Genomic DNA, 55013 nt, shown 5'->3' with positions numbered 1-55013 from the left:
GTCCACTGAAATACTGATAAGGAGGTGCCTAATGAAAGATGATATTACTTTAAATTCATTCCCATCGAATAGAGTTGAAGCACTAACTATGCTTTATTTACAGCAACAAGATTTGAAAGATCTTTCTCCCGAAGAGCTTACAAAAAAATATTTTGAAGTTTACAAAGAAGTGCGACAATCTATTCTAAAAAAAGGTTCTAGAGATGAGGATCGCTATCTACAAATTAATCTTTAAGAATTGAAGCTAATCTCGCTATGGAATTCGAGTATTCTATTAATGCTTCAGGGAATACCTCTACTTTTGACTTGTTGGACAATAAAATAATTTGTTGTTCAACAAGTTCTTTTATTTTTTCTTCTAACATTATTTTCCTCCTTAATTGGTGTGGTTACCGGACTAATTGAATATCAATAAGTCGCTTTAACACTTCCCATTCATTTTTCGTCATTACGATGTCATGCTGAGAATTTTCGGGCTCTCTAACTGTCTGGATGCAAACCTCATCTTTGCCTGCATCAAAGTACAAGACATCTTCTCCGCCGACATGTTTACTGATAAAGCGCATATTGTCGGCAACGAAACCCTCTTTTTTACTCATTCGCCGTCCTCCTTGGTTGGCTTAATGACTTCGATCTCAACGAATTGACCATATCCCCAACCTGATCCACTACCGTACGATCCTTCAACAGTTACGTTCTTATCATTAGCGAAAATACCAAGTTTTACAGAACCACAATCTCCCCATTCTTCCTCATCTTCTTCAAATTCAACCTTAGTTATCAAATTGTCATTGAAGTCGAATCCGTCGGGAATAGTCACTTCGATGTCGTTATATCCGCAACAGTCGACATATTCCGCACATGTGATTTGCAACTTTGATCCATCGTTGATTAATAAATACTGTTCATAATCAGACTTGACTTCCAAACCTGTTACACTTTTTCCGATTAGATAATCAAATGTATTTTCCATTCCTAAAACCTCCTTGATTGCTGTCGTTTATTGACTTAAGTAGTTTCTAAGGCTCTCAAGCCCTTTACCTCTTTTTTTAGTTCTCCGATCGATCCAAGTTCCTGTTGTGCCCCAATAATCAATGATTCCTTTTTTTGTCTCGATAGCGAATTGATGATTATTAGGATAGTGTTTGTAGTCATAACCGAGTTTTTCTATATTTCTACTAGCAGAGTTTCCCATGTGCTGAACATGTTTCTGCCTACGTTCTTTGAGATACGGCTTAACATCTCGCCAATAATCTCCCATATCTCCCAATTAGATTCCTCCTCTGTATCCTCCGATTACAGACGTTCTAATTTAACTGATAGCGTTTTTGCTCGTGGGGAAGTCATGGATTCTAGACGCTTGATATCCGATTCTGCTTGCTTTTCACTCCAAAAATCTAGTGCTTTTTTTGGATAAGCAACTAAAATAGGTTTGTCACCGTCCCATCCCCCGAACAATGTTTTTTTGAAGGTACGATCCTTATTGTCGAAAAAACTAATAACAATTTTCACTAGTGTTTCCTCCGATTACTGATCTTCTACTTTTTTCACATAAGCGTAATCCATTCCTAAATACATGCCTTCTGCGGCTGGTATGCACGATTCGGCTTCTTCTCTATTGCTAAATTCATCTACTTCAAATTCCTCGTCACCATCAACTACTAATAATTGATAATAGATAGCCATTTTCTTCATCCTTTCAAAAGCTATTAAAATCAGCCGATTACGGATTTTTTTACTTTATGATCGTAAATTTAGACAATCGATCTTCTTTTATCGCTTGATCCATTTCCTCTTGGCTCCACGGTCGAATTAAACGAAAATGATACGTTACTACCAAGTCAACAAATTCGTATTCTATCGATTCTATACTTGTAATTTCACCACAGATACCATCATCTACAAATATATCTCCCACTCTATATAAAGGATTTTCTTCATCAAATTCACCTTTTGGATATTTGCTTACAAATTTGCCTGTATTTTTGTACAAATGATAATCTGACTTTCCACCAATTAGTTGTGCTATTCCTTCAACAACCATTCGAGCAGAACTGCCACTAAACTTCTTAATATCAACAATATGAGTTAAAATATATCTCTCATCTTCTTTGTAGTTGATGATCTCGCCAACTTTTATTTTTTCATTAAATCCCCGACGAGTAAGTGTGAAAATCGCTTGCACTGTAGCACCTCTTTTCCTACGTTATAGCTCCAGTTTTATGACGTTTTTTTATACTTATACGATTTGAAACCGGTATATCTTAGAACTGCAGATAGCTTGCTATCAATTCTTTTTTCTTGTTTCCCTAGTTCTTTTGCTATTTCTTTTGAATACAATCTAAGACAAATAATATTAGTTAGAACGCTGATGAAAAACATTGTAAAAACTAGCATCATAATAATTTGTTCTCTCCCTTTTTATGCGATAAATCGCTCATGAACTTGTTTGAAATCCATGCCGCTAACATCAATGTATCCCTGAGTTGTTCCGATATCGCTATGGCCAAGAAATATTCTTACATTGTTGATTTCCATTCCTTGTTTTATCGCAAATGTTGCTGCGGTTCTTCTAAATTTATGTGGATGAGCATGTGCAACTCCTGCACGTTTTGCGATTTCCTTAACCATTTTTTGTATTCCGTTAGAAGTCATGCCTGTTCCTACTCCATGTAACCCACAAATAATTGGACCCACAATATGTGGTTTTGCCTTCAAATAATTATCAATTGCTACTTTAGCTCTAGCGTTCACGAAAACGCGGCGTTCCTTGTTTCCTTTTCCAATAACAGTTATCGACCCTGATTGCTGATCGTAATTTTCCATCGATAACAATGTCAACTCCGTCACTCGGCAGCCTGTCGATAGTAATAATTCGAAAACTGCTTTCTCTTTTGGTTTTATACATGCATTCCGCATCAGCTCGACTTCCACCGGCGTAAATGCCTTTTTCAAGCGTTTTTCAACTTTGATGGCTTCAACACGTCGTGCTGGGTTTTTGGGAATATATTCTTCGTCGAACAACCACTGATAAAATCTGCATATCGCTCCACGTTCCCGATTTAACGTTGCGTTTGATATTCCGCCTTGCATACCTCGGCTAGCAACGTACAGCCGAATATCGTTGGTCGTAACCTCTTTGAACGGCTTACGCATATAACGATTGAAACAGTCCACAGTACGCATAGCCAAATTGATTGTACCTTCAGCAAGCCCCCTCAATTTTAGCGAGACGAAATATTGCTTGTATGCTGCAATGTCGCTCGTTTCGTCATAGATGATTACTTCATTTTTAGCTTCTTCAATCTGAAACTTCGAAACATCCATTGTTAGTACTATTTTCAGTTTTTGAAGTTGCTTGATTGTCAAATCTGATTCCATGTGGCGCACAACATTATTAATAAAATTTTCTACTGGTTCCACGTTTGCTCCTTTGAAGTTCTTTTCGGCCATGCGCTTGGCAAGAAAGTAGATCAAACGCCACTCCTGCTCTGCTAGGTTTGCGTTTGAAGCTTTGATCGGCTGTTTCCCTATGAATGACATGCCGCACACCGGATTGATCTTGCAAAATAATCACATTTGACGGTCGACCATCTAAATAATCGATTTCCTCACCCTCTACAGCTTCGCCGTAGATGTTTACTGTTTTCATTGATTAATAGCTCCTTTTTTAAAATCTGTACCTAAAACTTCTAATGCAAACTCAGCAAATGATTCATCTGCGTATTGTGTGAGTCTTGCAAAAGGAACAACAATGTCGGTATCGCTGATTTCCATGTCCATACCAACTTTGCCTTTATCTGCAAATGAAATTCTGGCTATATTTCCAATAAATTGTTTTTCCATGGTAAATCCTCGGTCAAGTGCTTCTAAATTCAAATAGCTACACTTTTCATCTAAATTCATACGTCACCTAATTTCTTTTCGAATACACTACATAATCGCAAGTGGTAAAAAAACGTTCCAACCATTGATACAATGGTGTTTGTAGTATATTTTCCGTTTTCATCATTTTGACATCCAAGCTTGGTTCGCTTTTGTCTTTTTTTGATTCTTTTGAGGAGTGATCTTTGCCGACTCGCTTATAATTCGGCCGTCCTCAACTTTCACAACAAAGCCTCCTGCAGTAATTGCAGCTAATTCTGCTAGTTCTGGATCGTCATATTTTAGCGCCGTGTCACTCGTAGGTACACCATGACCATTTTTATCTAGGTAACACATTGTTTTCACAACATAGCTCATGTTAGCCTCCTCCGTTTTTAGCTATAAAAGCTTTAAGCTCGATTAATTCATCTTGTTTGAGTTTTTTTCGTTTTCCATACTCTTCTAATGTTAAATTGGGATCAAACTGTTTTTCACGGATATAGACGTTGTACTGCATGGTAACGTAGCTTTCAGACCTTGGTTTGTTTGTTGTGTATGCTTGTTTTCTTGGCGTAACGTTTTGCTGATCCTTGTCGTTTTTTGCCCATTTACGAATAACCACTAAATAGTTCTTATACGTTCTTCCCGACATGGCGCAATACTCAGAAACATTTTCAATACGTTTTTGCCAATCAATTGGAAATTCTTTTTTTAGTTTTCCAAGCTCTTGATCGCTTAACAAAACATTTTTATACTCTCCGTATTTATGACGAACTGGAACCGGCTTAGAAGGAGGTGGAGTTACATCTTTTCTATCCTTACCTAACTCTAACCTGTCCTTACCTAACCTAACCTGTGTCTCCGAACTGTATCCATCTTGTATACATTCTGTTTCCGTTGTGTATGATTTGTTATTTTTATCGCTTAGCATGGCTCTTTCTTCTTGGTATAGAGTGGGTTTATACCGATCCTTTTGAATATAGTTGTGTATTTTCCAGTGTTTTATAACGATAACCCCGCTCTCGAATGCAATAATGAACCGTTTAGCATTCAATAGCTTTAAATCATCTTCACTCGAACCAACCATACGTTGGATTTTTTTTGGATTATTAATAAATCCATCATCATCTGCACGCATTGATAAGTGGAAATAAAGAGCTTGTGTTGATAATGGCATGTCAAGAAATGCGTCACTATCAATAATTGTTTTTGCAAACATTCGTCTTTCTGCCATCGATTTACTCCTAGTTTAAATATTTTTTATTTTGCTGAATTGATAACCTAATTCATTCGTATTCAGTTTTGTATAAATCGTTGTTGTTCCGATATTTTCGTGACCTAATAGCTGTTGCAATACTGTGGAGTCGCCTTCATGTTTCTCTAAAAATGACTTAGCAAAGTAATGGCGAATGGAATGCGGATATACTTTTTCCTTATTGATCTTTGCCCTTCCAGCAATCGCCTTTAGATTCAAACGGTAATTCGTTTGAGTCTTATAAAATATTTCATCTGTGATTCCCTGTTCTTCAACGTATTTTTTTAACTGTTTTTTCAAGAATTGTGGAATTGCTATTGCTCGCTGTTTCCCTTTATTTTCAATAATGATTAACTTGCTGTTAAGATCATCCGCACGTATTGAACAAGCTTCTGTGATACGTACTCCTGTATTTCCGATCAACAGAATGAACAGCCGCATTTCGTCAGATTTCGCATGTTGGATCAGTCTTTTATATTCTGATTCATTGATTGATTCCCTATGTTCCTTCGTTTGAACTTTTACTAATTTCAATGTGAGTCCACTGCTCGCCAAATTTTCGCGCTCTAACCAGTTTAAGAAAATATTGACAGCAACGATCTTTTGGTTGATCGTTTTCAGTTTGTATTTTCTTCCTGGTGCATACTCATCATTTTTCATATGCTCTTTAAAATTGATCAACGATTCTTTATTCAAATCGAAGGAGTGTTGATTCAAAAAGGCATCAAGCTGTTTCAATGTATTTATATAGTTCTTTCTTGTGTTCGGACGTACTTCATTTTCCAACAAGTACAATTCATAATCTTTTAGGGCAAGCATGGATGGTACTCCTTTCGATTACATAATATAATCGCAAATCATTGTCTTAAAATGATCTGCAGATTGTGATATAATGATTTCGAAAAGAATATTTGTTCTAGTTGCTCACTTCTGCTGGCCGGCGAGTGAGCTTTTTTGTACCTTGATCATTTCACGCCAAGTTTTTTGGCACTCTCTTACTTGTTTTGCTTTAATGCTGGACCAATTATCTTGCAGCCATTTGTTTGCTGTTTCAGAATCAAATGATCTCATCTACTTTTCCCTCCTCAACATTCCTTTTTACTTCGTACTCAAATTCCGTCATCAACAATTGATAGCCACCTACGATAGCAATGAGGATGATTTTTATCCATAGCGGTAAAAAACCTGTTGCCAAAGCTCCAGCACCGAACATTACAGTTAAAAGCGCCAGTCGGTGAAGCCAATGAATTTTTTTCATTTCAACTTTCCTTTCTGTCGTATAATCTTTCTATTCAATAATTTATTCGTTGTTGACGAGTCGTCAGTTTATTCAATTTTTCCGCAACAATATTTATTTCTGTTTGCTCCTTGCTACTCGTAATAGCTTGGAGCAATTCTGCTATTTCTTGTGGTGTACCTTCGATAGTGATTTTCATGACTTGTCTCCTTCGGTCGTACTTCTCATCAAGTTATCCAACGCTAGTCCGGTTGCCTTAAAATTGAATGCCTGCTCATCAATTGACAAAACAAACCCACCAGTAAGATCAACAATGATTTTTCGGTTCTTGCCTTCTTTTGCCAGTGACATTGATAATGCATCCACATGTTGTTTCATTTCTTCGTTCACTTTATTTCCTCCCTATGCTGTTTCTAAGTCCAAAGTCATTTGTCTAACTTGCATTTTTGTTGCTGTGGACGGCTCCCAGTCATTGATATATTCCAAAACCGTCTTAAAGTGTTTTTGCCGCAACTGCGTTCGTGTTAAAACACCAGTAACTGCTTTGACGCCCGAATTAATATCTCTATGGAGCTTTCCGCGCTGTTCTTGCGTAATATTTCCAAATCCTCTAGCAACCTCGGCCACACGTTGATTAATGCGACGGCTGATATACCCATAATCACCAGCGCTTAAAACAGTGTTCTCCTCTAAATTGCTCACACGATTTTCTACTTCCTTAACTTTTTTATTCGTATTTTCTTGAGCCTCAAAAGTTAGTTTTAAAATATCCATAGGATCAGAGGGTAGCTGCAATTTATTTTCTTTGATGTAATCTTCCATTTGGTTGAACGCGTCAATGTACTTCAATTTGAACTGAAGTGCTTTCTTTCCTGTGAACCCCATTGCTAATAATGTGAAGCCGTCTCTGTTCATATAGATAACTCGATATTTCTGTTTGTTTTGTGGATGGATATAAGTATCCTCATAGAATAGGTCTGTCCAATTTTGGACACCCTCATGGGTCTGCTCAAAATTGAGCACACCTTTTAAATCATCAATGTCTCGTAAAACATTCCTGTGTTCTTTTTCAAAATTCTCTGCTACATTCAAACTACTTGTGACCGCTTTGCGATCTTTCATAATTACTAAGTCCATCATCATGCTACCTCCCTCGTTTTATGTTTTTCCATCCAACGATCTAAATCCTTAATATCATACTTAGGATTACTGTTTTCGGAAAAAAGAATAATTCTCAATCCATCATCTACCCATTGATTAATGGTTTTCGGTGAAGTCCCTGTATAAATGACCGCCTGTTTTTGATTCAGATATCTTTTAGGAATAAATCCTGATAAAAGAGAAGTGAGTTTCAATTCAAGATAATCATTAATCAGCTTTTTGATATCCGGCCAATTCATTTTTTATCCCTCCTTTACCATCGTTAAGCTAAGATAGTCAGCGATCTTTTTTCTATACTTTTCAGCCTTTGGTCCATTTTGCATGCCTAGGACCACTTGACGAGTATACGTTGGAGATTTCTCAATCACTTTTGCCAAATCTACATATGTTTTGTTTTGACGATCCATTTGGATTAAAACAATTTCCTTGAAATCTGTGATAAGCATTTTAGTCACCCCTTCTATTTAATTAGCTAGTTAATGAGCTTTTTTTTAAGCTATGTATTGACTTTGTCTATATAATTATATAGAATGAGTACATAGCTAAATAAGACTACAAAAGCCTTTAAATTAACATTTCTAAGTTTGGCGACCGCGAAATAGTTTAATTTTTAATGGTTCTGTTTAGTTTTGTTTCAAGCTCAATAACTAGCTTATGAATGAAGTATATTATATAGAAAGATAGATGTCAAATGTTTTTCTATATAATTATGCAACACCCTTGAGCTATTACACGAGGTGATTGATATGACAACGTTTGATCGCGTAAAAGAACTTGCAGACAGACAGAAAATTTCTATTGTAGAACTTGAAGAAAAATTGGATTTCGGAAAAAATTCTTTATATCGCTGGAAAAATAGTTCGCCTGCTTCTGACAAATTACAAAAAGTGGCCGATTATTTTAATGTATCCGTGGATTATCTTCTTGGTAGAACCGATGATCCTGAACCATTTGCTGAACTAGAGAAAGGTTCGGGTTCTGATCTCATTGGCTATTTTAGACTTAACACTGCTGAATTCGATCCTGATGAAACGGAAGAAATAGAAGATTCTTTGAAGGATTACACTGATTTCTTAGTTCAAAAAGCTAGAGAGCGAAAAGCAAGAGAGAATAAGAAGAAAAAATAATTTCCGAGGTTGGTAGCTACAGATGGATTTTTATGATGAAGATGCCTTTAGAGAAGCAACTTTCGTTGCTAACTCAATTGCGCAACAAACAGCTAAATTTTATGATATAGAAGTTAAGGATGTCAAAAACTTTCACATTAAAGAATATGTCGAAGATGACAAGCTTGCCATTTATGCTGAACACTATTTTAAACCACCTTTAGATAAATTAATGTTAGGTTCCACCCAAAAGGTTGAAGGAATAATTGTGTTAGCAGTAAATGCTTTGTCGATGGTTGAACGAAAGTTTTTCTCTGAAATGCACGAAACTATACATGCGTATTGTGATCCTATCAAGGAAAACGATGGAAGAGCCTTTTCTGATCTTCTTTTAGAAGAAGGCTATCTTCCAGAAGACGAATACATTGAAAAAAGGGCAAACTTTGGAGCCGGTATTTTAATGGCCAATGATGAAGCTTTGATTTTCGGAATTAATAAGTTTAGAAACTTCTTGCGTACTGCAAACTTCTTTTTTATGAGTAAAGGAGCATTCAAAAATCGACTTCGTGTATTTTTAGTTTTTGAAAGAGACTGTACCCCACAGTATGCTTTCCAGCTTGTTCATAAATACGAAATGGGCTACGGAGTGGACTTTTATAAAATTATCAATATGAAATAAAAAAGCCCGTGCTGCGAACACGAGCTAATTCCCCCTGTTTAGAGGTTTCAACAAAGTAATTTTAACACAGAAAAGGGGAAAAAGAATGTCTAACTTATTTACACTTATTTTCATTATTAGTTGTGTGGGGATTTGGTACTTTATTAAAAAATCACCTAACAAAAATAATAGAAATATTGCAATTGGGGTTGCTGTAATTTCAATGGTTATAGTTGGTGTAACTAATCCTTCGTCAGAAAACAGCACTAAGAAAGAAGAAGACAAAAAAGAAACTGTTAGTAAAAAGAAGGAAGAAAAATCTAGTAGTAAAGATTCTAAAAAATCAAATCTACAATTATCTCTTGATTCTGCTGAAATTGAAACAGATGATAAAGGTATCGCTACAATTACTGGGAAAACACTACCTAAGGCGAGTGTTTCAGTTGGAATGGGTATTGTAGGAGATTCAAGTGAGGCTGATTCAAATGGGGATTTTTCATTAACTTATGAACTTTCTGGTGATTCTAATAAAGACATTACGATTTACTCAACTTTGGATGGAGACACTAAAAACTCAAAAGTAACCATTAAGCCAAACGCTCAGGTATTAGCTGCCGCCGCACAAAAGAAAGCAGAAGATGAAGCCGCTAAGAAACAAGCAGAAGAGCAAAAAGCACAAGAAGCAAGTATTCCAACAGAATATAAATCTGCTCTCAGAAAGGCAGAATCGTATTCCAACACTATGCATATGTCTAGAGCAGGAATATACGATCAGTTGTCTTCGGATTATGGTGAACAGTTCACTCCCGAGGCAGCTCAATATGCAGTAGATAATCTCAAAGCAGATTATAACGCCAACGCTTTGGAAAAGGCTAAATCATACCAAGACAAGATGGCTATGTCTCCTGAAGCTATACGAGATCAACTTACTTCAGATGCAGGGGAAAAATTCACACCTGAAGAAGCAGACTATGCGATTCAACATTTAAACCAATAATAAAAAACACGATCCACCCCGCAAGAGTATGATCGTGTATCGAAATAGAACCTAATCAATAGGCTATTTATTGTGTCTATTGTATCACAAGAAAGTGAGTTGATTCAATAATGGCAACGTTCGGTCAGTACAAAATGAAGAATGGCGAAAAACGTTGGAAGTTTCAGGCTTACCTAGGGATTAATCCTGCTACTGGTAAACCAGTTAAAACCACTCGCCGAAATTTCAAGACGCAACGTGAAGCTAAACTCGCATTGGCTAGGTTGCAAAGTGATTACGAAAGTGATCTTTTGAAGAAAGACAAACCTAAAACATATCAAGAAGTATATGACTTGTGGATGACTGAATACAAGAAGACCGTTAGAGGATCAACTCTTTTGAAAACAGAGAGGATTTTTAAAAATCATATTTTAGATGAACTCGGTGATATTTACATCTCAGAAATCAATCCTATTAAGATTCAAGAATTGATGGATAAGTGGGCAAATAAATATGACACTGCTTCTAAGATGATGAATTACACTGGCTTGGTATTCAAATATGCAATTCGATTTGGAATGATACCTTCTAATCCAACAGAGTCAATCAGGAAACCCAAAGCTACAAAAAGAAAAACAGTTGAAGACCATTTTTATGATGCTGAATTGTAATATTAATCGCAACAAAGAACCCATCAAAAATTTCTAGTAAAATGAGTTTAGGATAACAAACTACTAGGAGTGATTTTGATGGGTTCACACAAAAAGCTTACACGAGATAATCGAAAATGTATAGAGACGATGATTTATGATGCCAAGAGTATTCAAGAAATAGCGGACAGAATTGGTGTTAGCCGAACAACGATTGATCGTGAGTTGAAACGAGTACCCGAAGATTTGATCTATAATGCCGACAATGCGCAATTAGATGCGGAAATGAAGCGCAGTGCCTGTGGTGCGAAGTCCAAATGGACTTCTGAATTCGCTTATCAGATTGAATGTGATCTTGAAGACAGCTGGTCCCCTGAACAAATTGCGAATGATCGTCAAATAGTTTCATTCAAAACCATTTACAATTGGCTCTATGCCGGTATTCTTAATGTGTCTAAACAGTGTCTGAGACATAAAGGCAGAAGACAAGAAAAACAAGAAGAGGCACGAGGCAAAATGACTGTAGGGCATACCATTGATGAACGCCCAGCTTCTGTGTCAACTCGAGAAGAATTTGGACATTGGGAGTTGGACACAGTTGTTTCTAGCAGAGGGGAAAGCAAAGCCTGCGAAGCAACGTTTATTGAACGGAAAACACGCTTTTATTGGGCGATCTCAATGAGGGATCGTACCGCGAAGTCAATGGCACAAGCGATTAAAGCTTTTGTGCAAGACCTAGGGAGTCACAAGGCATTTTTAAGCTTTACGGTCGACCGTGGGAAAGAGTTTTCTTGCTGGAAAGAAATTGAGAAAGATTTAGACGTACCTATGTATTTTTGTGATCCATACTCCCCATGGCAACGCGGATCTAACGAAAATGGGAATGGTTTATTTAGAGAATTCTTCCCTAAGGGAACTGATTTTTCAAAGGTACCCCCTACGGAGAAACAGGAAGCATTACGCAAGATAAATATGCGTCCTAAAAAAACATTGAACTGGAAAAATTGTTGGGAAGTCTTTCAAGAAGAAATGTTGCAATTAATTTGACAATTCAGCTGATAAAGATCAATTGAAATTGTTTCTTGAAGTTTTGTACACTCACCCTAACAACAAAGTTCAAGCGTTTTTTCGTTTGCTTGCTATGACCGGAATGAGAAAACAAGAGGCTGGCGCGTTGGAATGGAAAGATGTTGATTTCGAGGGAAAAACAGTGAGCATCTATAAAGCAGTAACAAGAACTGCAAAGGGTCTGGAGTTAGACACAACTAAAACTGTTGGGTCTAGTCGTATCATTTCTATAGATCAAGGAACCTTGGATAAACTTTCAGAATGGAAAACTGAAGCAGCTCCTCCATCTGAAGACTGGTTAATATTTGGAAATGCAACTGCAAAAAATCCGCATGACATTATGAGCCTTGATACTTCTCGTAAATGGCTATTGGACATACAGGATAAAATGGACAAGAAAGAAAAAAAGCAGTTTCCTAGAATAACTGTGCATGGTTTTAGACATACACAAGCAAGCCTTTTGGTCGAAATGGGTGCATCCTTAAAAGAAGTACAGTTCAGACTAGGTCATGAAGATATACAAACAACCATGAATACATATGCTCATGTCTCTAAATTAGCAAAAGAACAACTAGCCGATAAGTTCAATAAATTTGTTGATTTTTAAACGAAATAGCATTCAATATGGCATTCATTTTATTTTAAGCGCCTATAAAAAAGGGATTAAGCGACTCCCGCCGTCTCCATTACTAAAATAGGTCAAAAGAAAAGCCAAAGCGCCGATGATTCGGTGCTTTGGCTTTTTAAGTTATGTTTTTTCCTCCACAGCGTTGCTAGGGTTCTGCAGTTCCAAGGCTTCTTGTTCTTGATCTACGAAAACAAATTTCAAACTGTCGGAATATACGTAAACGATCAATCGTTCTTTGCGGACATCGGTTGCGATTGCTGGATAGACTTGTTCTGTGCTGACATTATCGCGAAAAAGTTCTTTTAAGGCTATTTCTAAGCCTGGATTGATAAATGGATTTAGCATTTAACTCGCTCCCTTTCACTAGCCGATCCTCTCTTATCTACATTATACGCGCTATCCTAATAAAACGCTCCTTTTCTCAAAAAAAGTTCTATTTATTAATAAAATGAAAAAGAGAGGGGCAACAGTCATTGACCATTCCAGCCTGTTCCTCAGATAGCCCGGCTTTATGGATTTTAGATTGAATCAATTGATGCAGTTCCGCTTTTGATACTTTCATTTTTTTCACCTTTTCCTTCTTCTTTTTTAGTTTTCAAACAAACTTTCACATCTCTAGAGTAAGTCTTTCTCAAAGGATTCACACTAGTTAAAATGCACAAAAAGTAAAAAGGTTTTGTCAGTTTTAGACGTCACTCAAATCTTTTAAGATTCACCTGCTCTTTTTACTAAACTTATGGAATGGATCGGTGTCAGAGCCTGTTGGATATTAGTTGATGTTGTTAACAATATATCCACTAATGCTATTGACAGTCATCTTAAGAATTACATTTTATTACTAGAGACAAATAAAAACGAAGCGCTCTATTCAAATTAGAGAGCTTCGCTTTTTAGCGAAAAGGATTATAGAAGCGTCCGCCATTGACAAACAACAATAGGATGCCCACCGAACACAGGAGAACTGCTAGCACTAAGGCTAAATAATCATTTCGTTTCAAAGGTTTGGCTAATAACCATGTCCGCCCCTTTTTCTTACCAAAGCGACGCAGTTCCATAGCTGACGAAATCGTTTCGATCCGTTCTAGACTTGAGAAAATCAGTGGAATTGCGATCGTTAAATTTCCGCGCACTCGCTTCATCAACGAAGCCTTCTTGGAAAGTTCGGTTCCCCTGGCCTGCTGTGCTTTAGAAATCGTTCGAAAATCTTCTTGAATATCCGGAATGTAACGAAGCGCTAAGGAAAATGCGTACGCAATCTTATACGATCCACCTACCCGATGAATACTTGAAGCTAGTTCACTGGGATTCGTAGTCAAAATAAAAATCAACCCTGGCGGAATCGTTACGAAATATTTGATCAACAAATTAAACTCATAGAAAAGCTGTTCCTGCGTCAAAGTATAACGGCCAATGCCTTCAAAAATCACATGGCGTGTCCCATAGATCGTCACACCGTATTCTGGAGCAAACAAATAGACTGTCAACAAATTCAAGATTGAAAAGAAAGCGATAAATTTCAAGACAAAAGAAATTTCACGATAACTGATCCGTGCTATTCGAAAAAGTATGACAGAAAACAGTGCTAATGCTAGTAAAAACCGCGTATCATAAGAAATCATTCCCACTACTGAGACCATTAAGAAGCATAGCAATTTAGTAAAGCCGCTAAGTTGATGGATCGGCGTTTTTTTCGGCAGATAGCCGATTAGATTATTCCCCGCCATAAGGTCCCTCCTCATGTTGGATAAATGCCGACACAAAGCCCGTCGCATCCGCTAAATGATTATTTTCCGCCAATCGATAAAGACTGGTTTCCCGCAAACTTGCTGAAGCAACTAGCTCCGCTGATGATAGAACATTAGCCGGTGTCTCATCCGCAATGATTGCTCCTTCTTTTAACACAAGGGTTCGTTGTGTATGCTCCAGCATCAAATGCATATCGTGAGTAATCATCAAAATCGTGATTCCTCGTTGATTCAGTTTCCGCAAAAAAGTCATCATTTCATTATAATGATAATAATCTTGTCCAGCAGTTGGTTCATCGAGAATTAATAATTCTGGTTCCAGAACCAAAATCGCGGCAATCGCCACTCGACGCTTCTGCCCATGACTCAGTGCTGAGATCGGCCAATTTCTAAACTCATAAAGTCCGCAAACTTTTAGTGTTTCAAATACTTTTTCTTGAATTACCTCAGAAGCGACTCCTCGATTTTCCAAGCCTAAAGCGACCTCTTCGAAAATCATATTCTTTGAGAGCATTTGATTGCTGTTTTGCAGCACATAACCAATTTTATCCGCCCGCTCTTTGATACTTTCATTGGCAATCGAACGCCCTTTCCACAAAAGATCCCCTGTTTGTAAAGGATAAAACCCCGTAATCAGATTGGACAATGTAGATTTTCCAGCGCCGTTATGCCCGACTAGACTGACCATCTCTCCATGATAGAGCGTTAGATCAATGTCTTTAATGACCAACTCATCGCCAAACCCAAAAGAGAGACGATCTAAACTTAGCAACGCGTCGTTCTTTTGGATAACGGGTTTAAACTCTCCCTGTGATTGCGCTAGCGCTGTCGCTATTGCAGGTGACACTAGCTGATCGACCTGCGTTAAATCAGGAAGAGCCTCCAATGAAATCCCCGCGCGTTTTAACGCAGAGATATAAAGCGGCTCGCGAATACCATATTCAGCTAACAAATTGCTTTTCAACAACTCTGTAGGCGCCATATCCGCGATGATCGCACCTTCATCCATCAAAATAACGCGATCGATCGGTGCAGCCAATACTTCTTCTAAGCGATGTTCAATAATGATCGTTGTGAATTTCTGCGACTGATACAATTGGTCGATCATTTGGATTGCTTCATAGCCCGTTTGCGGATCAAGATTGGCTAATGGTTCATCGAACAAAAGAATCGGTGTCTCATCAATCAGAACGCCAGCCATCGTTACCCGCTGCTTTTGACCGCCAGAAAGGTCTTGCGGGCGTTTTTCAAGCTGCACCAGCAGGTTGGTCTTTTCCGACCAGTAGTTCACTGCCTTGCGCATCTCCTCCTGCTCCACCATTTCATTCTCTAAAGAAAAAGCAATATCCTCCGCCACAGTCAAGCCGACAAATTGGCTGTCCGTGTCCTGCAATACCGTTCCGACATCTAAAGAAAGATCGTAAATCGATGATTCACTGAACGTTTTGCCGTTGATTGTCAGACTTCCGGTAAAACTGCCTTGTTCATTTTGCGGGATGATGCCATTCAAACATTTTCCCAGCGTTGATTTGCCTGAGCCGCTTGGGCCCATGATCAAAATCTTCTCTCCTTGCTTAATGGTCAAATTGATCCTTTTCAATGTGGGCTCGGCTTGACTATCATATTGAAATGTAAACTCACGAAACTCGATCATTTTATATCCTCACGTTCTAAGCTTCTTTATTCAAACTGCCTTTTTTCGTTTTTGTCTGCGCGTAGGCCTTTAGTAAAATAACTCCGATGATCCCTGTAACGATTGAATTAGTAATCCCAGCAACTACACCCTGAGTGAAGACTTTGCTTGGTGCTTCCGCATAAATCAAAATGTCTCCGATTGGGGCGATGATTATCCAAGTTACTAAGTTGGCGATCGTTTCCCCAACTAAAAAGGTCACGATTTGCTTTTTTCCAAAAATGCCTTGTTCAATCGGGATGCGTTTCGCTAATAATCCAAAGAAAAGCCCTAAAATCCCTGATGCCACGATCCATGACCACCAAGCGCCATATGTCGTTAAATCTCCAAGCGCATGACCAATGAAACCAGCCAGACCAGCTACGATCGGCCCGTAGACCACTCCCAATAGCGCTAAGAAAGGATACGCCGTCGCGATATCTGTATTTGGAATCCCCGTAGGAATCGTTACAAACCGTTTCAAAATAAAGAAGACCGCCGCTCCGATACCAATTGCTACAATGTGTTTTACCGTAAATTTCTTATTCATACTTTTGTACTCCTTTTTCATTTTATAAGTGCTTCTTCCCTTAAACCTTTGTCAGTTCAATCGTCCAATCGTTGCCGGTGCCGATTTTATACACGGCAGAAAATGAATCTAGATTGATCCCTAAACCAACATTTAACAATGAATTGATATATAATACCGCTTCTTTCGGATCCACTTGAGCAAAAGAACGCCCAAAGACAACTTCATCCTGATAACGGACCACACCTTGATAGTATATTTTTACTAGCAAGCTTTGTCCATATTCAATCTGCCATTTTTTGAAAAATCCTACTGGAATGTTCGTCCATATCGAACCAAAACGAATATCTGTGATATCAATCGTACCAGCAATCTTATTCTCCTTTTGTAATGGCGCCACCAATGGAAATGCAACTAATTCGCTCACGGGAATGACCGTACCCAATTCAGCAACGTTTACTTTTCCACTCGCTAACCGAGCACCGTTATAAACATAGACATCGCGTCCGTGGAACGTATGGCTTTCTGATGATCCCGGCAAACGTTGAGACTCTTCGTCAATTTGACGAACCTCTTTAATTCCCACGTATTGAGCCAAATAAGTTAAGGTCCCATTATCCGGCGTAATCACACACTGTCCGCCCGTCAGCTCTGCTACGACGCTGCGTCTCGTAGATCCCACACCAGGATCTACGACCGAAACAAAAACAGTTCCTGCAGGCCAATACGTGACCGCCTGTAATAAGCGATAGCTCGCATCATGAATATTATAAGGTTCGATCTCATGAGTTAAATTATTGATATTCAACGTTGCTTCAACTTGATAAGCCACCCCATACATCGCGTTCACTGCACCGTCTTGCAAACCAAAATCCGTCTGTATTACTAAAAATCCTGCCATAAATCTTCCACCTTCCATTTTTTCAAGCTTGTCCATCGAGTCATTTTTACGTGCTAAGATCGTCACCTCAACTAAAAGCAAACACAAAAAAACGCCCTCAGCAAAAAAATTGCTAAGGGCATTAAACATGCGTTACCACCTTTAAACGTAAAGTCCTCACAGGCTTCACCTCAATCAGTACCCAAATTCTTGGAGACTGTGCCTTGCTAACGGGGGCATCCGTATTTCCTTAAAGATTCGGGAAATCCGCTCAAAAGCCATTTTCAAGTAAAACGATCTGCATTCCCTCTCACCAAACAGGAACTCTCTTTAACAAATATGTTTACTTTACTTTCTTTCTCATCGCGTTTCATCAATTGCTAATAAAATAGCAAAGAAATTTTAACTTGTCAATGGTGAAGACACGCTTGTTCACTTTTGGCCTCTTCGCGTTTTCTATTCTCTGATAAATAATTTTCTAAGAAATAAGAAAATGAAGCTAACTCTAGTGAGACTTGACCAACTCAATAATCCTTTTCGCATCAAAGACAGTCTATTGCTTTAAAAAAATTCGAACGTCATTTCGAAAAAAACTTTACAAAAAGAAAGTCAAAAGATCATCTACTTTCATAATTTAAAGTATCTGTCCCTTTCGGCTTTCTTTTTTTAGGTTACGTTGTATTTGATAGTTTACTTATAAAGAATTGAATTTCTTCATTTGTCATTGACTTATTTCATTATTATCCTTGTCCGTAATAGGCATGCTCCCCGTGTTTACGATAATAATGCTTATCCAGCAAATACTGTGGAATTTCACAAATATTCGGGTTGATTTGTTCATTTTCTTTAGCCATTAAACAAATCTCATCTAAAATCAAACTGTTTTCGACAGCCTCCATCGGCGAATCTCCCCAAGTAAAAGGTCCATGTCCGTAAACCAGCACACCTGGAACTTCATTCGCCTTTAGCGCTCTTTCTTTAAATGTCTCTACGATTACATGACCCGTATTCATTTCATAAGCCTCAGTCACTTCCGTTTCCGTCAATTGACGAGTACAAGGGATTTTCCCATAGAAAGCATCAGCGTGGGTCGTTCCATAGGCTGGCAAATCACGTCCCGCTTGCGCCCACATGACCGAATTTGTCGAATGCGTATGCACAATAGCGTTAACCCGTTCGAAAGCTTGATATAGGACTACATGAGTCGGTAAATCCGAAGAAGGATTCAAACTGCTCTCATCCAGCAATTTTCCTGTTAAATCTGTCACGACCATTTGATCCGCATGCATTTTTTTATAGTTCACACCACTGGGCTTAATGACAATCACACCTAGATCACGATTGATTTCACTGACATTGCCCCATGTTAATTTAACTAAGCCATATTGAGGCAGTTCCAAATTTGCTTCAAAAACTCTCTGTTTCATCGCTGCAATTCTTTCTTCACGCGACATCGTAGCCTGCCTCCTTTAATTTTGAGTATAAATAGTGCTTCGCCTGTTGAATTTCTGTTTGAAAATCTTGACTCTGCTCACTCCACATTTCAATCAAAAAAGTGCCATCATAATCCAAGCGCTTCAGATTTCTCAATAATCCAAGAAAATCAACACAGCCTTTTCCAAAAGGCACATCACGAAATTGTCCATCAGATTCTTTTGTTACTGGGTACGTATCCTTTAAATGGATCGAAGTAATGCAGTCAATTCCTTTTTCCAGCTCTCTGGCCGGATCGTTCTCCGGCCAAGCAGATAAATTCCCTAAATCTGGATAGACTTGCAGGTAAGGTGAATGAATTTGTTCTTTGATTTCTAAAAACTTTGAAATAGAATTCATAAAAGGATCATCCATGATCTCAACAGAAAGAATCACGCCATACTTTGATGCTTCCTTTACACTTTCCTTCATGCCTTCAATAAAGTCTTCTCTTGAAGTCATTGATTTTTCTTCATAATAAACATCATAGCCTGCTACTTGGATCACTTTGATACTTAATTTGTGAGCCAATTGAATCGCCTTTTTCATGATTTCTTTCGCGATAATTTGTTTTTCTGGATCAGCAGAGCCAAAGGGAAAACGACGATGGCCACTTAAACAAATCGAATTGATCCGTATACCTGTTTCAAACATATCATTTCTCAAGGCAGCAATTTTTGCATCAGACCAGTCCAAACGAGTCAATCGTTCATCGGTCTCGTCAATCGACATCTCAATAAAATCAAAACCCAATTTTTTTACTAGAGAAAAACGTTCTTTCCACGAAATATCTTTTGGCAATGCTTTTTCATAAATTCCAATTTGAGCCATCCTATTGCCCCCAAATACGAATAATCTCATTCTTAAAGTTTTGAGCCGCCGCTATTGGATCTGCTGCCGCCGTGATCCCTCGACCTGTAATAAACGTGTAGACGTCAATTCCTTCAAATAATTTCAATGTATCTACATCCAGGCCGCCGGTAACAGAAACGTTGAAGCCCATTTCAATCAATTTTTTGACTTTGGTTAAGTCTTTTTCCCCCCACGTTTCACCAGATAATAATGCGTCGCGGCTTTGGTGATAAATGGCTTGCTTGATCCCAACCTCACGCCAGGCTTCCGCCTGTTCATAGGTCCACTCTCCGTATAGCTCCACTTGTAATTCTTCCACTTCTTTTTTTGCGGCCTCCATTGTTGGAAGCGTTGCGCAGCAAATGACTGTCATGAAATCCGCGCCCGCATCCGCGACATTTTTCGCTACAGTTCCGCCCGCATCCGCGCATTTAGTATCCGCGACTAATTTTTTTCCCGGAAACATTCCGCGGATACAACGAATCGCTTTTTGCCCTTCCTGCAAGCATAAAATTGTACCTACTTCAATAATATCTACGACATCACCTACTTTGAAAACGTCTGCTAACGCGTGCTCTAAATCGTTATGGTCCAATGCAATTTGTAAGTTCGGTCTACTCATCTTGATTTCCTCTTTTACTTAGTTTTTTGATATAGATCTGATTCCGCAAATTTTTCGCCGATTTCTTTCGCAGACATCACATTTTTAATTCCGATCACCGTTACACCTTTTTTCTCTGCCTGTGTGAACATATTCAAAAAGTTAACTGGCGTAAAGACAACATCGTATTGAGTTGCCGAGCTTTTCCCTTCTGAGATTGCACAATGGTGAATTTTTGTGATAGGCACATTCAATTCCTTCATCGCTTTTTCAACACTTCTCATCATCATCAAACTAGTTCCAGATCCATTCGCACAAGAGACTAAAATTCTCATTATTATTTCCTCCTCATTTGTTTTAACGTTTTAATTAGTTTTGTTCCTGATACTTTTCTGCATATTGTTCGTAATCATCTACAATCATGAAGTACCCATCCGGATTTTTCCGGTATTGTATTTGCGGAATAACCAACAAACCAATAACGACAACAGCAATTCCGACATAGCCTAAAACTTTCATAATGACTGTAAAGACCGGCCAAGCCGTTGCCCAGTCGAACATTCCGATATAGCCGCCGTATTTTGACATACCGATCCAAGTTGCGAATAACGCTGAGCCGCCGACTTGGATTATTCCTGACAAGAATGGGAATAAGCAAGCAGCTTTGAATCCTCCACGGTTGTTGGCGAAGACGGCGATAACTGCATTGTCAAAAAACAATGGAATAAATCCGGCAATTACGATCGTCGGAGATTTCAATAAAATCAGCAATCCAATCATTAAGAACTGACCCAACGCACCAAACAAGAACCCAATCGTTACTGCATTTGGCGAACCAAATCCGAATGTCGCAGCCACGTCGATCCCTGGTACTGCTCCAGGTAAAATCGTGTTTGAGATTCCTTGGAACGATTGCGTCAACTCATCTACGAACGTTCGAACACCTAATTGCAAAATCGCCAGATATACTGCGAAATTCAACGAGGTTGTCATAATGTAAAATAGGAAGCTTTGACCCTCTTGCATAAATTCGGCTTGAATCAAATAATCTTTACCTAACACCAATAAAATGATTCCGAAGAAAAACAGCATCAATAAAGAAGTAGCGACCATGTTTTCATTGAAGATCGACAAGAAACCTGGCAACTCGATGTCCTCTAATTTTTTATCCATTTTTTCAGATTTATGTTTCTTCTCATCACGTTTTCGCATCCATTCAGCTAACTTTGCGAAAATGAATATCCCAAACATTTGTTGATGAGCTACTGCAAAGCCAGCGCCCTCCGTCAATTCCTGAGTGATTCCTACTGTCAAATTAGAAGCAACCGCCCAATAGCAGCCTAAAATCAATCCCATGAAGATCAACACTTGAATTCTACCTAAGTCAGGAAAACAGAATAATAAGATCCAAAACGCTGTAGCTGATTGCTGAATTTGTACATTACCTGTGGTAAAAACTGAACGTAATTTCGTATATTTTTGGAAACGAACCAATAGAATATTCATGACAAAAGCAATCAATAGCAAAATCATTACGTCTCCAAATGTTCGGCCGAAAGTTTCCTTCAGACCTGCATCAACCGCATTTTGGCCAAAGTACGGGTCAGTTACCATCGCATCCAAATTGAATCGTTCTTTTAATCCAACTAGGATTGGTCGAAAATTATTGACTAAACCTCCTGAACCGACCGTCAAAATAAAGTAGCCGACTGTCGCTTTTAAAAATCCAGCAACACACTCATAGAGCGGCCGTTTCAATAAGATGTATCCTAGCAGCACGATAAATCCAATCAGATATGCCGGCTGTGTCAAAATGTTTGTCGCAAAATATGTCCAAATACTTAACAAAAAGTCACCCATTGCTTTTTCCTCCTATAAATTAAACGCTTGCATCACAGCTTGATAATCTTCAATTGAGTTTGTAGCTACGAGACGTTCGATCAAACCTTCTGTCATCAATAATTCAGACAAGTTTTGAATATTCTCCATATGTTCTTCCGCATTTTTTGCTGCTAGGGTAAAGAATAGAATCGCAGATTTTTCTTCTTCCTCATCTTCAAACTGAACAGGTTGTTTCATCTTCGTAAATGAAATCGCCGTTCCAAAGACACCTTCACTATCTTCAGATGAGTGCGGCATTGCCACTTCTGGAACAATCACGATATACGGGCCATGCTCCTCCACACACCGAATAATTTCATCCACATAGGTTTGGTCGATGATTTTTTTGTCCAGTAATAATTGGCAACTCTCAACAATCGCTTCCCGCCAATCTGTTATCTCTTTGTCAGAATAATTGATTAAATCATTATCAAAAAAATATTTAAGCATGCTGCTGCTCCTTTCTATTATAAGAATGATGGAAATGGCGTATCGTTTTCTGTTGAAAAGGCATCTTCGAAACCGCGGTAGAAATTGAATTCAAGATCATCCTTATTGGTTGGATAAGTAAATTTCCCGCCTACTTGCCAGATATAAGGTTTGAAATCATAGTTCAAGCGATCCTTTTTGAATTTCCAAATTTCCGTAATTTCCTTTGGATCTGCCATAAAGTTCGCCCAGATGTCGTAATGAACAGGGATTACTACTTTCGCATTCAATGATTCAGCCATTCGCAACATATCCACAGAGGTCACTTTATCGGTGATTCCTCGTGGGTTTTCACCATAAGCGCCTAAACATACATCAATTTTATGCTCATTACCGTGCTTAGCGAACATATTGGAGTAGTGAGAATCCCCCGCATGATAAAGACTGCCGCCAGACGTTTCAAATAAATAGTTCACTGCGATTTGATCCATGTCCTGCGGTAGCTTGCCTTTCAATGTAACTTCAGGATCTTCGCAGGTTACTAAAGCGGTCCGGTCAAAGGCTTCTAACGCCACCACATTAATGTCTTTGATGGTAACTTCATCACCTGGTTTCACAACAATCGTTTTTTCTTCGGGAATGCCCCATTTCAACCATGTATTAACAACTTCCTTAGGTCCGATAAATTTGGCTTCTGGACAATTTTGATGTACCGCCGCTGCTGTATTGATATCCAGATGGTCTGAATGGATATGTGTTACTACTAGAGCATCAACATTCTTCACTTCAAAAGGATCGATGACAAATGGTTGCGTACGTAAATTAGGTTGCATCTTTTGTACCCCGCTCATGCGCATCATCTGATGGCCTTTTTTCATCATGCCATCTCCATGACTGCGCTTTCCGGTTCCGCACCATAAATCACACAAAATATTGGTTCCTTCATGACTTTTCAACCAGATTCCCGTACAGCCTAACCACCACATGGCAAAGGTTCCTTCTTTAACTGATTCTAATTCGATTTCTTCATTCAAATACGTTCCCCATTCAGGAAAGGTATCTAAAACCCAGCTTTCTTTTGTAACTTCATTGACGCTTTTACTCATTATGATTGCTCCTCACATATATTTGATTGGCTTACAATTAAATCTTAAAGCGTATTCGAAGTTATGAAAACCCTTTTATATGACTTTCTATTTCTTATATGATTTTCTATCCTTTTTTAATGATTTTCTTAGTATAATGAAAGCGGTTAAAGAATTTTAAATGAACAACTCAGTGGATAAAATCATTTATTTAGACTAAGTGTCATATAGGAGGCAAAAAAATGAAGAACTCGCTCGTCAATATTGATAAACGTCAAAGAGATATTTTGGATTTATTACAGCAGACAGAACAAATGACGACTTTCGAGTTGGCAAAAGCTCTAGGCGTTTCGATTAGTACGATACGAAGAGATTTAAATTTACTAGAAGAGAAGAACGATATTATCCGTAATTACGGTTATTGTTCCTATAATTACGAAAATAAGACTGACTTCGATCAATCCGGTCCTGAAAGGATCAAGCTTGCGATCGCCAGAGAAGCCAGCAAATACATCAGCGATTATGATACGTTGTTCATCAACTCAAGCTCGACAGCACTAAAAACACTTGATTATATCAACTCCAATCATTTGACGATCGTCACAAACAATGTAAAAGTCAATTACTCCCCTCACAAGGATAATTGCAATTATATTTTGACTGGAGGAGAGATGCGCTTTCCAAAAGAAGCTTTAGTTGGAGATATTGCATTGAATACCATCTCTTCGATGAATGCGGATGTCTGTGTGATCGGCTGTAGTGGAGTCAGTGTAGAAAATGGGGTGACTACGAAAATATTGAATGAATCTACGATTAACGAAATGATGATCAATAAAACGCTCAAATGCAAGATTTTAGTCGCCGATCACCGTAAAATCGGATTGACCTCAAAATTCAAAATTGCGGATATTTCTGTTTTTGACTATCTGATAACCGATCAATTTTGCTCGCAAAAAACCTTGGATGAAATCAGGAATGCAGGAGTAAAAGTTATTCAAATTGATTAATCAAAAAAAGACCAAAAACTATAAAAGCAAAATATAGTTTTTGGTCTCTTCTCTATTCAATTAATTATTGCTCCAGGCTTCAATGTATTTACGCGCTGTTTTTGTGACTAAATCATACTCTTCAGTTGCTGCGCCCTTGAATAGGTTCCCTCCGACACCAACCATGATTGCTCCAGCTTGTTTCCATTCTGCCAGATTGTCCAAATTGATTCCGCCAGTTGGCATGATATTGACTTGAGGCAATGGCGCTTTTGCCGCTTTGATCATTTGTGATGAGAAATTATTAGCCGGGAATAACTTCACGACATCCACGCCGCTTTTCATCGCCTGCTGCATTTCTGTGATCGTCATACATCCTGGCATGTAAGGAACTTGATACAAGTTACAAAGTTCAGCTGTCGACTGATCAAAACATGGGCTGACGATAAACTCTGCACCCGCCATGATCGCCAAGCGGGCTGTTACTGCATCCAGTACTGTTCCTGCGCCGATAACTACGCTTAAATCATTCCCATATTCTATCTTCAAATCCGCGATAACTTGATCCGCCTGCGGAACAGAAAAGGTTACTTCGATGCCCTTTATACCGCCTTTGACAACTGCTTTAGCCGCTTCAAAAGCCTGTTTACTAGAACGCTCTCTAACAACAGCCACTACACCAGCTTGTTCAACGCGTGTTAATACTTCAACTCTTTTCATTAATCTCACCTACTCCACATTCACATGTTCGTGAAGTGCATCTTCATTAGATGTTTGATCACGTTTAGCCAATTTCAAAGTTAATGCATCCAAAGTGATATGCACTGTTTGATCGAAAAGACTTGATAAAAGCTGCTCAGATTTTATGCCTGCTCCTGTCTTTGTTGCCCCTGGTACAACGATTACCTGATCCGCTAGTTTAGCCAACTGTGAGTCCTTATCACTCGTTAAAACAACGATATCAAGACCTCTTTTTTTGGCCGCTTCAGTATCTGCTACGATTCCTTTAGTTGTACCTGATCCGGAAATCGCCACCCAAGTATCACCTTTCTGAATGGAAGGCGTAATCGTCTCGCCCATTACATAATCTGTATAACCAATATGCATTAAGCGCATTGCAAATCCTTTTGCTTGAAAACCGCTGCGTCCTGCTCCGATCACAAAAATTCGTTTGTTCTTTTGGAATAGCGGCATTGCTTGGTCAAGTTCCCGCACATCCACCATCTCCATTACTTGATTAATTTCTTGCATAATCGTTTCGATTGTTTTCATTTGTGAACAGCTCCCATAAATTCATTTACTGCTTTCATCGAATCCGCGGCTTTCGCAATTTTTGACCCGACGATGATGACTTCAATAATTCCTTGTTCTGCTAAAATTTGCGCTTGTTTCAAATCAATCCCACCAGCAATTGCCAGTCGTTTGATTTCAGGAAATTTTTGACGGAATACTTCAACGCTTGCCGCTGCGTCGAAATAATCGTTACGATCAACGGAATGATGTAGTGCATAGATTGCATTTGGAAAGTGTTTGATCTTTGCAATTTTTTCATCTGAAACTTCCAAAAGATCGATCATCATAGTTTTGTTTTCTTTTTGAGCCACATCATAACAAGCTTCTAAAGTAGCTACTGAGGCAGCTCCCATAGCGGTAACAATATCGCCCCCATGACGAAAAGCTTGATTAAACTCGTAAGCCCCCTCATCAATCGTTTTACTATCGATTAGCAGATTAGTTTGCGGCAAAGCCTCTCTTAACTTTTCTATTGCTGCATTACCATAATCTTTTACCAAAGAGGTGCCCATTTCCAAAATATCGGTTTTACCATCTAATTGTTTCGCTAATGTTACTGCGTCTGTTAAAGAAACGCGGTCAATCGCTGTTTGTAATTTCATGCTTCCACTTCCTGTTTTTTTAAAAATTCTTTCAATTCTTGTGGTGTTGGATACCCGTCATTGTCTCCAGGTGATTGAACAGCCATTGCACCGATCGCATTTGCTCGAATGACCGCTTCTTTTAAAGATTTTTCTTCTATTAAAGCAGTAATCAACCCAACTGCAAATCCGTCTCCGGCACCGACAGTATCCACGACCTCTGCCACTTTAAAACCTGAAACAGTAAAGCTTGACCCATCCTTTTGTTTTACATAAGCCCCGTCTGTACCTAATTTAACAATTACTGTTTGTGTTGCGTCCCCATTATTCAAATAGAAATCCGCGATTGCTTCTGGTTCACGACTGCCCATTAATATTTCACCTTCATTGATTCCTGGCAGTACAATCTCTGCATGAGAAGCTAAGTCATTGATTGTCGTCACCATCTCTTCTTGGCTCGCCCAAAGTTGTGGACGCAAATTTGGATCAAAGGTTGTACGAATCTGATTTTTTTCCAATAAGCTGATTAAATAGCGGAATGCCTTTTGTGCTTCTGTTGAAATTGCTGGGAAGATACCCGATAAATGCGCCATTTTCACGTTTGAAAAATCAATTTTATCTAGAACAGCTTGGTCAAAATGGGCAGCTGCCGAACCCTTACGAAAATAGAAAATACTTGGATCCCCCTGACTAACACGATCCTTTAATTGAAAAGCGGTCCAAAAATCAGCGGTTTCTGAAATATAGTCTGTTCCGATTTGATTTTCATGCAAACGGTCGATAATAAACTCGCCAAAAGGATCCTTTCCTACTTGAGTAATGTACTCACTACTATGACCTAAACGAGATACACCGACAGCGACGTTTACTTCCGCCCCAGCTAAAAATTTCTGGAAGTGGCAAGTATCCTTCAAAGATTTATCAACCTCTTCCGATCCGAACAACGCAATTGGTTCACCAATCGTTAAAAATTCACTCATGTTTATTTCCCCTTTTCTTTTAAAGTAAGATATATGCAGCAATCAAATTCAGAACAGTAGCCGCCCAAGCCCACGGCATGCCTGTCAGCAAGAACGTTTTTGTATCTAAACCGGCATATTGCACTGACCACAAATTCCATGATTGGGTAATACAGGCTGAGACACCCATCATAGAAGGTACAACTAGTAGACCATACAAGAAATATTGATCAAACATTCCCGTGCCTACTAATATAGCCGCAGTTGCAGCACCGGCACCATACAACATCAATGGACCGCGGAAGTAAGAAAGCGGCGCAATGATAGCAACAATGATAATCAAGACAAGCTTGCTATTTGGAATGATCTCCTGGAACACACTGGTAAAGCCGGACATTGCATGAACCGCTGCCGACTGGAACATCGTCAAAACAAACAACATAATCAATAGACCTGCGATATCACTGATTGCATGTTTAGCGGTTTCATTCATCATCGTGACGAATTTGCTGTAGCGTTTCATGTTCCCTGTTGCAGCAAAAGCAATAATTGTAGAAAGCAAAAGTGCTGGAACAGCATCCCATTTTGCAAAAATACTCAATGCTACTGGTAAAACTGGCAGCACATAAGTCCAAACTGGAACTTCAACAACTTCCTCCTCCGTGTCACTCTCAACAATTTCGGGTTTTCCATTACGTATTTTCTTCGAATTAAATAGGATGAATAGTATAAGAATCACCATTTGAACACCCATCGCAACAAAGCCAAAACGTTGATAATGCGGCCCCCACGCTACCTTAGGGAAAAACACTTGAAATTGAACAAACAGTACGTTATTGACATACATTGCTGCACCAATCGCCATTGTAAAAATGGAGACTGCTATATTTTTGGGAACACCGATCGAAAACATGATTGGAAAAAGAATTACACCGACAGCAATTGCAGAACCAACACCATAGGAGCTCGTGAAGATTAAAGCGATTACAAGTGCAATCAGAATCGTGGCTAAAACGGGACTCTTCTTCCCAACCTTTTCTGTTCGCCGGCTTATACTGCCAGCTATCCCGGTATCAACTAGTACTCGACCAAACCAAGAACCAAAGATGATATATGCAGCCGTCTTCCCATAATTTAAAACGGGTTCTGTAAATATTTCCTTCACTGCTATGTTAAATGGAACCATTCCGATAATCGTCCACAAAATTGCCATTACGAAGAAACCGACTGTTAAATTCCCACCTTTCATGGCATAAAGGACAAAGATGATAAAGGTTACAGCTAATAGTATTCCAGTTATTGCGCTACTCATGCTAATTCACCTCCTAATAGTTGTTTAGCTCACTTAAAATACGTTGATATTTTGAAATTGGTTTCCCATGATCTTCCACAAAGAAATCATTCTCCATATGATTGAATTTTTGGATCAAATAATAGCCTGTCAGATAAGCTGCCAATGCTTCTTTTGCTGCACCTTCCATGTCTTCTTTATCAATTTCAGGTCGGTGAATCGTTTCCATAAAATGATAAGCAAATTTTTCTGGATCGATTTTGGTTTGCTGTTCAGTCATTAGATTTCATCCTCCAATAATTTCTTGGCCGTTTGTATTTCAACATTTGTAGTCGTCGGATATTCAATTGCAACAGGTACATCCTGCGGCAGAATTTGCAGAACCTTGCGCCAAGGTAATTCTCCATGATCAAGCCCCGCAGCTTGCGGTTGTTGGTTTTCATATCGAACATCTTTCACATGGATATAGTGGACGTAACTCTTCAACAACTTAGCCGCGGTTACTTCGTCTTCTTCAACAAATCGCCAATTGCCAAGATCATAAACATATCCAATAGTCAATCCAGCATTCTTCACTGCCTTCATATAAGTATCGATTGCCTTGATCGTTCCAGATGTTTGAGTCTGGTCATTTTCAATTGATATTTCTACACCTTCATCAAGGAGCTCTTTCAATTGTTTAATATGAAGTTCCCCGTCAAAATCGCCAATATTCCATTTGATGTGTTTCACACCCATTTTTTTCGCTTCTACTAAATAATGTTCAAGCTTAGGATTAACCGTTCCATCAACATAAACTTCATCAGGGACACTATAGAACAATTGCAGACCCAAACGCTTTGCTTCTGATTCAATAACAGGTATCTCTTCATTAATATCTCTAAAGTATTCCCTTCTAAGTTCAACTTGATTAAACCCTAGGTCGGCTATCTCCTGTAATAAATCCGCTTGCAATTCTCCATTCGCTACTCTGTCGGCAAAAACTAGAAAGTTTAGTACTAGTATCTCATCCATCTTAAATTCGCATCCTTCCAATTAGTTAACCGGTTTCTACATAAGTATAGTAAACCGGTTTCCAAAAAATGTCAACGGTTTCACTATTAAAAAACATTCTTTAGTTCCATAAAAATAAGCCACGCTTGGAAACCGGTTCCCAAGCGTGGCTTATTTTACATTCTAAATTCTTAAAAATAACTGATCTAAACAGATTTACGCCAGCGGATATCTGATGGCACAATAATTTCTTGTTTCTCCATGGGTTCTTTTAGCAGCTCCATCAATTGTTGACCAGCAATTTTACCAATCCTTTTCGATGGTTGTTCAATACTGGTAATCCCTGGTCCAACCAACTCTGTCAGATTCCAATCATCAAAACCAGTCACACCAATTTTTTCTGGTATCTCAACCTCCTGCTTGATTAACCATGCCAAAACATCCATCAGAACTCGACCATTGGAAGCAAAAAGCAAACTTTTTTTCGACTCAGCGATAATTGGCTGCAAGAATTCAGTTAACTGATTTTCATCAGTAACTTCAATCAACGTACAGCTCTTTCCGGCTTTCTTCACTGTCTTTTTGACCGTCTGAAAACGTAGATCCCTCGTACTTACATCTTTTACTGGTTCACTTACAACTACTACATTCTCGTACCCCTTGTTTAGAGCCTTTTCCACCACTTCTTGTGTTGCGGCAATGTTATTCGTCATTACCGATGACCATTTTTCCGGTTCAGTTTGTCGATCGACAAGTAAAAGCGGGATATTTCGTTCGGTAATGAACTCATAGTTAGCCGTTTGTCGTGATGATGGCTGCAGAATGATTCCTTCGACATTCTGATCCAGTAATTTCTCCAATAGTTCCTTTTCCTGGGCTATAGAATTTGCAGCATCCACAATGATCATTTGGTATCCGCTCTGTTCGAGTACAGATCCGATTCCCTTAAGCAACAATGAAGAATAAAGATTGGAGATATCTGCTACCACTACACCAATCAAATAACTATGCTTCGATTTCAACGCTTGTGCCTGTTTACTCGGCCGATAATTTAAGCGTTCGATCACTTCCGCAATCTTTTGTTTCGTTTCTTTAGACATATTCCCGTAATTATTGTTTAAAAATCGCGAGATCGTTGTTTTAGAAACGCCTGCCTCTTCTGCGACCTCTTTGATTGTAATTTTTTTCATCTTGTCTTCTCCAACTATCTTTTTTATTATTGTAGCGAATTTTAGATTGATTGCAAAGTTAGCCACTCAGCTGCTTCTAATTATTGAACAGGTTGTTAATGAACGCATACCGTTCTATCAAAAATTATAATGATGTTTTGATTCATTTCTTTTATACTTATGGTAATTGAATTGATTTAGGAGGATTGATATGGAAAATTACCGCGCAGCGTTTTTTGATATTGATGGAACTTTAGCTGATAATCATTTGCCCCGCAACTTATCCTTCTCGGAACGAGTCCCGGGCTCTGCAAAACTAGCCCTTCGAAAATTGAAAGAAAACGGAATCGAACCGGTTATTGCTTCTGGTCGCCACTACCAAACTTTAACGAGTTTAGCAAAATCTTTGGGGGTAAACAGTATTATTTCTTCCAACGGCAACTGTGTACACTATCATGGAGAAATGATTCATCAAAATGTTATTCCACCAAAATTGCTAGAGAACTTAGTGAAGCATTTAGAAAATCAGCAGACTGAATTTTTGATTGAAACCTCTCAAGCAATCTATTGTTTTGATAATAATGAGTATCACGGTGATCCTCTGTCAGACAAGATTGTTTTAAAGGTAAATGATCCCTTACCTAAAAATGTTCTTCAATTGATTGTTCCTTGGGATGAAGCCAGCGAATTTAAGTTAGGAGCGGATTCTCTACTGATCGCAGAAAAAGTCGCTCCCGTAGCCGCAAACATTCATTTAAAAACCGGTACTAAAGCGGAAGGTATTCACAAAATTTGTGAAGAGATGACGATTACCGCAAAACAGACACTAGCCTTTGGCGATGAAGAAAATGATTTTACAATGTTTGATGTAGTAGGTTTCCCCGTCGCAATGGGAAATGCTGCACCCGCCTTAAAGAAAAAGGCCGCGCATGTGACAACTAGTGTTTCCAATGATGGAATTTGGAATGCCTGTATTGATCTCGGTCTGATATCTGAATAGAAAAATTCCGTCAGAGGAATATTCTTCTGACGGAATTTTTTTAGCGTTCAGAAATCTCTTGATACTCACGATCTTCTGAAACTTCCATATAAGCCGGTCGAATGATTTTTTGAACATTCACCAATTCTTCGATCCGATGAGCAGACCAGCCAACAATACGAGCAATCGCAAACATTGGGGTGTACAGCTCTTGCGGTAAATCTAACATGTGATAAACAAAACCGCTAAAGAAGTCAATATTCGCACTCACGCCCTTATAGACTTTGCGTCTTTCTGAAATGATTTCTGGAGCTAAACGTTCAACTTTCCGATATAAACTGAATTCTGCAGATGCCTCTGAACCCTTTTCTTCAGCTAACTTTTCTACATAGCGTTTGAAAATCTCCGCACGCGGATCAGATTCGGCATAAATGGCATGTCCCATACCGTAGATCAATCCCTGCTTATCAAAAGCCTCTTTATTCAAGATTTTCTCTAAGTATTCTCGAATCTCGTTCTCATCTTCACAATCACTAACAGTCGCTTTCAGGTCCTCCATCATTTGTGTCACCTTGATATTGGCGCCTCCGTGCTTAGGGCCCTTCAAAGAACCCAGTGCAGCTGCAATTGTCGAATAAGTATCTGTACCACTAGATGTAACAACCCGAGTCGTGAAGGTCGAATTGTTCCCTCCGCCATGTTCCATATGTAAAACTAATGCCATATCTAAAGTCTGCGCTTCTTGGAAAGTATACTTTTTGTCTGGACGCAACATCGTCAGTATTGCTTCCGCAGTACTAAGATTTTCAGCTGGCCGATGAATATACATACTTTCCCCTTTGGTATAATGATTATACGCATGGTAGGAGTAGACTGCAATCATCGGAAAAGTAGCGATCAATGATAAACTTTGATCCAAAACATTTTCAATACTGATATCGTCAGTTTTTTTATCGTAACATCCCAATGTTAGTACACTGCGGGAAATCATATTCATGATATTGTGTGATGGCGCCTTCATAATAACATCACGCACAAAGTTTGTAGGAAGCGTTCGTCTTTTACTAATCAAAGTCCTGAAATCAGTTAACTCTGCTTGTGTCGGCAAGGAACCAAACAATAACAAATAACTGACTTCTTCGAAACCCAAACGTCCTTCTGAGACAAAACCATTTACTAGTTCATTAATATCGATTCCGCGATAACGTAATTCACCATATTTAGAGATAACCTTATCACCATCCATAATTTGCGGATGAATCGTGGAAATATTGGTTAAACCAGCTAAAACACCTTTGCCGTCGAGGTCACGCAAACCTTTTTTTACGTTATGTTTCCTATATAAAGAAGCCTCTAAATAATCCTCTTTTCGGCATACATCAGCCATTTGGTCCAAATCTAACATCTCTGTGTCCTCCTTATCATTTTTATTTTACAATCGGGTTAAGAAACATTATAACACCATTGGCGTAAAATGAAATACTTTTAATAATTTCATTTACTTTCTTTTTTTTTCTTCGTATAATGAACCCATCTGATTTTAAACGATAACGTATTCAGGAGGGATTTTGTATTGAACTGGAAAAAAGAGCTTTTCGTCAATGACGAACATTATACATACTTTGATCTTTCATCAATTGTCAATACGTACCAAAAAGAAATCGCTGATTATCCATTCAGCATACGAATACTATTAGAAAGCTTGGCACGTCATCAAGAATTATCTGATTTAGAGAATTTGATTGCATTTGACGCAAAACAGCCGTCCGGTGTGGTTCCATTTCGCCCATCACGCGTTGTTCTACAAGATTTTACCGGTGTCCCAGCTGTAGTCGATCTTGCCGCTATGAGGGATGCCGTAGTCAAACTAGGCGGAGATCCTAGAGTGATCAATCCTGAAATTCCCGTTACTTTAGTCGTTGACCATTCTGTACAGGTTGACTGCGCAGGTACGGAAGATAGTTTGGCATATAACACTGAGAAGGAGTTTGAGCGGAACCACGAGCGCTATCAATTTCTCAAATGGGCGCAGCAGGCCTTCGATAACTTTGAAGTTGTACCGCCTGAAACGGGAATCATTCATCAGGTCAATCTTGAATATTTATCAGATGTCATTCTAAAAAATGATGAGAATTTGCTTTTTCCCGATTCTTTAGAGGGAACTGATTCCCATACAACAATGATCAATGGATTAGGTGTACTTGGTTGGGGGGTTGGCGGTATCGAAGCTGAAGCTGCCATTTTAGGAGAAGCCTCTTACTTTCCTACACCTGAAGTTATTGGTGTAGAATTGACCGGAACATTGAGCCCTGGTGCGACCGCAACAGACTTAGCACTTTATCTAACTGAACTTTTACGTAACGAGAAAGTCGTCGGTAAATTTGTGGAATATTTCGGATCTGGCTACAAAACCTTAAGTCTCTCTGATCGAGCAACGATCGCAAATATGGCTCCAGAATATGGTGCAACTTGCGGCTTCTGCCCAATTGATGAAGAGACACTCAGCTATCTTCGTTTAACTGGTCGTTCTGAGAAGCAAGTAAAATTAGTTGAAGCCTATGCGAAACAAAATAAACTCTTTTATGCTGGGGATGAAACCCCAACATACACACGCGTGATCAAATTAGATCTATCGACTGTCCACTCTTCTGTCGCTGGTCCGAAGCGACCTCAAGATCGAATTCCGTTGGCGGATGTCGCTGAAAATTTCGCGGCTTCATTAATTAGTCCCAGCGGGCCTAAAGGTTTTGGGTTACAATCGGAAGAAATCAACCGAAAAGAAGCGATTCAAGGGACAGAGGATTCAATCGAAACAGGAGATTTGGCTTTAGCCGCCATTACTAGTTGTACAAATACTAGTAATCCTTCAGTCATGGTCGCCGCTGGACTGTTAGCTAAAAAAGCAGTCAAATTAGGTCTAAAGGTTCCATCGACTATCAAAACTTCTTTAGCTCCAGGTTCAAAAATCGTGACGCAATATCTAGAAAAAGGAAATTTATTAGAGCCTTTAGCAGAACTGGGATTTGATATTGTTGGTTATGGCTGCACAACTTGTATTGGAAATTCTGGACCGTTGGATGCCGAAATCGAAACGACGCTAAAAGAGAGCGAACTTGTCGTTTCTGCGGTCTTATCTGGTAATCGAAATTTTGAAGGACGCATCCATCCACTGATTAAAGCCAACTATCTGGCTTCACCGCCATTAGTAATCGCTTATGCTTTAGCTGGCTCGATCAAAAAGGATTTAACAAAAGAAGCACTTGCTGAAGTCAATGGAAAGGCAATCTATTTATCAGACTTGTGGCCTTCTCAAGAAGAAGTAAATAGCTACATCAACGATTTTCTGAATCCTGAAGACTTCCAGGAGGCATATAAGAACGTTTATCAATCAAACGAGCGTTGGAATAGAATCGAAACATCTGAGGGTAATTGCTACGATTGGGACGATTCATCGACCTATATTGCAAATCCGCCTTTCTTTACAAATCTTGGACTAACGAACGATAAAGAAAACCCATTAGAAAATTTGCAAGTCTTAGCCAAATTTGGTGATTCAGTAACCACTGACCATATTTCTCCAGCAGGTAACATCGGACTTCAGTCGCCAGCAGGAAAATATTTGAAGGATCGTGGGTTGACGTATAAAGATTTCAATTCATTTGGATCAAGACGAGGAAACCATGAAGTAATGATGCGCGGAACCTTCGGAAATATTCGTATCCAAAATCAATTGACTCCTGAAACGACTGGTGGCTATACAAAACTGGCTACTTCAGGAGAAGAATTATCGATTTACGATGCGGCAATGCACTATCAGAAAGAAGAAATTGGCACCATCATTCTTGCAGGAAAAGACTATGGCATGGGCTCTTCTCGCGACTGGGCTGCTAAAGGAACAAATCTCTTAGGTGTCAAGGCTGTGTTGGCAGAAAGTTACGAACGGATTCATCGTAGCAATTTGGTGATGATGGGGGTTATCCCTTTTGAATACCTTCCTGGCGAAACAGCTGACTCATTAGGTTTGACCGGCCTAGAAAGCTACAGTTTTAAGTTTCCGGCCGAGCCTACGATCAACCAGATTATTGACGTAACTGCTGCGGGAGAGAAAGAAATCCACTTCCAAGCGAAACTACGTTTTGATTCTGACGCTGATATTGCCTATTGGAAAAATCAAGGTATTTTACCTTTAGTTATCAATAAAAAAATGCAAAAGGAGCAAGCTTAATGACAAACACGTTAAATCCAGTCATCCCCTATATAGAGGGTGATGGCATCGGACCAGAAATCTGGCAGGCGACAAAACAAGTTGTCGATACAGCCGTCTCCTCAGCATATAAGAATGAACGAAAAATTAACTGGTCTGAAATTCTTGCTGGAGAAAAAGCCTTCAATCAAACTGGTACTTGGCTTCCTGACGAAACACTGGAGGCCATCAAAGAGCATAAAATTGCTATTAAAGGTCCCCTGACTACCCCTATCGGAGAAGGTTTTCGTTCATTAAATGTTACCTTGCGTCAAGAATTAGATCTTTACGCTTGTGTTCGACCAGTCCGCTATTTTGAAGGCGTCCCTTCTCCTTTGAAAGAACCGGAAAAAACAGAAATGACTATTTTTCGTGAAAATACTGAAGATGTTTACGCAGGCATCGAGTTTGCCAAAGACTCCGAAGAAGTTGAACAGCTTTTGAACTTTTTGACAGATCAATTATCGGTCACTAAAGTTCGTTTCCCGGCAACAAGCGCTTTGGGGATCAAACCGATTTCTCAAGAAGGAAGCGAACGCCTGATTGCTGCCGCTTTAGACTATGCCATTGAGCAAGGAAAAACACGTGTAACATTGATCCATAAAGGAAATATCATGAAGTTCACTGAAGGCGGGTTCAAAAATTGGGGATACGACTATATCGAACAAAACTACCCTCAAGCTTTCACAATGAATCAATATAAAATGATTTCAGCTGATTCAACGATTGAAAATGCAAATACAGCACTAGCTGAAGCTCGAGCTGCTGGAAAAATTATCGTTGATGATGTAATCGCAGATAATTTTTTACAACAGATACTTTTATATCCAGAAAAGTATCAAGTTGTTGCTACTACTAATTTGAATGGCGACTATATTTCTGATGCCTTAGCAGCCCAAGTTGGCGGTATAGGTATTGCTCCAGGGGCAAATATCAATTATGAAACTGGACACGCCATTTTTGAGGCGACTCACGGAACCGCTCCAGATATTGCTGGAAAAGGTTGGGCTAATCCCTGTTCATTGCTCCTTTCAGCGACTATGATGTTGGATCATCTTGGCTGGTTCGAAGCTAGTAAAAAAATTATGAAAGCCATTGAACAAGCCCTTCAAAATAATCAAATGACTCATGATTTCGCTCATATGTTAGCTATTGAAGAACTATCAACAACTGGCTTTGCTGACTGTTTAAGTGATTTCATTCGAAATAATTGATAAAAAATCCCATGGCATAAAATCTTGCTATGGGATTTTATGCGTTTATTCTAACTAATAATAAAATAAATAAACTATTTTTTTGATAAAACATAAGAAAAAAGACGGCGTTATTTAATATTCAGAGTTTTAAATATCCTAGTCACTCACACAAAAAAGTCCACTCAGAAAAGTTTTCCGAATGGACTTTTTAAACAGGACGGTCTTTTAACTAAAGAAACATTCCTTAGAGATAATCCCTGCTATTTCACTATATTTGATCAATACTTGACCATTTACTTGATCAATCTTATCCGCATCTAATCCGTAAAAGCGCTCAACATTTACGATGCAGCCATTATTTTCTTTACGGATCACCTCTCCAATGATCGGCCGAGCAAAATCAGTTTTACGGCACTCATAGCTTTCCCCTACAATAATCGCTTCTTTATTCATTCAACCACCTCATTAATGTTTTATACTACACTTATATAGTAGCATTAAGTGGATTAAAAAACCACATTAAGCGTGTTATTTAACGAATACGCGATTTTTTAGGCAAAAAATAGAAAATCATCCGATGTTTTCTAGTAATAACGAGACATATTGCTCTAAGTAGAATTGATCGATCTGATCATACATACCAATTTCTGAACTATCAAGATCTAGTACACCGACTAATTGGTCCCCTTTTTTCATCGGCACCACGATTTCTGAACGTGCTGCGGAATCACAAGCAATATAATTCTTATGTTCTAATACATTTTCAACGATCAACGTTTGATTTTTCTCAGCTGCTTCCCCACAGACACCTTTGCCCATCGTGATGTGAACACATGAAACATTTCCTTGAAATGGTCCTAAAATTAATTCATCGTTTTTAAACAAATAGTAACCAGCGAAAACTGTTTCCTGCAAAGTTTGATTTAATAATGCTGATGAATTTGCCAGATTTGCAATCAGGTCTGTCTCGCCCTCCAATAATGACTTTTGCTGTAATAGCAATAATTTATACGCTTCTTCTTTGGCTTCTGGATTATTCCAACTCATTAAGATTCCTCCATAAAGTAAATTTATTTTGATACACCATTTCCTAATATCCTGAAATATGAGAAAATTGAAAACTTTTGGTCTATTCTACCCTAACTATGAGAATAACTCCATTTATTTAGAAATTACTTTTTTAAGTCAAACTATGCGGTATGTCTCAACAATTCAACGGTTTGTCAAGTGATTTATCACTTATTTTCCCTCATTAAATATTTCATTATCATTACAAACTATACGGTTAGATAAAAATTCAAATACTTTAAAGTTTTTATTCATATCTTCTTATATAATTGAATTCGAAAGATGAAAAAAGTGAGGGAATCCATTGATTAAGTTGAAAAAATATACGGCACTAACTTTGTGTGCCTTAACATTAACCGCAACCATTACCCCATTAAGCGCTTTGGCAGATGAGTACGATCAAAAGATTGCCGATCAAGATAAAAAAATCTCTGAACTTCAGCAAACAGAACAATCTGCAGAAGATCAAAAGGCTGCTGTAGATCAGCAAGTGGCCGCTGTAGAAAAAGAAGTTAGTGATGTCTTGAAAGAAAAGACCAATGAAGAGAAGAAAATGAGCGACTTAACTGCTAAAATTGGTGTTCTTCAAGAAAAAATTCAAAAGCGTGAGGAGCAGATTCGCAAACAAGCTCGTGATGTGCAAACGAATCACGATGCTACTTCTATCGTTGATGTTGTAATCAACTCTAAATCTGTTGGTGAAGCAGTTAAAAAGACTATGGCTGTCTCTACTATCCTTACAGCCAGTAAGAATATCATGGAACAACAAACAAAAGATAAGGCTGAACTTGAGAAGCTTGAAAAGGAAGCGGAGCAACGCTTAGAAGTAATCAACAAGAAAACAGCCGAATTAAAAGAAAAACAAGATCAATTAGTGCAAACAAAATTGGATCAGCAAGTGAAAATCAACGAGATTCAAGCAAACATTGCAACTGAAAAAGGTCAAAAAGAAAAATATGAGAAACAAAAAGAAGAAGCTGAGAAGAAACGTCAAGAAGCGTTGAAAGCTTTAGAAGAGCAACGTAAAAAAGAAGAAGAAGCTCGTGAAAAAGCTCAGGCTGAAGCTGAAAAGCAAGCCAAAAAAGCGGCGGAAGAGGCTCAAAAAGCAGCAGAAGAAGCTGAAAAACAAGCGGCGGCGGCTGAAACAGCTAAACAAAAGCAAGAAGCTGAAATTGCTCAACTTGAAGCACAACAGCAAGAACAACAAGCAAAACAACAACAAGAGCAAGCTCAAACAGTCACTGATACAGGAGCTAGTCAAGTTACGACTAACCCAACTACTCCAGCAGCAAATGAATCAAAACCGGCAACAAACAGCAGTGGTTGGGCATCACCTCTATCAATTGGATTAACCGTGACAAGTCCGTTTGGACCACGTCAAGATCCGACTGGAGCTTCAGGTACTCAGCATGACGGGATCGACTTTGCTGGCTCAGCTGGTACTCCGATCATGGCGTCTAAAGGCGGTACTGTTGTTGAAGCAGGCTTCCATTGGTCTGCTGGTAACCATGTTGTTATCCAACATTCTGATGGCTATTACTCTTATTATATGCATATGGTTTCAACACCAAGTGTGGGTGTTGGCTCAGAAGTCAGCGCTGGTCAAGTATTAGGTGGTATGGGAACAACTGGTAACTCAACAGGGGTTCATTTGCACTTTGGTGTATCTACTGCTTTATGGTCTGGCTTTGTTAACCCTGCCCCATTACTGGGAATTTAAAGACGATAAAAAAAAAGTGTAGAACAATAATCAGAATATCTCTGATCATTGTTTTACACTTTTTATTTGTAAAAAGAAAAGGAGTTTATCATGACTGTTGAAGAGATCATCACTAGTTTAACAGAGTCCTCATCTGAGAAATTCAAAAAAAATATCATCAAGTTAGGAATTCCCGCTGAACACACCATCGGAGTGCCAACCTCTGAATTACGAAAACTAGCTAAACGAATACCTGTTGAAAAGACCTTTCTAATGAATCTATGGCAAACAGAATATCATGAATGTAAAATACTCACTGTATTGGCGATCAATCCTAAAGACGTTACGGATGAAGAGATCGACTATTTTATGAATGGGATTCTTTCGTGGGATCTTTGCGATTTATTTTGCAAAAGTGTTTTAATCAAACAAGCAAATTTTGACCGCTTTATTCAAAAATGGATGAACTCAGAAAATTTGTTTTACAAGCGAGCGGCTTTTAGTCTGATTGCTAGCACCTCTACCCATGCTTCTTTAACAACTGAGGAAATTAAAGACTATTTAGATTTAATTGACATGCATTCGGATGATGATCGCTTATTAGTAAAGAAGTCGGCTTCTTGGTCATTGAGAGAACTGGGGAAAACTCATGCAGAAGCAAAAGAACTAGCGATTAAAACGGCGGAAATAATGCAAATTCAAAAATCAAAAGCGAAGCAATGGGTTGCTAAAGATGCATTAAAAGAACTGACACTTTTAATTCAAGCACCTGGCCGATCACGTCTTATCTCCTCAAATTCAAAAATGGGAAAAGAAGTTAAGAAAGGCTTCGCGAACTCGCACAGCTTTTGAGCACCAATTAAGTACTGTTCCACATCAGTTCTGCTTAATGACGTTTAGCTGTAACTGCATGCGTAGCTTGCGTAGAAAAGCTAGTTCGTAAAGCCTGACATGGATATCACCGTTGTTAAGCGCCTTATTTATATGAACTTTTATACTTTCCTTACTGTTTAAAAATACCGACCTCAAAAAGTTAGAAATTTTTGAGGTCGGTTAATTTTTTTAGCTTCTATTCTACTATTCTGCTTCTTCGATATCTTTTGCGATTTCATCGAGTTTAATTTCATTTTCCAAATAGTCTGTGCTTTCGATCGGAAAATGCTGCCGAAATTCTGCCAACTCCATCAAATCAATTTTTCCTTCTGCTAATTCAAAATCCAACACATGGCCGCCGAATTTTCGATCATCGCTGATAAAATGCAAATGAAATCCCGCTGCTGCTGCTCCGTGAAATAATCCTGGCGTAAAGAAACCAACAATCGTTCCAGAAATATTGTCTGCTTCAAACTCTGGCTGATTTCGTGCGATCTCTACAAAACGCGGATAGGGCTTTACTTGTTTTGGTGCTACCCGCACATGCATATGGTTGAATAGCCCTTCTATTTTTACAGCCGCAAATAAATTATGACTGATTTTTTCTAAAACCGCTCTTTTCACGACGACATCAGAAGCAGCGATCAAAGAAAATTGTTCATCTGATTCAAAATTCGTCACCGCTGCGTAAGGTGTCATCTCATCACCAGCTAACTGATTAATATTCCCCTCTTCATCAGCATGGTAAATGACACCATCTAAGAAAATAACTTCCCCATTTGATCCTTCTAATGTCCCTAATCCAAAATCTCCGTAATTGGATAAGGTGCCGATCTTTTCTGTGCCGTCCATTAGATCTTGCATCAATCCACCCAGTGTTCCATGCTGGTAGATATAACTTTTTGTTTTCACTGTCATGAGTAGTCCCTCCTGTTTCAAATTCACTGATTCTTTTTAGAGAAAAGACGACTACTATCTTAGTCTAAAAATAATGTAAAGCTGTTCTCTTAATAAAATTGATCCGGTAAAATCGTCTTGCCTAATTCTTTGTTATCAGAGTAATCGATTGGAATATCGATGATTACAGGTCCATCTGTTGCTAGTCCTTCTTGGATCGCTGTTTCTAACTCTGCTTTTGATGTTGCCCGCAAACCTTTTGCTCCAAATGCTTCGGCATACTTTACAAAATCAACTGGGCCAAAATGAACACCTGAAGAACGATCATACTTCATCTCTTCCTGAAACTCAACCATATTGTAGCTGCCGTCATTCCAAATTAAATGAATGATTTTTTGTTTCAAGCGGACAGCTGTTTCTAGTTCCTGTGCGGAAAATAGGAACCCGCCATCTCCCGAAATAGAAAAAATTTGAGTATCTGGTCGTACTAATGCTGAAGAAATTGCCCAAGGTAGCGCAACACCTAACGTTTGCATCCCATTACTGAATAATAAATGACGTGGTTCATAGCTACGGAAATGACGAGCCATCCAAATATAATGGCTGCCGATATCAACAGTTACGGTCATTTCATCTGTCACATTTTTTTGCAGCGTGTCGATCACTTCTAAAGGATGTACTCGCCCTTCAACAGTCTTACTTTCTTGTTTCCCATTTGACAGTTTTTCTTGCAGTATAGAAAGATATTTTTCAGCATCTGCTGATAATTGATACGTATCGATCGAATCACTCAATTTTTCGATCGTTTTTGCGATGCTGCCGATTAACTCTGCCTCGGGCTGCATGTATTGATCGATTTCCATTGGCACTTCGTCTAGAACGACAATGCGTGCATCTTTTTCTGCATTCCAGTTTCGAGCTTCGTACTCGATTGGGTCATAGCCGATCGCTAAAACTAAATCACTGCGTTTCAATAGCATATCTCCCGGTTGGTTCCGGAACAATCCCACTCGGCCAAAGAAATGCTTTTCTAATTTACGAGAAATAATTCCAGCACCTTGGAAAGTTTCAACCACAGGCAAACCTGTTTTCTCAACTAACTTACGAATAGCCGCTGTTTCCTTTTTGCCTGATGCCCGCATTCCAACTAATAATGTCGGTAATTTTGCCTCGCTGATTCGCTTAACTAAATCTGCGATATCTTCATCAGAGGCTGAACCTAGAATTGGTGCAGACAATGGCTTGATGGCTTCGCCTTTTACTTCTCCATCAGTAACATCTTGAGGAATTGATAAAAAGCTCGCCCCTTTTTTAGCAGTCTTCGCGATTCGATAGGCGTTTGCGATACTTTCTGATAGTGTTTCTGAATCTTGAATTTCTGAACTATATTTTGTGATTGGCGCAAACAACGCCGCATTATCCATACTTTGATGAGTCAATTTTGAAAGGTCTGAACGTTTTACTTGGCCAGCTAATGCTAAAACAGGATCGCCTTCCGCAGTCGCAGTTACCAAACCTGTTGCTAAATTACTGGCACCGGGTCCGCTCGTCGCAATCACTACACCTGGTTCCCCAGTTAAACGACCAATCGCTTGGGCCATAAAAGCCGCATTTTGTTCATGACGCGCTAGAATTAATTGCGGGCCATGGTCTTCTAATGTATCAAATACACCATCGATTTTGGCACCAGGAATTCCAAAAATGAATGGTACGTTATGATTTTCTAAACTATTAACAATGATTTCTGAACCTTTACTACTCACTGTATTACATCTCCTTAAAATCTGTATCACTTACAAAACACAATATAGCATCATTACGTTTATTTATCAACAATGAAACATCAGAAAAAATTGTTTTATCAAAAATCAAAAAAAGAAGCCTCATTTCTGAGACTTCTAGTTTTATTCTGGAAAATTAAATTCTGCTCCCCAATCAAAGTCGCCGGATGCTTCAAAGCTTTGCGGCCAATGCGCACTCCACTCAGGGCCCTTGAACGTTTCTAGAACATCCGAACTCGCTGTATAAGGCTTAATATCCAAAATCGGACTCCCATCTTCTGCATCAAGATATTCAAGATAAACTTTGTTTCCTTTAATCTCAATGATTTTCGCAGCTGACAATGCGATTGGATTCGGCCTAACCGGTCCACGCGTTGCAAATGTTCCTAATTCTTCTGGTCCATTGGTATAGGGTTTACTGACGGTGGTTCCTCTAAGTTCAGGAATATCTAAGTGATGAAACCAATAGAGGACATAGAGATGGCTAAAATCCTCCAAACCAATCAATCCATCTTGGTATTCAGGTAAAATTTCTAAATAACCCTCTGTATCCGTTTGTTTTACTTTACCGATTTCTTTAATTTCCATAATATCTCCTGTCTAGGGATATAATCGCGGCTCTCAGCGTATATCCCCTAAATATTTTTTGAGTCGCGACCTCTAATTAGAAGATAAATCCTCACGTTGCGTGAGAGTCAAGGGAATTAATGGAATTTGTAATTCTGTCAGATATTCCTCAGGATTATTCGTATGCTCTGGACCTACATGGCAGATTTGTCGAGTCGCCTTCACCATTCGAAACTCAGGATGAGCATCCAGCCAGCGAGCAAATGACTGATACGCTTCGGGAAGTTGATGATAATTTCCTTCCACATACATGACCGCAGCATGGTCAAGTTTCGGGAGCTGTCTCACCTGCAACGGTTCGGCTGCTTTAGCATTAGAAATAATAGCTACCTCTACATCTACGCCCTCCTCCAAATATTCCTTATCATGAAAAATTGTCAAATTTTGATTCGGTTCAGGTGGAAAAGCAATGGTTTGTTTTTTCAGTAATGCTTTAAATTCTTCCCATAACAACCCTTCATGATAAAAGCTCTTGATTTTTTTTCGTAAACTGACAACTGAAAAAGCTGGAATCATTTTGATCGTTACTTGAAATTTTCCTGTATGCTGCATTCGCTGAATCATTTGGTGGATCTGCTGCTGACGGTAGCGATCCTGTTGAATTTCTTTTTCGATCTCTCGATCTTTTTTTAGTAAGGTAGCCGTAAATATTTTCGAATCTTGTTGAATCAAGCTTTTGATTTCCTTTAAGGAAAATTTCAATTCTCTGAGTAAGACGATTTGCGCCAAGACTTCTAACTGTCTCACGGAATAATAGCGATAACCCGATTCTTCATCAACCAATTTGGGATGGAGCAGATCAATCTCATCATAATGACGCAATGTTCGGATGGATACTTGTCCCAGTTGGGAAAATTCACCGATTTTCAGCAATAAAAGAACACCTCCATAGCCTATTATACCGTTACTTTTGATTGTTATCAGCACGAATTTATGAGATAATAAAAACGAACGTTTGTTCTGTGCCCCTGAAATATAAACTCCTTAAGAAAGACGGTATGCTATGCATTACAAAGAATATAAAACCATTCTCTCCGCGAAAAATGGATTAAACCTCTTTCGCGGATGTACACATGGCTGTATCTACTGCGACAGCCGCAGCGATTGTTATCAATTCAATCATACCTTTGAGGATATCGAAGTGAAGGCGAACGCATTAGAAATTTTTGAACAAGAATTACAAAGGCGTCGAAAATCCTGTATGATCGGTACAGGAGCAATGACCGATCCCTATATCCAATTGGAACCACGATTAAAAATTACACGAGGTGCGCTAGAACTGATCGATAAATATGAATTTGGTGTGGCCATCCAAACCAAATCCTCTCGAATTTTAAGGGATTTGGATATCTTAAAGTCTATTAATCAAAAAACTAAGACAGTTGTCGAAATGACTCTGACCACTTATGATGAAGCGCTTTGTAAAATCTTAGAACCTTATGTCTCCACTACTAGAGAGCGTTTTGAAACTTTGATGAAATTCAAAGAAGCTGGCGTTCCTACCGTTGTTTGGCTGACCCCTATTCTGCCTTTTATCAACGACAGCGAAGAAAATTTACGCGGCATTCTAGATTACTGTATTCAAGCTGACGTTAAAGGGATTCTTTGCTTTGGGTTTGGTGTGACCATGCGGGCAGGTAATCGCGAGTACTTTTACCAGCAATTGGATAAATACTTTCCTGGCATGAAGAAAAAATATATGTACGCATTTGGTGAAAACTACGTCTGCAACAGCCCAAATAATGATCACTTAATGGAGATTTTTATCGAAACTTGTCAAAAACATGGTATCCTTTGGAAGACAGAAGAAGTGTTTGGCTACCTGCATGAATTTGAAGATAAGCGTGAACAGTTGTCCTTATTCTAAATAAAATAGAATAAAACTCTTGCTATGAAACTCGTTTCATAAATTATACTTCCCTTGTAAAGAAAAAAGGAGGAATTTTTTATGGATACGTATGTGAAGGTTCAACATGACAATACACAAGAACATTTTCAAGTTTCCCTGCATTTTTCTGAAGACCAATTGAGACTTGTCAGAAGCCGTGGGTTCAAACGACCAATTATCCAAAAACTTCAATTGGCTGAAATCAAACATTTATTTATCAATGATTTGTTCGGCTGTCCTATTGTCAGTTTCTTTTATCAAGACCGCCGTTATACGTTTTACCAATTCGGTCCTGCAGTTATTGAATATTTGAAAGAACATTTAGCGGCGTAAAATTTTAGATGAGGTGTTTCCATGGCAAATATCCGCGATATCGCAAAACTCACTGGCTACTCGGTCTCCACGATTTCTCGTGTCATCAACAACCATCCCTATGTTGATGATAAAAAGCGAGCGAAAGTACTGGAGGTAATGGCTGAGCTTAACTACGTGCCCAATCGAACTGCACAAAATCTGAGTTATGGCAGAACCAAGAATATTGGTGTGATTCTGCCTTTTGTTAATCATGAATATTATGATCAGATGCTCAGCGGTATTATGCAGGCGGCTTTTGACCATGGCTATCAAATTAGTTTGCTTCCGACTAACTATGATCAAGAATTAGAGAAACGCTATTTAGCGGAATTTTCCAAACGAGCGTTTGATGGTTTGATCGTTACCACAAAGGCTAATTCGATCAAAGTTTTCCTAGACTATTTACAGTATGGACCGATTATTTTTTGCGAAGAAATTCCAAATGCGGATGTAAGCTGCGTCTATATCAATCTAAAAAAATCAATAAAAGAAGCCTTCTCCTATATGAAAGAAAAAGGCGTTATACATCCAGGGATGACTCTAGGACGAAGTAAGAATATTAGTCACAACTCAGAGTTTTCTATCCAAAAAGCAAAAGAAGTCTATCCTGATTTTGAGGAAGATAATATTTTTTGGGATTGTATCGTTGCAGATGACGGTGTCCAAGCTGCCAGCTTTTTTAAAAAGAGACAGGTAGATGGCATTTTAGCATTTGGTGATGATATCGCGGCAACGATATTACAGCAATACAAGACAGAGAAACCGTTGATTATTGGACGAGAAAATCAGTTAATCAGTGAAGTGATGGTTTTTTCTACCATCGATCATCATTTAGCAGAATGTGGTAAAAAAGCCTTTGAAGCTTTTTATCACTATAAGCATGAAAAAATCTGTATCCCCCATCATTTTATAAAAAGATAAATGCAACAAACAGCTGGACTTCATTTTCCAGCTGTTTTTTTGCGTGCTATTTCGAATGTCATCGCATATTTCACTCTTTTTCAAGTTTTCGAAGAGAAGAGATAGATAGAAATAGTGACAGGCTAAATCTCCTGATAATCATCCAATGCTTCTTCGAGTTCATTGCATATGAATGATTAAGTAAAACGTTGCACATTTAAAAAATAAAGAAACTTCAATTGAAGCGGAGCAAACTATTTATAAAGCTAAACACCCTGATTGCTTTCATTTTTAAAGTAATCAAGGTGTTTAACTTTATTTTATTAAGTATTTCTATAACTGAACAATTTTATCACTGACTCTATTAACAAAATAGTCATCATGTTCAATCAAAATCATTGTAGGTTTGGTCCGCAGTAACAGCTCTAAGATTTGCTTTTGATTGAACACATCAAGGTAGTTTAGCGGTTCATCCCATATATATAGATTCGCGGTTTGTGACAATGATTTAGCCAGCTCCACTTTTTTGCGCTGACCCATACTCATGTTTTGGATTTTGTTGCCAAAAACACGACGCTCCATGCCAAGTTTTCTTAGATTATTCAAAAATTGCGAATAGTCGAGTCCTTCTTTTTCCGCGAAATCTTCGAGTGTTCCTTGATTGTTCTCATAATTTTGACGTATTCGACTGATCTTCAGCCCATTCGCTCGTTGAATCGAGCCTTCGATCTCACCCAAAAATTCTCCTAATAACGCTTGGACCATCGACGTTTTTCCACTGCCATTTTCCCCGGTGATCGTAAGGCACTCCCCTCGGAATAGCTCAAAGCTTTTTCGATCGAATAAGGGTTTATCAGCATAACGTAAAGCTAAGTCTTCTACTTGCAGAATTCGTCGATGATAATTTTCTTCATAGGATATTTTTAAAGTATCAACCGTTTCAATATTTTTCAACAGCTTCTCTTTCTCGCCAATTTGTCCTTCCACTCGTTGAATAATAGCCTTCGATCGTTTCATCATGCGAGCAGCATCTGCACCAATAGCACCTGGACTGACTCGGCGGTATTCTGTGTCAATGAAACCTTTTGACTTGTTTGTCTTATCCTTCTCCCTAGACTTAGACCATTCAGCTTTTTCTTGGGCAGTTTTTTGCAGACGATTGATTTCTTTTTTCAGCTTACTGTTTTGAGCTTGCTCATAAGCATCACGTTGTGCTTTTTGTTCCTCATAGGTTGAGAAATTCCCCTGATAAAGTATCAATTGATTCTTTTCAATCGCTAAAATGTGATTAACCGTCTGATCCAAAAAAGTTCGATCATGACTAACTAAGATGTATCCCTGTTTTTTATGTCCGAGATATTTCGCGACCTGCTGCCGCCCATGCCTATCCAAATGATTGGTCGGCTCATCAATCAGCGGGAAAGAATGTTTTTCTAAAAATAAAAGTGCTAAAAGAACTTTGGTCTGCTCTCCGCCAGATAAGGTCGAATACGTTCGCCATAGAACATCCAAATCACAATTTAACAAGGTTAACTCTCGCTCGAGTTTCCAGATTTCTAATTCTTCGTCTTCAGATAACGCATAGTAGGTTAATTGGGTTGGGTCCTCAACTTTTTTCGGAAAATATTTCATTTCCAATTGATGAGTAATTTCCCCTTGATAAGGCAATTCTCCACGCAGCACATTCAACAGTGTTGTTTTTCCACGCCCATTCCTTCCCACTAATCCAAGTTTCCAATCATCCGCGATATTTAATTGGGCATCATCAAATAGTAATGTTCCTAATTGATCGTAACCAAACGTTAAATGATCGATTTTTATATTTGTCATAATAAACACCTCGCTTTGACTTCAAATGAAGCCAAAAAAAGACCCAGTTATTTTCGAAAAACTGGATCACAGAGCTATTTTTAGACAGTCAGGCTTACGACAAATAAACCTTCTTTTCATAAAAAAGATCCCTATGATCATCCACCAATTTTTCGAAAATCTGCACACTGCTCCCTTAGTCTTAAGAGGTACAGTCTTAATGCAGCTTCTCTACTTCACTGATGAATCAATCATATGGATCCCTCACTTTCTTATATTTTCACAATATCATGAAAACGATTAATCGTCAAAATTTCTAGGAATTAACTTATCACTGCTGTAAGGTGTTCATACATTAGTTCTACCGATTTCTCAATGGAGTCATCCAAATTAAATAAACCACTTGTTCCTACAATTAAAATATCTGCTCCGGCCTCGATCATCGTACGATACGTTTTTTCATTACAGGACCCATCGATTTGAATGTCAAACACCAAGTCGTGCTCTTCACGATAAGCTTTTAGTTTTCGTACTTTGTCTAAGCTTTCTGAGATGAATGTCTGTCCGGCAAAACCAGGGTCCACCGTCATTACTGTCACAATATCAATCAAATGGAGATAATCAGTAATCACATTCAACGGTGTTTCAGGATTTAGAACCACGCCCATTTTCTTTCCCTGTTGTTTAATCTTTTCGATTAATCGAAAAGCATGACCGTTCAAATATTCTGCATGAATACTAATCACTTCTACCCCTAAATTTAGTAATTGATCAACATACTCAATCGGATTTGTCACCATCAAATGCGCATCTAGAGGAATCGCGGTATGATCCTTAAGTTGTTCAATAAACCAAGGAGATAAGGTCATGTTGCTAACGTAATGACCATCCATAATATCAATATGATAGTAATCAACGGTCTGGTTCAAACAATTGATTTGTTCCTCAAATTTGCTGATGTCCATACACATCAGCGATGGAGATATTTTTACCATTTTTTGATCCTCTTTCCTTTTAGCCTTTTAATTAACAGATTGTCCACCATCAACGACCACTTCAGAACCCGTCATAAAACGTGACGCATCTGATGCTAAAAAGGCAACGACATCGGCTACTTCATCGGCTGTACTGATTCGCTGATATAAAGGAATTCGGCTGCCCATTTCTTCCATCGTCCGTTCAGTAGCCTCCGCTGCATGTTTAGCCATCTGAGTTTTAATATAAGCAGGGTGAACAGAATTCGCTCGAATGCCTCGAGGTGCGAACTCGATAGCTGTAGCTTTAGTCAAAGCAGAAACAGCACCTTTTGAAGCCGCATAAGCAATGCGATTTTTTGACCCTAAAAATGATGCGATCGAACTGGTATTAATGATACTGCTGCCTTCGCCCAGTAATGGCGACATCGTTTTTATTCCTAAGAAAATACTTAACGCATTCACATCCATCGTTTTCTTCCAAAGTTCTACACTCGTTTCTTCAATCGTTTCGATTTTGAAAATCCCAGCATTATTGAACAGCACATCTACTTTACCAAATTGCTCTTTAATTCCATTGGCGGCCTCTTCCCAAGCTGTTTCATCTGTCGCATCGAAGCAGAATGCATGTATTTCATGTCCTTTGAATTTGTCCAATAACGTTTGTACATTCTCTTGATTGTTGTCATTGACCAAAACGATAAAATCCCTGTCTAGTAACTTTCCGACTACTGCTGTGCCTAGACCGCCGGCAGCACCAGTGATAAAAGCAACTTTCTTTTCATTGTCCATTTCTTAAACCCCTTTTAAAATAATCTAACTATGAAAATTAAAACTGACAGCTATTCTAAATTCGCGTGACGACTCTTCAGATCATTCATGGTCATCTGCTTTTCATTCATCAAACGTAAAGCTAATACATCATGAAAAATAAGCAATCCTTGTTCAAACACTGTTGTCATCGGTTGGATCGAAGTAAAGGTTTGATTGCTTTTAGAAGGACTATCAAATTTGACAATATGGTCGGCCAATCTGGCAATCGAACTATTGGGATTTGATGTCAAATGGACCACTCTCGCGCCATACGATTTTGCTTTTTTTGCAATCTCCAGAGGAATCACTGATTCCCCTGAGCCACTGCCCACAACTAAAAGATCCTTTTCAGTAATCGGTGGTTCATTTAAATCACCAACCATGTGACAGCTGATCTCCAAATGTGTCAATCTCTTAACCGCCGCTTCTAATGACAAACGTACTCGGCCAACACCGATAAAAAAGACTTCTCGAGCTTCCAATAATGCTTTTACATATTGATCAATCTCTTCACTAGAAATTTTTTCCAATAAATGATCCAACTCTTCCATTACTGATTGACTATTCTCATAATAATTTTTCATTAACCATCAACACCTTATTGTAAAATTCTTTTTTCTCATGAATCATGTCAAACGCACTGATCAGCTCTTCGATTTGAACTTTATGGGTCACTAACGGTTTCAAATTTAACTGCTTATTAGCGATTGCTTGAGCAGTCACTTGCCATTCGTTTTTAGGGAAATGTTCATAGACACTATTGAACATCCCGACGATCGTGCCTTCTTTTCGCATGAATTGATCATACGTTTTCTGCTTAAGGATCATATCCGAATGAGGATTCCCCAACAAGACCACTCGTCCAAAGGTACGAATGGATTGCGCACATTGATCAAAAGCTGTGCTAGAACCGGTGGCCTCGATTGCAACATCCGCTAATTTTCCGCCTAAAGTTTCTAAAATAAAAGCTTCCGCAGCATTTTCCTGACTATTACAGACATGTTCAAAGCCTAATTCTCGTGCGAAAGCCACTTTTGTTGGATCAATATCAATCAATAAGACTTTCCCCGCACCATTGATTTGAGCCCATTGTGCCACCATGACACCAATCGGCCCCGCACCATAAATGGCTACGCTATCGCCAACAGTTAATTCGGCCTTATTGATGACATGTTGTGCTACAGTAGCTGGTTCGACCATCGCCCCTTCTTCATAACTCACCTGATCTTCTAAAAGAACCAGATTGAATAAGGGAACCGCCAAGTATTCCTCAAACCCGCCATCTGTTCTCGAACCAAAATAATTATAATTTTTACATTGGGCATAATAACCGGACTGACAATAGTCACACTCATTACAAGGTAAGAGCGGAAAAACGGCGGCTTTCTTGCCTAAATATTCTGAACTGACATCATCAGCGACTTCTACGATTTCTCCAGAAAACTCATGCCCCAATACAGTTGGAAAATGATATGAACCAGTAACATAAACCCGTGGAATATCCGATCCGCAGATTCCACAGGCCATGACGTGAATCAATACTTCCCCTCTTTTGGGTACAGGTTTCTCTTTTTCTACTAATTCTAAATGATTGATTGCTTTTAAATCGACTGCTTTCATACGCTATTTCCCCCTACTTATTTCGGAATTCCCAAAATACCTAAATAAGATAATGAAATCCCTAAAACAAAGATAATCAGAATGATTAAATTGATATTTACTTTTTTACGTACCAACCAATAAACCAGCATTGTGATCGCTAATGGAACTAGCCCAGGCATTAACGCATCAATCACCTGTTCCTGAATACCTAACTTGACACCCTTAATGTTCAAAATCATTGGAATCTCAATGTTTACTCGGGAAGCCGTCATACAGCCGACAACCATCAAACCGACCATACTGAAAATCTCTGTTAAGCGAGCAATTGTTCCTTCACGCAGCATCGTTAAAATAAAGGATTTTCCCTTTTGATAGCCCAAACGGTACATATTCCAGCCAAAACCAATCAAGCAAATCTTGTAGGCGATTTCAAAAAAGAGCGGTCCGACATAACTACCATCAATTGCTAATGAACACGCGATACCCGCTAAGATTGGATAAACAATCCCTTGACTGACTGTATCCCCAATCCCTGCGATCGGTCCCATCAGGCCTGTCCGTAAAGAGTTAATCGTTTCATCCGTGATATCCTCAGCACCATTGGCACGTTGTTCCTCCATTGCCGCCGCAACTCCCGGGATCATTGTTCCAATGAAAGAAGGTTCAGTGTTATAAAACACAAAATACTTCTTCAATTCTTGTACCTGGCGATCTTTATCTTCAGGATAGAGTTTCCGAATGACTGGCACCATGGCATTTGCTTGCCCCAAAGCTTGTAGACGTTCATAGTTATACGCGGTCTCACTCGAATAAGTCAGCGCCCAATTTTTTAATAATTCTTTCCTCGTTAATTTTGCTTCCATTTATGATTGCTCCTTTCCAGCAGGTTTCATATCAAGAAATCCAGTATTATAGAACACAAAGCCCATGATTGCAGCAACGGCTGTTACCGCCATGACATCCAATTTCAAGTAGACTGCCAGAATGAAACCAAAGAAGAAGAATGGCATAATCTTTTTATTTCCCATAAAGCTGATCAGCATCGCAATTCCTAATGCAGGCATGATTGCTCCAACCACTTGCATCGCATCAACAAAAGAATCCGGAATCATATTCAACAGATTCTTCATAGGTTCTGCCCCAAAATATACGAGGATAAAAGCCGGAACACCTGTAACAAGGAAATTTAAAATTCCCGATGGAACATAATTCATCATGCGCATTGCTCGAATGTTTCCATTGTCTAAGAATTTTTCCGCCCGATGGACCCACAGTGCATTGATGGACATTGTTAATTGGAAGGTTAAAATTCCGAACAAACTGAATGGTACAGCAAAGGTGACCGCTAAACTTGGATCTGCCCCTGATAAAATCGTCATCGCCGTGCCAAATACTGCGGCAACGGGCAAGTTTCCCGGCATTGTTCCTCCAGCAGTGATCCAACCAAGATAAGCCAAGTTGATATATGCAGCCGCTTGCATCCCCACCATCGGTTCGCCCATTGCTAATGCCACGAGAAACCCTGACCAAATCGGATAAAGCCATGAACGAGTGATTAAATGACTGGGCCACCAATTACAGACCGTTGAAATAATAGCAACTAATATTGCAGATAAAAGCATTTTTCTTCCTCCTTATTCATATTAAAAAATTAGTCCAATCTTCATGCCGTATATCATTCCACTAGTTGTTTGAACTATAAATTGTTATGACAAATTTGATTTGATTTGTTTTTATCACGTTACAAACTGCAAAAAGTGGAACTGATATCCTTTTTTCATTAAAACTATTTATAGATATTTGGAAAGATCTATTTCCTTTTGATCTGGAATAATGTGGATCACAACAGGAATACCACGATCGATTAATTTTTTGAATGTGGCGCGCTCCTCATCGGAGGCAGAAATATTCTTGTACAACACTCGTCGGTTTGCTTTAGCGCCCATCCCACCAACAACCAACTTATCAATCATAATTCCTTTTTCCACTATCACGTCGATAGTGATCGGTGCTTTAACTAAAATGATCAACCGTTTATTTTCTTTTTCTTGTTCATTTAGAAAAGTTACAGCCTCCTCTAAACCTTTTACTACAATATCGATTCCTGCAGGTGCCGACATTTTTAAAATCTCACTCATAAAATCATCTTTTGCAACCTCATCATCAATAATCAAAATCTGGTTCGCTCGTGTTTTCTTTACCCATGCTGTCATTACTTGTCCGTGAATCAGCCGATCATCGATTCTGGTTAATACGATTTCACTCATTTTTATTCATCCTTCCCATAA

70 protein-coding genes, 3 pseudogenes and 1 other annotated feature (1 of these 74 running past the window's edge) are annotated in these 55013 nt (G+C 38.8%); of the genes and pseudogenes, 16 read left to right on the top strand and 57 right to left on the bottom strand.

Annotation, left to right across the window (positions count from 1 at the left end):
- The first annotated feature begins 31 nt into the window (after positions 1-31).
- Positions 32-235, top strand: coding sequence for a hypothetical protein (locus IGI38_RS04245; protein ID WP_137603056.1), 204 nt, complete (start codon positions 32-34; stop codon positions 233-235).
- Here the strand turns inward: IGI38_RS04245 and IGI38_RS04240 are convergent.
- The 20 genes from IGI38_RS04240 to IGI38_RS04145 all read right to left on the bottom strand — a co-directional run bounded on the left by IGI38_RS04240 (position 225) and on the right by IGI38_RS04145 (position 7963).
- A complete protein-coding gene (locus tag IGI38_RS04240) occupies positions 225-365 on the bottom strand; it encodes a hypothetical protein (protein WP_438727113.1) in 141 nt (46 codons plus the stop codon). The genes IGI38_RS04245 and IGI38_RS04240 overlap by 11 nt on opposite strands.
- Before the next feature lie 24 nt (positions 366-389).
- Positions 390-599 carry a hypothetical protein gene (locus IGI38_RS04235; RefSeq protein WP_438727110.1) on the bottom strand — a complete coding sequence of 70 codons (210 nt, stop codon included), beginning with the start codon at positions 597-599 and terminating at the stop codon, positions 390-392.
- A complete protein-coding gene (locus tag IGI38_RS04230) occupies positions 596-973 on the bottom strand; it encodes a DUF7448 domain-containing protein (protein ID WP_438727107.1) in 378 nt (125 codons plus the stop codon). Before IGI38_RS04230 ends, IGI38_RS04235 begins: the two co-directional genes overlap by 4 nt.
- A gap of 27 nt (positions 974-1000) precedes the next feature.
- The gene (locus IGI38_RS04225) at positions 1001-1261 is read right to left on the bottom strand and encodes a hypothetical protein (protein WP_438730292.1); all 261 of its coding nucleotides are present in this window, start codon (positions 1259-1261) and stop codon (positions 1001-1003) included.
- Between the two features lie 35 nt (positions 1262-1296).
- The gene (locus IGI38_RS04220; RefSeq protein WP_438727104.1) at positions 1297-1512 is read right to left on the bottom strand and encodes a hypothetical protein; all 216 of its coding nucleotides are present in this window, start codon (positions 1510-1512) and stop codon (positions 1297-1299) included.
- 15 nt (positions 1513-1527) lie between these two features.
- Positions 1528-1686, bottom strand: coding sequence for a hypothetical protein (locus tag IGI38_RS04215; protein ID WP_438727102.1), 159 nt, complete (start codon positions 1684-1686; stop codon positions 1528-1530).
- Between the two features lie 49 nt (positions 1687-1735).
- Positions 1736-2185: a hypothetical protein gene (locus IGI38_RS04210; protein ID WP_438727099.1), complete on the bottom strand. Its 450-nt coding sequence runs from the start codon at positions 2183-2185 to the stop codon at positions 1736-1738.
- 236 nt (positions 2186-2421) lie between these two features.
- Positions 2422-3423: a tyrosine-type recombinase/integrase gene (locus IGI38_RS04205; protein WP_438727097.1), complete on the bottom strand. Its 1002-nt coding sequence runs from the start codon at positions 3421-3423 to the stop codon at positions 2422-2424.
- Positions 3398-3652 carry a hypothetical protein gene (locus IGI38_RS04200; protein WP_438727094.1) on the bottom strand — a complete coding sequence of 85 codons (255 nt, stop codon included), beginning with the start codon at positions 3650-3652 and terminating at the stop codon, positions 3398-3400. Before IGI38_RS04200 ends, IGI38_RS04205 begins: the two co-directional genes overlap by 26 nt.
- Positions 3649-3906: a hypothetical protein gene (locus tag IGI38_RS04195; protein ID WP_438727091.1), complete on the bottom strand. Its 258-nt coding sequence runs from the start codon at positions 3904-3906 to the stop codon at positions 3649-3651. Before IGI38_RS04195 ends, IGI38_RS04200 begins: the two co-directional genes overlap by 4 nt.
- 102 nt (positions 3907-4008) lie before the next feature.
- A complete protein-coding gene (locus IGI38_RS04190) occupies positions 4009-4242 on the bottom strand; it encodes a hypothetical protein (RefSeq protein WP_438727088.1) in 234 nt (77 codons plus the stop codon).
- 1 nt (position 4243) lies between these two features.
- Positions 4244-5098 (bottom strand): replisome organizer, encoded by an 855-nt coding sequence (locus IGI38_RS04185; protein WP_438727085.1) that lies wholly within the window; start codon positions 5096-5098, stop codon positions 4244-4246.
- A gap of 15 nt (positions 5099-5113) precedes the next feature.
- Positions 5114-5938 carry a tyrosine-type recombinase/integrase gene (locus IGI38_RS04180; RefSeq protein ID WP_438727081.1) on the bottom strand — a complete coding sequence of 275 codons (825 nt, stop codon included), beginning with the start codon at positions 5936-5938 and terminating at the stop codon, positions 5114-5116.
- A 105-nt stretch (positions 5939-6043) separates the two neighbouring features.
- A complete protein-coding gene (locus tag IGI38_RS04175; protein ID WP_438727078.1) occupies positions 6044-6190 on the bottom strand; it encodes a hypothetical protein in 147 nt (48 codons plus the stop codon).
- The gene (locus tag IGI38_RS04170) at positions 6177-6377 is read right to left on the bottom strand and encodes a hypothetical protein (protein WP_438727075.1); all 201 of its coding nucleotides are present in this window, start codon (positions 6375-6377) and stop codon (positions 6177-6179) included. The genes IGI38_RS04175 and IGI38_RS04170 overlap by 14 nt, the downstream gene beginning before the upstream one ends.
- Before the next feature lie 34 nt (positions 6378-6411).
- Complete coding sequence (locus tag IGI38_RS04165) at positions 6412-6555, bottom strand: hypothetical protein (protein WP_438727072.1); 144 nt, start codon at positions 6553-6555, stop codon at positions 6412-6414.
- Positions 6552-6746: a hypothetical protein gene (locus IGI38_RS04160; RefSeq protein ID WP_438727070.1), complete on the bottom strand. Its 195-nt coding sequence runs from the start codon at positions 6744-6746 to the stop codon at positions 6552-6554. The genes IGI38_RS04165 and IGI38_RS04160 overlap by 4 nt, the downstream gene beginning before the upstream one ends.
- 12 nt (positions 6747-6758) lie before the next feature.
- Complete coding sequence (locus IGI38_RS04155; protein ID WP_438727068.1) at positions 6759-7496, bottom strand: Rha family transcriptional regulator; 738 nt, start codon at positions 7494-7496, stop codon at positions 6759-6761.
- Positions 7496-7756 carry a DNA-binding protein gene (locus IGI38_RS04150; protein ID WP_438727066.1) on the bottom strand — a complete coding sequence of 87 codons (261 nt, stop codon included), beginning with the start codon at positions 7754-7756 and terminating at the stop codon, positions 7496-7498. The genes IGI38_RS04155 and IGI38_RS04150 overlap by 1 nt, the downstream gene beginning before the upstream one ends.
- A 3-nt stretch (positions 7757-7759) precedes the next feature.
- Entirely contained in the window at positions 7760-7963 is a 204-nt protein-coding gene (locus IGI38_RS04145) for a hypothetical protein (RefSeq protein WP_438727064.1), read from the bottom strand.
- A gap of 300 nt (positions 7964-8263) precedes the next feature.
- Between IGI38_RS04145 and IGI38_RS04140 the strand changes: the two genes are divergently transcribed.
- The 6 genes and pseudogenes from IGI38_RS04140 to IGI38_RS04115 form a co-directional block, all read left to right on the top strand.
- Complete coding sequence (locus IGI38_RS04140) at positions 8264-8644, top strand: helix-turn-helix domain-containing protein (RefSeq protein ID WP_438727061.1); 381 nt, start codon at positions 8264-8266, stop codon at positions 8642-8644.
- Between the two features lie 22 nt (positions 8645-8666).
- A complete protein-coding gene (locus IGI38_RS04135; protein WP_438727059.1) occupies positions 8667-9302 on the top strand; it encodes an ImmA/IrrE family metallo-endopeptidase in 636 nt (211 codons plus the stop codon).
- Between the two features lie 667 nt (positions 9303-9969).
- Positions 9970-10278: pseudogene (locus IGI38_RS04130) on the top strand (Ltp family lipoprotein); the annotation flags it as partial.
- A gap of 110 nt (positions 10279-10388) precedes the next feature.
- Positions 10389-10916 (top strand): annotated as a pseudogene (locus tag IGI38_RS04125) (phage integrase central domain-containing protein); the annotation flags it as partial.
- 90 nt (positions 10917-11006) lie between these two features.
- The gene (locus IGI38_RS04120; RefSeq protein ID WP_438725454.1) at positions 11007-11954 is read left to right on the top strand and encodes an IS30 family transposase; all 948 of its coding nucleotides are present in this window, start codon (positions 11007-11009) and stop codon (positions 11952-11954) included.
- A gap of 10 nt (positions 11955-11964) precedes the next feature.
- Positions 11965-12582 (top strand): annotated as a pseudogene (locus IGI38_RS04115) (site-specific integrase); the annotation flags it as partial.
- Positions 12583-12723: 141 nt separating this feature from the next.
- Here the strand turns inward: IGI38_RS04115 and IGI38_RS04110 are convergent.
- The 13 genes from IGI38_RS04110 to ulaG all read right to left on the bottom strand — a co-directional run bounded on the left by IGI38_RS04110 (position 12724) and on the right by ulaG (position 23771).
- Positions 12724-12948, bottom strand: coding sequence for a hypothetical protein (locus IGI38_RS04110; RefSeq protein ID WP_438727056.1), 225 nt, complete (start codon positions 12946-12948; stop codon positions 12724-12726).
- Positions 12949-13036: 88 nt separating this feature from the next.
- Positions 13037-13165 carry a hypothetical protein gene (locus IGI38_RS04105; protein WP_438727053.1) on the bottom strand — a complete coding sequence of 43 codons (129 nt, stop codon included), beginning with the start codon at positions 13163-13165 and terminating at the stop codon, positions 13037-13039.
- Between the two features lie 328 nt (positions 13166-13493).
- Complete coding sequence (locus IGI38_RS04100; protein ID WP_438727051.1) at positions 13494-14327, bottom strand: energy-coupling factor transporter transmembrane component T family protein; 834 nt, start codon at positions 14325-14327, stop codon at positions 13494-13496.
- Positions 14314-16002 (bottom strand): ABC transporter ATP-binding protein, encoded by a 1689-nt coding sequence (locus tag IGI38_RS04095; RefSeq protein ID WP_438727048.1) that lies wholly within the window; start codon positions 16000-16002, stop codon positions 14314-14316. The genes IGI38_RS04100 and IGI38_RS04095 overlap by 14 nt, the downstream gene beginning before the upstream one ends.
- Before the next feature lie 16 nt (positions 16003-16018).
- Positions 16019-16570, bottom strand: coding sequence for an ECF-type riboflavin transporter substrate-binding protein (locus IGI38_RS04090; RefSeq protein WP_438727045.1), 552 nt, complete (start codon positions 16568-16570; stop codon positions 16019-16021).
- A gap of 40 nt (positions 16571-16610) precedes the next feature.
- Positions 16611-17450, bottom strand: coding sequence for an SAM hydrolase/SAM-dependent halogenase family protein (locus IGI38_RS04085; RefSeq protein ID WP_438730289.1), 840 nt, complete (start codon positions 17448-17450; stop codon positions 16611-16613).
- Positions 17451-17561: 111 nt separating this feature from the next.
- Positions 17562-17802: a binding site (T-box leader), on the bottom strand.
- Between the two features lie 367 nt (positions 17803-18169).
- Positions 18170-18883, bottom strand: a complete 714-nt coding sequence (gene araD, locus IGI38_RS04080) for an L-ribulose-5-phosphate 4-epimerase AraD (RefSeq protein WP_438727043.1) — start codon at positions 18881-18883, stop codon at positions 18170-18172.
- A complete protein-coding gene (locus IGI38_RS04075) occupies positions 18873-19733 on the bottom strand; it encodes an L-ribulose-5-phosphate 3-epimerase (protein WP_438727040.1) in 861 nt (286 codons plus the stop codon). The genes araD and IGI38_RS04075 overlap by 11 nt, the downstream gene beginning before the upstream one ends.
- A gap of 1 nt (position 19734) precedes the next feature.
- Positions 19735-20376 carry a 3-keto-L-gulonate-6-phosphate decarboxylase UlaD gene (locus IGI38_RS04070; RefSeq protein WP_438727038.1) on the bottom strand — a complete coding sequence of 214 codons (642 nt, stop codon included), beginning with the start codon at positions 20374-20376 and terminating at the stop codon, positions 19735-19737.
- A 14-nt stretch (positions 20377-20390) separates the two neighbouring features.
- Complete coding sequence (locus tag IGI38_RS04065; RefSeq protein WP_438727036.1) at positions 20391-20690, bottom strand: PTS sugar transporter subunit IIB; 300 nt, start codon at positions 20688-20690, stop codon at positions 20391-20393.
- 34 nt (positions 20691-20724) lie between these two features.
- Positions 20725-22215, bottom strand: coding sequence for a PTS ascorbate transporter subunit IIC (locus tag IGI38_RS04060; protein WP_438727035.1), 1491 nt, complete (start codon positions 22213-22215; stop codon positions 20725-20727).
- A gap of 12 nt (positions 22216-22227) precedes the next feature.
- Positions 22228-22686: a PTS sugar transporter subunit IIA gene (locus IGI38_RS04055; protein WP_438727032.1), complete on the bottom strand. Its 459-nt coding sequence runs from the start codon at positions 22684-22686 to the stop codon at positions 22228-22230.
- A 17-nt stretch (positions 22687-22703) separates the two neighbouring features.
- Positions 22704-23771: an L-ascorbate 6-phosphate lactonase gene (ulaG, locus tag IGI38_RS04050; RefSeq protein WP_438727029.1), complete on the bottom strand. Its 1068-nt coding sequence runs from the start codon at positions 23769-23771 to the stop codon at positions 22704-22706.
- Positions 23772-23992: 221 nt separating this feature from the next.
- Between ulaG and IGI38_RS04045 the strand changes: the two genes are divergently transcribed.
- On the top strand, positions 23993-24757 hold the full coding sequence (locus IGI38_RS04045) for a DeoR/GlpR family DNA-binding transcription regulator (RefSeq protein WP_438727026.1): 765 nt from the start codon (positions 23993-23995) through the stop codon (positions 24755-24757).
- A 60-nt stretch (positions 24758-24817) separates the two neighbouring features.
- Here the strand turns inward: IGI38_RS04045 and IGI38_RS04040 are convergent, their stop codons facing one another.
- From IGI38_RS04040 to IGI38_RS04005, 8 genes are all read right to left on the bottom strand, one after another.
- Positions 24818-25456, bottom strand: a complete 639-nt coding sequence (locus tag IGI38_RS04040; RefSeq protein ID WP_438727024.1) for a bifunctional 4-hydroxy-2-oxoglutarate aldolase/2-dehydro-3-deoxy-phosphogluconate aldolase — start codon at positions 25454-25456, stop codon at positions 24818-24820.
- A gap of 9 nt (positions 25457-25465) precedes the next feature.
- Complete coding sequence (gene hxlB / locus IGI38_RS04035; protein ID WP_438727021.1) at positions 25466-26008, bottom strand: 6-phospho-3-hexuloisomerase; 543 nt, start codon at positions 26006-26008, stop codon at positions 25466-25468.
- Entirely contained in the window at positions 26005-26631 is a 627-nt protein-coding gene (locus IGI38_RS04030) for an orotidine 5'-phosphate decarboxylase / HUMPS family protein (protein WP_438727019.1), read from the bottom strand. The genes hxlB (IGI38_RS04035) and IGI38_RS04030 overlap by 4 nt, the downstream gene beginning before the upstream one ends.
- Positions 26628-27590 (bottom strand): sugar kinase, encoded by a 963-nt coding sequence (locus IGI38_RS04025; protein WP_438727016.1) that lies wholly within the window; start codon positions 27588-27590, stop codon positions 26628-26630. Before IGI38_RS04025 ends, IGI38_RS04030 begins: the two co-directional genes overlap by 4 nt.
- 19 nt (positions 27591-27609) lie before the next feature.
- On the bottom strand, positions 27610-28881 hold the full coding sequence (locus IGI38_RS04020) for a gluconate:proton symporter (RefSeq protein ID WP_438727014.1): 1272 nt from the start codon (positions 28879-28881) through the stop codon (positions 27610-27612).
- A 13-nt stretch (positions 28882-28894) separates the two neighbouring features.
- Positions 28895-29140, bottom strand: a complete 246-nt coding sequence (locus IGI38_RS04015; protein WP_438727011.1) for a hypothetical protein — start codon at positions 29138-29140, stop codon at positions 28895-28897.
- Positions 29140-29874, bottom strand: coding sequence for a sugar phosphate isomerase/epimerase family protein (locus IGI38_RS04010; RefSeq protein WP_438727009.1), 735 nt, complete (start codon positions 29872-29874; stop codon positions 29140-29142). Before IGI38_RS04010 ends, IGI38_RS04015 begins: the two co-directional genes overlap by 1 nt.
- Before the next feature lie 185 nt (positions 29875-30059).
- Positions 30060-31043: a LacI family DNA-binding transcriptional regulator gene (locus IGI38_RS04005; protein ID WP_438727006.1), complete on the bottom strand. Its 984-nt coding sequence runs from the start codon at positions 31041-31043 to the stop codon at positions 30060-30062.
- Positions 31044-31233: 190 nt separating this feature from the next.
- Here IGI38_RS04005 and IGI38_RS04000 point away from each other — a divergent pair, with 190 nt between their 5' ends.
- Entirely contained in the window at positions 31234-32022 is a 789-nt protein-coding gene (locus IGI38_RS04000; RefSeq protein WP_438727004.1) for a Cof-type HAD-IIB family hydrolase, read from the top strand.
- A gap of 40 nt (positions 32023-32062) precedes the next feature.
- Here IGI38_RS04000 and IGI38_RS03995 read toward each other — a convergent pair whose 3' ends face one another.
- Positions 32063-33388 (bottom strand): citrate/2-methylcitrate synthase, encoded by a 1326-nt coding sequence (locus IGI38_RS03995; protein WP_438730286.1) that lies wholly within the window; start codon positions 33386-33388, stop codon positions 32063-32065.
- Positions 33389-33574: 186 nt separating this feature from the next.
- Between IGI38_RS03995 and acnA the strand changes: the two genes are divergently transcribed.
- Together acnA and icd are read left to right on the top strand one after the other, a co-directional pair.
- On the top strand, positions 33575-36226 hold the full coding sequence (gene acnA, locus IGI38_RS03990) for an aconitate hydratase AcnA (protein WP_438727002.1): 2652 nt from the start codon (positions 33575-33577) through the stop codon (positions 36224-36226).
- The gene (gene icd / locus IGI38_RS03985; protein WP_438727000.1) at positions 36226-37458 is read left to right on the top strand and encodes an NADP-dependent isocitrate dehydrogenase; all 1233 of its coding nucleotides are present in this window, start codon (positions 36226-36228) and stop codon (positions 37456-37458) included. Before acnA ends, icd begins: the two co-directional genes overlap by 1 nt.
- Positions 37459-37665: 207 nt before the next feature.
- Here the strand turns inward: icd and IGI38_RS03980 are convergent, their stop codons facing one another.
- Both IGI38_RS03980 and IGI38_RS03975 read right to left on the bottom strand, forming a co-directional pair.
- Positions 37666-37893, bottom strand: coding sequence for a hypothetical protein (locus IGI38_RS03980; protein WP_438726997.1), 228 nt, complete (start codon positions 37891-37893; stop codon positions 37666-37668).
- Between the two features lie 117 nt (positions 37894-38010).
- On the bottom strand, positions 38011-38487 hold the full coding sequence (locus IGI38_RS03975) for a GAF domain-containing protein (RefSeq protein ID WP_438726995.1): 477 nt from the start codon (positions 38485-38487) through the stop codon (positions 38011-38013).
- A gap of 325 nt (positions 38488-38812) precedes the next feature.
- Here IGI38_RS03975 and IGI38_RS03970 point away from each other — a divergent pair, with 325 nt between their 5' ends.
- Both IGI38_RS03970 and IGI38_RS03965 read left to right on the top strand, forming a co-directional pair.
- Positions 38813-40228, top strand: a complete 1416-nt coding sequence (locus IGI38_RS03970) for a peptidoglycan DD-metalloendopeptidase family protein (RefSeq protein WP_438726993.1) — start codon at positions 38813-38815, stop codon at positions 40226-40228.
- 90 nt (positions 40229-40318) lie between these two features.
- Entirely contained in the window at positions 40319-41059 is a 741-nt protein-coding gene (locus tag IGI38_RS03965; RefSeq protein WP_438726991.1) for a DNA alkylation repair protein, read from the top strand.
- A 225-nt stretch (positions 41060-41284) separates the two neighbouring features.
- On the opposite strand, the gene budA is transcribed toward IGI38_RS03965, so the two are convergent.
- The 4 genes from budA to IGI38_RS03945 form a co-directional block, all read right to left on the bottom strand.
- Positions 41285-41998 carry an acetolactate decarboxylase gene (budA, locus tag IGI38_RS03960; protein WP_438726989.1) on the bottom strand — a complete coding sequence of 238 codons (714 nt, stop codon included), beginning with the start codon at positions 41996-41998 and terminating at the stop codon, positions 41285-41287.
- Positions 41999-42087: 89 nt separating this feature from the next.
- Complete coding sequence (gene alsS / locus IGI38_RS03955; RefSeq protein WP_438726986.1) at positions 42088-43740, bottom strand: acetolactate synthase AlsS; 1653 nt, start codon at positions 43738-43740, stop codon at positions 42088-42090.
- A 141-nt stretch (positions 43741-43881) separates the two neighbouring features.
- A complete protein-coding gene (tsaA, locus tag IGI38_RS03950; protein ID WP_438726983.1) occupies positions 43882-44346 on the bottom strand; it encodes a tRNA (N6-threonylcarbamoyladenosine(37)-N6)-methyltransferase TrmO in 465 nt (154 codons plus the stop codon).
- A gap of 72 nt (positions 44347-44418) precedes the next feature.
- Positions 44419-45258 carry a MerR family transcriptional regulator gene (locus IGI38_RS03945; RefSeq protein WP_438726980.1) on the bottom strand — a complete coding sequence of 280 codons (840 nt, stop codon included), beginning with the start codon at positions 45256-45258 and terminating at the stop codon, positions 44419-44421.
- 130 nt (positions 45259-45388) lie between these two features.
- On the opposite strand from IGI38_RS03945, the gene IGI38_RS03940 reads away from it, so the two are divergent.
- The 3 genes from IGI38_RS03940 (at position 45389) to IGI38_RS03930 (ending at position 47548) form a co-directional block, all read left to right on the top strand.
- Positions 45389-46252 carry an SPL family radical SAM protein gene (locus tag IGI38_RS03940; RefSeq protein WP_438726977.1) on the top strand — a complete coding sequence of 288 codons (864 nt, stop codon included), beginning with the start codon at positions 45389-45391 and terminating at the stop codon, positions 46250-46252.
- An 81-nt stretch (positions 46253-46333) separates the two neighbouring features.
- The gene (locus tag IGI38_RS03935; RefSeq protein ID WP_438726975.1) at positions 46334-46606 is read left to right on the top strand and encodes a hypothetical protein; all 273 of its coding nucleotides are present in this window, start codon (positions 46334-46336) and stop codon (positions 46604-46606) included.
- Positions 46607-46627: 21 nt separating this feature from the next.
- A complete protein-coding gene (locus IGI38_RS03930) occupies positions 46628-47548 on the top strand; it encodes a LacI family DNA-binding transcriptional regulator (protein WP_438726973.1) in 921 nt (306 codons plus the stop codon).
- Positions 47549-47860: 312 nt separating this feature from the next.
- Here IGI38_RS03930 and abc-f read toward each other — a convergent pair whose 3' ends face one another.
- The 9 genes from abc-f to IGI38_RS03885 all read right to left on the bottom strand — a co-directional run.
- The gene (gene abc-f / locus IGI38_RS03925) at positions 47861-49357 is read right to left on the bottom strand and encodes a ribosomal protection-like ABC-F family protein (RefSeq protein WP_438726970.1); all 1497 of its coding nucleotides are present in this window, start codon (positions 49355-49357) and stop codon (positions 47861-47863) included.
- 302 nt (positions 49358-49659) lie between these two features.
- Entirely contained in the window at positions 49660-50331 is a 672-nt protein-coding gene (gene alsE / locus IGI38_RS03920; RefSeq protein ID WP_438726968.1) for a D-allulose 6-phosphate 3-epimerase, read from the bottom strand.
- Positions 50332-50358: 27 nt separating this feature from the next.
- A complete protein-coding gene (locus tag IGI38_RS03915; protein WP_438726966.1) occupies positions 50359-51102 on the bottom strand; it encodes an SDR family NAD(P)-dependent oxidoreductase in 744 nt (247 codons plus the stop codon).
- A gap of 50 nt (positions 51103-51152) precedes the next feature.
- The gene (gene hxlB / locus IGI38_RS03910; protein WP_438726963.1) at positions 51153-51707 is read right to left on the bottom strand and encodes a 6-phospho-3-hexuloisomerase; all 555 of its coding nucleotides are present in this window, start codon (positions 51705-51707) and stop codon (positions 51153-51155) included.
- Entirely contained in the window at positions 51691-52743 is a 1053-nt protein-coding gene (locus IGI38_RS03905) for a galactitol-1-phosphate 5-dehydrogenase (protein WP_438726960.1), read from the bottom strand. Before IGI38_RS03905 ends, hxlB (IGI38_RS03910) begins: the two co-directional genes overlap by 17 nt.
- 17 nt (positions 52744-52760) lie before the next feature.
- Positions 52761-53588: a PTS system mannose/fructose/sorbose family transporter subunit IID gene (locus IGI38_RS03900; RefSeq protein ID WP_438726957.1), complete on the bottom strand. Its 828-nt coding sequence runs from the start codon at positions 53586-53588 to the stop codon at positions 52761-52763.
- Entirely contained in the window at positions 53589-54347 is a 759-nt protein-coding gene (locus IGI38_RS03895) for a PTS mannose/fructose/sorbose/N-acetylgalactosamine transporter subunit IIC (RefSeq protein WP_438726954.1), read from the bottom strand. It abuts the gene before it with no gap.
- Between the two features lie 168 nt (positions 54348-54515).
- Positions 54516-54992, bottom strand: a complete 477-nt coding sequence (locus tag IGI38_RS03890; protein WP_438726952.1) for a PTS system mannose/fructose/N-acetylgalactosamine-transporter subunit IIB — start codon at positions 54990-54992, stop codon at positions 54516-54518.
- Positions 54993-54994: 2 nt separating this feature from the next.
- A protein-coding gene (locus IGI38_RS03885) for a PTS sugar transporter subunit IIA (RefSeq protein ID WP_010741509.1) crosses the window boundary here: on the bottom strand, positions 54995-55013 show its end. Its footprint extends 398 nt past the window's final position; the window shows 19 of its 417 coding nt (coding positions 399-417); the start codon falls outside the window, past its right edge — the gene reads right to left on this strand; it ends in the stop codon at positions 54995-54997.

Origin of the sequence: Enterococcus sp. AZ128 (genome assembly GCF_051714485.1) — a bacterium.
Lineage (GTDB): Bacteria > Bacillota > Bacilli > Lactobacillales > Enterococcaceae > Enterococcus_A.
Note: the sequence above shows the minus strand (reverse complement) of the source record. Positions and strands in the feature narration are given on the sequence as shown.

Bases quoted from the DNA above. Each gene is read 5' to 3' on its own strand.
- IGI38_RS04245 (WP_137603056.1), top strand. From the start codon at position 32: ATGAAAGATGATATTACTTTAAATTCATTCCCATCGAATAGAGTTGAA.
- IGI38_RS04240 (WP_438727113.1), bottom strand. From the start codon at position 365: ATGTTAGAAGAAAAAATAAAAGAACTTGTTGAACAACAAATTATTTTA.
- IGI38_RS04235 (WP_438727110.1), bottom strand. From the start codon at position 599: ATGAGTAAAAAAGAGGGTTTCGTTGCCGACAATATGCGCTTTATCAGT.
- IGI38_RS04230 (WP_438727107.1), bottom strand. From the start codon at position 973: ATGGAAAATACATTTGATTATCTAATCGGAAAAAGTGTAACAGGTTTG.
- IGI38_RS04225 (WP_438730292.1), bottom strand. From the start codon at position 1,261: ATGGGAGATTATTGGCGAGATGTTAAGCCGTATCTCAAAGAACGTAGG.
- IGI38_RS04215 (WP_438727102.1), bottom strand. From the start codon at position 1,686: ATGGCTATCTATTATCAATTATTAGTAGTTGATGGTGACGAGGAATTT.
- IGI38_RS04200 (WP_438727094.1), bottom strand. From the start codon at position 3,652: ATGAAAACAGTAAACATCTACGGCGAAGCTGTAGAGGGTGAGGAAATC.
- IGI38_RS04195 (WP_438727091.1), bottom strand. From the start codon at position 3,906: ATGAATTTAGATGAAAAGTGTAGCTATTTGAATTTAGAAGCACTTGAC.
- IGI38_RS04190 (WP_438727088.1), bottom strand. From the start codon at position 4,242: ATGAGCTATGTTGTGAAAACAATGTGTTACCTAGATAAAAATGGTCAT.
- IGI38_RS04185 (WP_438727085.1), bottom strand. From the start codon at position 5,098: ATGGCAGAAAGACGAATGTTTGCAAAAACAATTATTGATAGTGACGCA.
- IGI38_RS04180 (WP_438727081.1), bottom strand. From the start codon at position 5,938: ATGCTTGCCCTAAAAGATTATGAATTGTACTTGTTGGAAAATGAAGTA.
- IGI38_RS04175 (WP_438727078.1), bottom strand. From the start codon at position 6,190: ATGAGATCATTTGATTCTGAAACAGCAAACAAATGGCTGCAAGATAAT.
- IGI38_RS04170 (WP_438727075.1), bottom strand. From the start codon at position 6,377: ATGAAAAAAATTCATTGGCTTCACCGACTGGCGCTTTTAACTGTAATG.
- IGI38_RS04165 (WP_438727072.1), bottom strand. From the start codon at position 6,555: ATGAAAATCACTATCGAAGGTACACCACAAGAAATAGCAGAATTGCTC.
- IGI38_RS04155 (WP_438727068.1), bottom strand. From the start codon at position 7,496: ATGATGGACTTAGTAATTATGAAAGATCGCAAAGCGGTCACAAGTAGT.
- IGI38_RS04150 (WP_438727066.1), bottom strand. From the start codon at position 7,756: ATGAATTGGCCGGATATCAAAAAGCTGATTAATGATTATCTTGAATTG.
- IGI38_RS04145 (WP_438727064.1), bottom strand. From the start codon at position 7,963: ATGCTTATCACAGATTTCAAGGAAATTGTTTTAATCCAAATGGATCGT.
- IGI38_RS04140 (WP_438727061.1), top strand. From the start codon at position 8,264: ATGACAACGTTTGATCGCGTAAAAGAACTTGCAGACAGACAGAAAATT.
- IGI38_RS04135 (WP_438727059.1), top strand. From the start codon at position 8,667: ATGGATTTTTATGATGAAGATGCCTTTAGAGAAGCAACTTTCGTTGCT.
- IGI38_RS04120 (WP_438725454.1), top strand. From the start codon at position 11,007: ATGGGTTCACACAAAAAGCTTACACGAGATAATCGAAAATGTATAGAG.
- IGI38_RS04110 (WP_438727056.1), bottom strand. From the start codon at position 12,948: ATGCTAAATCCATTTATCAATCCAGGCTTAGAAATAGCCTTAAAAGAA.
- IGI38_RS04105 (WP_438727053.1), bottom strand. From the start codon at position 13,165: ATGAAAGTATCAAAAGCGGAACTGCATCAATTGATTCAATCTAAAATC.
- IGI38_RS04100 (WP_438727051.1), bottom strand. From the start codon at position 14,327: ATGGCGGGGAATAATCTAATCGGCTATCTGCCGAAAAAAACGCCGATC.
- IGI38_RS04095 (WP_438727048.1), bottom strand. From the start codon at position 16,002: ATGATCGAGTTTCGTGAGTTTACATTTCAATATGATAGTCAAGCCGAG.
- IGI38_RS04090 (WP_438727045.1), bottom strand. From the start codon at position 16,570: ATGAATAAGAAATTTACGGTAAAACACATTGTAGCAATTGGTATCGGA.
- IGI38_RS04085 (WP_438730289.1), bottom strand. From the start codon at position 17,450: ATGGCAGGATTTTTAGTAATACAGACGGATTTTGGTTTGCAAGACGGT.
- araD (WP_438727043.1), bottom strand. From the start codon at position 18,883: ATGTCGCGTGAAGAAAGAATTGCAGCGATGAAACAGAGAGTTTTTGAA.
- IGI38_RS04075 (WP_438727040.1), bottom strand. From the start codon at position 19,733: ATGGCTCAAATTGGAATTTATGAAAAAGCATTGCCAAAAGATATTTCG.
- IGI38_RS04070 (WP_438727038.1), bottom strand. From the start codon at position 20,376: ATGAGTAGACCGAACTTACAAATTGCATTGGACCATAACGATTTAGAG.
- IGI38_RS04065 (WP_438727036.1), bottom strand. From the start codon at position 20,690: ATGAGAATTTTAGTCTCTTGTGCGAATGGATCTGGAACTAGTTTGATG.
- IGI38_RS04060 (WP_438727035.1), bottom strand. From the start codon at position 22,215: ATGGGTGACTTTTTGTTAAGTATTTGGACATATTTTGCGACAAACATT.
- IGI38_RS04055 (WP_438727032.1), bottom strand. From the start codon at position 22,686: ATGCTTAAATATTTTTTTGATAATGATTTAATCAATTATTCTGACAAA.
- ulaG (WP_438727029.1), bottom strand. From the start codon at position 23,771: ATGAGTAAAAGCGTCAATGAAGTTACAAAAGAAAGCTGGGTTTTAGAT.
- IGI38_RS04045 (WP_438727026.1), top strand. From the start codon at position 23,993: ATGAAGAACTCGCTCGTCAATATTGATAAACGTCAAAGAGATATTTTG.
- IGI38_RS04040 (WP_438727024.1), bottom strand. From the start codon at position 25,456: ATGAAAAGAGTTGAAGTATTAACACGCGTTGAACAAGCTGGTGTAGTG.
- hxlB (WP_438727021.1), bottom strand. From the start codon at position 26,008: ATGAAAACAATCGAAACGATTATGCAAGAAATTAATCAAGTAATGGAG.
- IGI38_RS04030 (WP_438727019.1), bottom strand. From the start codon at position 26,631: ATGAAATTACAAACAGCGATTGACCGCGTTTCTTTAACAGACGCAGTA.
- IGI38_RS04025 (WP_438727016.1), bottom strand. From the start codon at position 27,590: ATGAGTGAATTTTTAACGATTGGTGAACCAATTGCGTTGTTCGGATCG.
- IGI38_RS04020 (WP_438727014.1), bottom strand. From the start codon at position 28,881: ATGAGTAGCGCAATAACTGGAATACTATTAGCTGTAACCTTTATCATC.
- IGI38_RS04015 (WP_438727011.1), bottom strand. From the start codon at position 29,140: ATGACTGAACAGCAAACCAAAATCGATCCAGAAAAATTTGCTTATCAT.
- IGI38_RS04010 (WP_438727009.1), bottom strand. From the start codon at position 29,874: ATGGATGAGATACTAGTACTAAACTTTCTAGTTTTTGCCGACAGAGTA.
- IGI38_RS04005 (WP_438727006.1), bottom strand. From the start codon at position 31,043: ATGAAAAAAATTACAATCAAAGAGGTCGCAGAAGAGGCAGGCGTTTCT.
- IGI38_RS04000 (WP_438727004.1), top strand. From the start codon at position 31,234: ATGGAAAATTACCGCGCAGCGTTTTTTGATATTGATGGAACTTTAGCT.
- IGI38_RS03995 (WP_438730286.1), bottom strand. From the start codon at position 33,388: ATGGCTGATGTATGCCGAAAAGAGGATTATTTAGAGGCTTCTTTATAT.
- icd (WP_438727000.1), top strand. From the start codon at position 36,226: ATGACAAACACGTTAAATCCAGTCATCCCCTATATAGAGGGTGATGGC.
- IGI38_RS03980 (WP_438726997.1), bottom strand. From the start codon at position 37,893: ATGAATAAAGAAGCGATTATTGTAGGGGAAAGCTATGAGTGCCGTAAA.
- IGI38_RS03975 (WP_438726995.1), bottom strand. From the start codon at position 38,487: ATGAGTTGGAATAATCCAGAAGCCAAAGAAGAAGCGTATAAATTATTG.
- IGI38_RS03965 (WP_438726991.1), top strand. From the start codon at position 40,319: ATGACTGTTGAAGAGATCATCACTAGTTTAACAGAGTCCTCATCTGAG.
- budA (WP_438726989.1), bottom strand. From the start codon at position 41,998: ATGACAGTGAAAACAAAAAGTTATATCTACCAGCATGGAACACTGGGT.
- tsaA (WP_438726983.1), bottom strand. From the start codon at position 44,346: ATGGAAATTAAAGAAATCGGTAAAGTAAAACAAACGGATACAGAGGGT.
- IGI38_RS03940 (WP_438726977.1), top strand. From the start codon at position 45,389: ATGCATTACAAAGAATATAAAACCATTCTCTCCGCGAAAAATGGATTA.
- IGI38_RS03935 (WP_438726975.1), top strand. From the start codon at position 46,334: ATGGATACGTATGTGAAGGTTCAACATGACAATACACAAGAACATTTT.
- IGI38_RS03930 (WP_438726973.1), top strand. From the start codon at position 46,628: ATGGCAAATATCCGCGATATCGCAAAACTCACTGGCTACTCGGTCTCC.
- abc-f (WP_438726970.1), bottom strand. From the start codon at position 49,357: ATGACAAATATAAAAATCGATCATTTAACGTTTGGTTACGATCAATTA.
- alsE (WP_438726968.1), bottom strand. From the start codon at position 50,331: ATGGTAAAAATATCTCCATCGCTGATGTGTATGGACATCAGCAAATTT.
- IGI38_RS03915 (WP_438726966.1), bottom strand. From the start codon at position 51,102: ATGGACAATGAAAAGAAAGTTGCTTTTATCACTGGTGCTGCCGGCGGT.
- hxlB (WP_438726963.1), bottom strand. From the start codon at position 51,707: ATGAAAAATTATTATGAGAATAGTCAATCAGTAATGGAAGAGTTGGAT.
- IGI38_RS03905 (WP_438726960.1), bottom strand. From the start codon at position 52,743: ATGAAAGCAGTCGATTTAAAAGCAATCAATCATTTAGAATTAGTAGAA.
- IGI38_RS03900 (WP_438726957.1), bottom strand. From the start codon at position 53,588: ATGGAAGCAAAATTAACGAGGAAAGAATTATTAAAAAATTGGGCGCTG.
- IGI38_RS03895 (WP_438726954.1), bottom strand. From the start codon at position 54,347: ATGCTTTTATCTGCAATATTAGTTGCTATTATTTCAACGGTCTGTAAT.
- IGI38_RS03890 (WP_438726952.1), bottom strand. From the start codon at position 54,992: ATGAGTGAAATCGTATTAACCAGAATCGATGATCGGCTGATTCACGGA.